We start from the raw sequence: 56,034 nt of genomic DNA on the forward strand, positions 1-56,034 counted from the left end.
GATACGCTCCTGCACTTCGTTCCCTCCGAGCGCAACAGCGTCGAGCTGACGCACGCGCACCCCTCCGGGCTGGCCCAGTTGCTGGCCGGGCGCCGCACGCGCCTGTCGACGCTGCTGCGCGATCCAGTCCAGTACTCCCAGGCCCGCCGCACGGCCCGCGCCATCGGCGCGCGCATCGAGGATGTCGCGGCCCAGCGCGGTATCGAGGTGGGCTACCTCGCCTCCGGCCTGGTCACGTGGCGCACGCTGCGCCAGGGCGGCAACGACTTCTACTCGGCCCCCGTCATGCTGGGGCACGTCTCGCTCGAGCGCCGCGACGGCGTGGACGACGAGGAGCTGCAGATCGCCGAGCGCAGCACGCCGAACCCGGCCCTGCTGCGCCACCTGCGCCACGCCTTCGGCATCAGCATCGACGCCACCACCCTGAGCGACGCCGCGTACGTCACGGCGCGCTTCGATCCCTCCGCGCCCCTGCAGGTGCTGCGCGAGGCGTTGCGCGACATCCCCGGCCTCGTCGTGGCCGATCGCCTCGTGGTCTCGACCTTCGCCGATGTGGCCGATCCGGCCGATCCCGGCGTGGTGTCCCCGCAGCATCCGGTGGTTGCCGCGCTCATGGACGCCGTGGGCGACGACACCGTGCACACCTCGCGCCACTCCCGCCTTGCAGCGCGCAACGCGGCGAAGGCGGCCAAAGCCGAGCCGGCCGAGGCCGCCGAGGCCGCCGCGGGTGAGGAGCACGACGACGCCGCCGCTGGCGGCGGGGAGCAGGGCGCCTCCGCGGGGGAAGCCTCCGTCGAGGCCCCCGGCGCCGCTGGCGTGGCCTCCGACGACGCCGCCGCTGCCGAGCCGGCCGAGGCGGCGGGCGAGGAGACGGCGGAAGCCGACGCACCGTCGTCGGGCACCGAGGAAACTCCCCGCATCCTGGCTCCCGGCGAGCCGGATCCCGCCGACGCTGCCGCCGAGGCGGCCCAGGGCGCCGCCGAGCGCGCGGCGCTCGCGGCCCAGTCGCCCACGCTGCGCGACGACGTCACGACGCCCGGCTCCGACGAGCGCGACCCGGCCGACGAGCTGCTGGTGCTCGACGCCGACGAGGAGGCCTACGCGGCCCTCGACCTCGTCTCCCGCGGCCGCTCGCTCACGCTGAGCGCGCCCCCCGGGACGGGCGGGACCACCTTTGCCGTCAACGCCGCCGTGCGCCTGGCCGCCCAGGGCAAGCGCGTGCTCGTGGTGGCGGAGCGCGAGCAATCGGTCACCGACTTCATCGCCCAGCTCGGCTTGCGCGGGCTCGACACGCTGGCCCTGCCGCTGCGCCGCGACGTCGACGCCGAGGAGCTGCGCCGCCGCCTCGTGGAGGCCGTGCTGCGCAACGAGCAGGCCTCCGAGCCGCACCCCCGCACGAACGAATCGCTCCTGCGCGATCGCCGCGTCTCCCTCCTGGAGCACGTGCGCTCGCTGCGCAGCGTACGCCCGCGCTGGAACGCCTCGCCCCTGCAGGCCATGCAGGAGCTCGCCCGCGTGACCTCGCGCGTGCCCGCCCCCTCCACCACGGTGCGCCTCAAGCGCTCCGTGCTCGACGCCATGCCCGAGCGCGGCCCCGTGGCCACCCAGCTCATGCGCGCGGCCGAGCTGGGCGCCTTCGACGACGCGACGCGCACGAGCCCGTGGTTCGGCGCGCGCCTGAGCCACCGCGGCCAGGCCGAGAGCGCCCTCGAACTGGTGCGCTCGCTGGCCAAGGACGTGCCGCCCCTGCGCGCCAAGCTCGAGGCCACCGCCAAGGCAACGCGCATCAAGCCCGTGCGCACCTTTGAACAGTGGGGGAAGACCCTGCGCCTGCTCGTGGACGTGCGCCACAGCCTGGATCACTTCGAGCCAGACATCTTCGACAAGGCCGTGGACGACCTCATCGCCGCGACCGCCTCGCCTGCCTGGCGCAAGGACCGCGGTATCGAGATGAGCTCCATGACGCGCTCGCGCCTGCGCCGCGTGGCCAAGGAGTACGTGCGCCCCGGCGTGCACATCGAGGACCTGCACACGGCCCTGACCCAGGTGCAGACCCAGCGCAAGGCGTGGGAGGTGCTCGCGACCGATCGCCGCTACCCCACGGTGCCGAGCGGCCTCGAGGCCGTCCTGGCGACCTTCCGCGAGGTGTCAGCGCGGCTGGAGAAGCTCGAGGCCGTGCTCCCCGCCCCGGTCGAGGAGGGGCGCACCCTGCGCGGCCTGCCCGCAGCGGAGCTCGAGTCGACGCTCGAGCGGCTCGTCGCAGCCGAGGCCGATCTCGAGGTGCTGCCCGAGCGCACGCTGCTGCTGCAGACGCTGCGCGAACAGGGTCTCGGCGAGCTGCTCCAGGACTTCGAACGCCGCGGCGTGCTGCGCGAGCTCATCCCGAGCGAGCTGGACCAGGCCTGGTGGCAGTCGGTCCTCGAGGCCATGGTCTCCGGCGACGACTACCTCGCCCTGCAGGACGGCCGCGTGCTCGGCCGCGCCCAGCGCGAGTTCGCCCAGGCCGACGCCAAGCACATCGCGAGCGGCGCGGAGGCCGTGAAGCACCGCCTGGCCGAGCGCTGGCGCGGAGCCCTGGCCGATCACCGCGTGGCGGCACGCGATCTGCGCGCGCTCCTCAAGATCGGCGACCCGACCGTGGCGCAGTTCGCCGCGATCTCGCCCGATCTGACGGGCGCGCTCGTGCCGATCTGGATCGGTGCTCCGCTCTTCCTACCCTCCGCGCTGCCGCGCTGGAGCCGCTTCGACGCGACGATCCTGCTGGACGCCGAGTCGCTCTCGCTCGTCTCCGCCCTGGGCGCCGTGGGCCGCTCGGACCAGGTCATCGCGATCGGTGACCCCGGCTCCGGCGCCCCGCGCCCGCTCAACGTCACGGTGGACCCGGGCGAGGCCTCCCAGGCCCGCCGCGTTCCCCTGAGCGCCTACGAGGCGCTCGCCAAGGTGACGCCGCGCCGCTCGCTGACCCGCGTGCACCGCCCGCTCGACGAGCGGCTGGTGCAGGCCCTGTCCTCGCACTACGACGGTGAGCTCAACGCGCATCCGGATCCGCGCACGGGGGAGCGCCGCGCGGCCGTGCTGCACGTCCCCGAGGGCGTCTCCACCGCCGGGCAGGCGGCCGCCGAGAGCACGCAGGCCGAGGTCGACGCCGTCGTGGAGCTCGTCTTCGCGCAGCTGGCCGAGCACCCCGAGCGCTCGCTCGCTGTCGTGGCCGGCAATGCGCATCACGCCAGGGCCGTGGCCCGCGGCATCGGTGCCGCGCTGCGCGCGCACCCCGAGGCCGAGCCAGCCTTCAAGCGCGGCTACGAGCCCTTCGTGGTGACGAGCGCCGAGCGCCTGCAGGGCCTGCGCCGCGACGCCGTCATCTTCACGCTCGGGTACGGGCGCACGGTGCACGGCCGTCCGGTGCACGACTTCGGTCAGCTCGGCACGCCGCAGGGCGCGCGCGCCGTCGCGGCCGCGCTGCTCTCGGGCCGCGAGTGGGTCAGGATCGTGTCCGCGCTCTCGCCGTCCGAGCTGGATTCGGGGCGCCTGCGGCACGGCTCCGCGCTGCTCGTGACCGCCATGCGCGCGCTGCAGCAGGGCGGCCAGGACCCGGCCGGGGCCGAGCTGAGCGATCCGCTCATGCGCGACCTGGCCGAGCGGCTCAAGGTCTGGGGCCTGCAGGTGAGCGAGGCCCCGTACGAGGGCATCGACCTGGCCGTGTTTGGCCCCGAGGGTGGGGACCGCCCGCCCGTGGCGGTCATCAGCGACGCCGGGGACGACTACGCCTCGGCCACGGTGCGCCAGCGTTCGCGGATTCTGCCGCTGGAGCTCGTGCGCCGCGGCTGGAACCCCATCCAGGTCTGGACGATCGACGTCTTCTCCGATCCCGCCGCCGTGGCCAGGCACATCGCCGCCGCGCTGGGCCTGCAGACCCCGCGCGGGCGCCACGACGCCTCGGCCCAGGTGGGCAAGGCGGCCGGTGCCGCGGGAGGTCAGTCTTCAGACGCCCCCGCAGAGGCCGCCGAGCGCGGGCGCCGGGCCGGGGTGTGAGCGCTTCGCAGGTCACCCCCGGGGCACCGCCCCCGGGGGAGCGGACAGCGCCCCAGGCAGACGCGACCCCAGCGAACCAGACGCCGTCGAACCCTGCGCCGCGCCGAGGACCCCGCGCGCGCCGCGCGGCGGTCCAGCCGCCCACGCGCCTCGCGGGCGAGGGCGCCCACGGTGTGGTCGAGGGCTGGGAGGCCGGCTCCTCGCTCGAAGACGCCGAGGCAGCGACTCTGCGCGCCGCCGAGGAGCTGCGGCAACGCCGAGAGGCCGAGGCCGCCGCCCGCGGGGCCCGGCCCGGCGCCACGGAGCCCGGCACCGGCTTGCCCCAACGCGCGGAGACCGAGTCCGAGGCGGCCTGGGGCGATCCCGATGCAGCCGCCGAGGATCGGGCCCGCGCCGCCTGGATCCGTTCGCAGCGCCCGCCGCACTGGGGTTGAGCCCCCTGCGCTAGCGCGTCAGCACGAGGCTCACCGCGCCGTGCTGCGGGGCCGAGGAGAGCTCGGCGGCGAGCGAGCGGGGAACCGCCAAGACCACGGTGGCCCCCGAGGCCCGGTCGGTGCTCAGCCAGCCTTGCTCGCCCTGTGCGCCCGCCTCGCACCACAGCACCCGGGCGTCCTCCGCGAGCACCCGCGAGCTGGGGGCCTCCCCGTCCCGCGGGATCGAGAGCACCACATCCACCCGGTCCCCGCTGGAGATGAGTCGCGCGGCGGCGGCGTCGTCCCAGCTCAGCGGGACGGCGACCTCGCCCGGCCCCAGCGAGCGCAGGAGCCCCGAGCCCGTGAGCGCCCCCTCGTGCAGGGGGAGGCCCGCCGGCCACGGGACGGCGAGCGTGCGGCCCACGACGCTGGCCTCGATCCAGCCGGACGAGACACCCGACGCGGCAGTCTCCGCCGTGTCGTCGCTCGCGCCAGGCGGGCCGGTCCCGGGGAACTGGGCGTGCAGCGGAAAGCTCACGCGCCGCACCTCGTCGGCCCCGAGCGTGTGCCCGGCCGCCTGGGGTGTGGTGAGCACCCACGCCTCCCGCGTGGGGACCTGCGCGGGAGCCACGGCCCGCAGCCCGGCCCACACGGCAACGAAGACGCACAGCGCGCTGAGCCAGCGCCGGTGCCTGGCCCACCACTCGCCGGGCGTGCGGCGCGGGGACGGGAGCCGGGTGCCGCGAGCGGGGGAGCGGCGTGCGCCGCGTGCTGTGCGGGCACGCCGCCGTAAGGGGGAGGGGTGGGGCCGGAAGCGGCCGGCGAGCTGACTCATCCACCCAGCCTGCGCCCGCGCCGCCGCGCCCGCAGACGACAACGGCCCGTCCGTGGAGGGACGGGCCGTGTGAGGGAAGGGTGGGTTACTCGGACGAGCCGGAGGAACCCGAGGAGCGGGAATCGGTGCGGTAGAAGCCCGAGCCCTTGAAGGTCACGCCCACGGTGCCGAACTTCTTGCGCAGGTGGCCCTGGCACTCCGGGCAGACCGTCAGGCTCGCCTCGGAAAAGTCCTGGAAGATATCGAAGTGGCGCCCGCAGTCCTTGCAGGCGTACTCATACGTGGGCATGGAAGTTCCTTCTTCATGGGGTCGGCGGGGACCGGTGGGCGGTCGCCGCGCAGCGCCTGGCGGCGCGCTCCGCCGCCGATCTATCGTACGCGTGCCGCGCGCCCTCCCGCGAGGATCCGCGTCACAGCGGTCGGCGGCGCCTCAGACCGCGGACAGCCGGCGCAGCCCCTCCGGGGTCCACGCCGCGTCGAGCCGCGCGTCCCACGCCTCGGACGGCACGATGTCCAGCACCTCGTCGGAGCGCACACACGCCACGGTGGGCGTCGCCCGCCCCGCGAGGAAGCTGTCGTAGAAGCCGCCGCCCTGGCCCAGCCTGGTCCCGTCCGTGCCCACGGCGAGGGCAGGAACCACCACGAGGTCGATTCCCGCGGGGTCGGCCGGCTCGCCGCCCACGGGCTCGGGGACCGGAGCGAGGGCGCCCCTGGCCACCCGCAGCTCCGGGGTCCAGCGCACCCAGGCTAGGCGCCGGCCGGGGAGCGAGAGCGGCACGAGCACGTTCAGCCCGGCCGCATGCCACTGGGCCATCGCCGCCGTGGGATCCGGCTCGGACGCGGCCGGGAGATAGGCGGCCAGGCAGGCCGGCCGGCCCGGCGGCGCGGCGGCCAGCGCCCAGGCGGCCAGCTGCCCGGCCCACGCGGCCCAGCCGCGCCGCTCGGCCTCGCGTTGCCCGGGCTCCACGGCACGACGGCGCGCGCGGAGTGCGGAGCGCAGGGCCGCCTTGGCGGCGCCCGGCTCGCCTCCGACTCCCGAGGCGGCCGGGGCACCCGGCCGCGCCGCGCCGTCGGGCAGGGAAGACGCGCCGGTGGCGACCCCGGGGACGTGCTGCGGGGCCGGTGACTCGGGGGTGGGCTGCATGCCCACATCCTTGCATCCGCCGCCAGCGTGGGGGCGGCGGTTAGGGTGCAGTCATGTCCACGCCGCCTCGCGATCCACGCCCCGTGCTGAGCGGTGAGCGGGTGACCCTCTCGCCCCTGCGCGGGAGCGACAAGCGCGCCTTCAAGGCGCTGGTGGCGAGAAACCGCGACTGGCTCGCTCCCTTCGGCGCCTCCGACCCACACGCCGCGCCGGCTGCTGGGAGCTTTTCCGGCGCGCTGCGCGAGGCCAAGCGGGCCGCCAAGCAGGGCCGCAGTTGGGGCTGGGCGCTGCGCCTGGGCGCCCGCGCCGCCGCGCCGCAGGCACCCGCGGCGGTGCTGGGGCAGGTGAGCCTGCACTCGCTCACGGGCGGCGCGGCGCGGCAAGGGAGCATCGGTTACTGGATCGATCGGGGCTTCAGCGGCCGGGGCCTGGCCTCGGAGGCCGTGAGCGTGGTGCTCGACCACGGCTTCGGCGAGGCCGGATTGCACCGAGTCGAGGCGCTCGTGCACCCGGAGAACGCCCCGAGCCTGGCGCTGCTGCGCCGGCTCGGCTTCCGTGAGGAGGGCGTGCGCGAGAGGGCGCTGTGGGTGCGGGGGAACTGGTGCGATCACCTCGTGCTGGCCCTGACCGAGGAGGAATGGCCGCCCGGAGGAAGAAACTCCTTGGCCTGATTGCGTGACACGCGCCGTTTCTCACGGTTTCACGCTGCGGTTGCCGATAACTTGGGGACTCAACGGGTACCCCCGCCCGCAGCCCATCAGGAGGAGCCATGACGCAACCGCAAGGGACGTTCACCGTGCGCTGGGGCAAGCTCTCGCTTGCAGCGCTCGGCGCCCTCGCGACGCTGGCCGCACCGATCACGCTGGTGGTGGCCCTCGTGGGCCCGCTCAGCCTGTGGGTCCCGCTGATCGCCCTGGTCCTTGCCGCGCTGTGCGTGGCCGGACTGCGCGCCAGCGCCGTGCGCGACCGCCGCCGCAAGGCCTGGGACGAGGCGGCCGTCTCCGTTCCCGCCGCGCTCATCGAGTCCGCCGCCCAGGACGCCGCCGCCCGCGAGGCGCGCGAGACCGCGGAGCGCGAGCTCGCCGCGGCCCGCCTCGCCGATGAGCGTGCCGCCGAGCTGGAGCGCCGCCTGGCCGAGCGCCAGGACGCCCCCTTCGACATGCTGGCCGAGGAACCGGAGGACGAGGTTGTGGGCGCGGACGAGCCCGTCGTCGCGGCGCCGGTCGCCGAGGCCGCGCCGCAGCAGTGGACCCCGCGCGAGCTGCCGGCCCCGAGCTACGTTGGCGCCACGCCGGCCCAGCGTCCCGCCCCGGCGCCGCTGCCGCGCGAGGAGGCCAAGCGGGCCGAGGTCATCACGAGCATCCGCCAGGCCGAGGCCCAGCGCCTCGAGGCCGAGCGCACCCAGCGCGCCGAGCGACTGGATCTCGACGCCGTGCTGCAGCGCCGCCGCGCCTGATCCAGCACGATCGAAGAACGCCGCAGGCCGGACCCCCGTGGGGTCCGGCCTGCGGCGTTCTTGGCTCCGCTCAGTCCCTCGCGTCCGGCCCGGAGGGCAGCAGCGGCCCCGTGGTGCCGGGGTGGTGCCCGAAGATGAGCGTGGTCTCGGTGTGGGCCACCGAGGCATCCGTCGCGAGGTGGTCGAGCACCCAATTGCGCAGGGCGTCCGTCGAGGCGACGGCGATCCGCAGCAGGTAGTCGGTGCCGCCCGAGACATGGAACATCTCCACGACGTCCGGCAGGTCGGGGACGAAGCGCGTGAAGCGGTCGATCTCCTCGCGGTCGTGGGCGCGCAGCTTGACGGCGATGAGCGCCTGCACGGGGCGGCCGACGGCCGCGAGCGAGACGGTCGCGTGGTACCCCTCGATGACGCCGCGCTCCACGAGCGCCCGCGTGCGCACGAGCGCCGTGGACGGTGCCACGCCGACGCGCTCGGCCAGCGCGGCGTTGGAGATCCTGGCGTCCGCCACGAGGGCGTTGATGATGGCGCGATCGAGGGCGTCGAGCCCCGAGGAATCGCTCGTGTGAGTCATGCCCACATTTGACCACACGCCGCGCGCGAGGAGCCCGCGGCTGGGGTGCGCGCCGCCGCCCGGATACGCTCTAGGGGTGAAGTCACTGCCGTTCGTTTCCTCGCCGCTCACCCGCCAGCGCGGCCCCCGCGGGGCGCGCACGGCCGCGTCCGTCGCGCTCGGCGCCGCCCTGGCCCTCGGGCTGGGCGCCTGCACGCCCTCGTCTCCCGCGCCGCCCGTGACCAACGCGCCGGACACGACGAGCGGCGTCGTGCGGATCGCCGCCCTCGACGGCGACGCCGACGCGCTGCTGCAGGCGCGCGCCTCGGTCCAGGTGCTCAACGCCGCCGGCGTGAAGGCGCAGCTCACGGGCTCGCAGACCGTCAGCTCCCACGACGCCCGCGCGCAGCTGGCGGGCGGCAAGGTGGACCTGGTGTTCGGCGGCGCCGAGGAATGGCTCGTGTCGGCGACCGCCGCCGAGCGGGCTACCGCGAGCGGCTCGACGGCGCCCGCTTCCACCGGCGCGAGTCCCGGCTCCGCCGAGGCGTCAGGCGACGCCGAGGCCGACGCCACGGCCGGATCCACGCCGAGCGATCAGGGCTCGGCCACCGACGCCGTGCGCGCCACGCTGGACGAGGGCCTGGCCGTGGGCACGGCCGCCCTCGGGGAGCGGCGCCTCGCCGCCATCACCACCAAGTCCGTCGCCGCCCTGCACACGCTCGAATCGGTCGCGACCCTGCCCGCGTTCTGCCCCTCCGGCCGCCTCGCGGCGCCGCGGGACTGGGTGGGCGCCGCCGGCACCGCGTGGGAGTCGCGCTCCGGCTGCGCACCGCGCGAGACCACGGGTACCGCCGACACCACCGCGGCCCTCGAGCTCCTCGTGGGCGGCAAGGCGGAGCTGGCGATCGCGCGCTCCAACGACCCCCGCATCGTCGCGTGGGGACTGCGCTCCCTCCAGGATCCAGGCAACACCCTCGGCGCTGATCCGCTCCTCGGTGTGATCTCCTCCGATCGCGTGGGCAAGGACGCGCTGGAGAAGCTCAGCAAGCTCGCCTCCTCCCTCAGCGGCGAGAACTGGGACCAGCTGCAGCGCCTGCAGTCCGAGTCCGGGGTGAGCGACGCGGACCTCGCCGCGTGGCTCAGGGCCCGCTCGCTCGTGAGCGAGGCCGGCCCGTCCACGGCCCCGAGCGGCTCCTGAACGCGTCAGGGGAGTGAGTCGGGTCACGGGCGGCTGTGGCCCGCGCTATCCCGTCATGTGAAGGCATCTGCCCTCGAGCGGTGACAAGATGTGTCCGTGCCCGAATTCAAGCAGTCATCCAAGCTTCACAACGTCCTCTACGACATCCGCGGTCCGGTGTTGGAGGAGGCTACGCGCATGGAGGCGGCAGGGCACCGCATCCTCAAGCTGAACATCGGCAACCCGGCGCCGTTCGGCTTCGAGGCCCCCGACGCGATCCTCGTGGACATGATCCGCCACCTGCCGCACGCGCAGGGCTACTCGGATTCGCGCGGCATTATGAGCGCGCGCACGGCGGTCTCGCAGTACTACCAGACCCGCGGGATCCAGACGATCGGCGTCGACGACATCTACCTCGGCAACGGCGTCTCCGAGCTCATCTCGCTGAGCCTGAACGCCCTGTTGGACGACGGCGACGAGGTCCTGGTCCCCACGCCGGATTACCCGCTGTGGACGGCCTCGACGTCCCTGGCCGGCGGCCGCGCCGTGCACTACCTCTGCGACGAGTCCGAGGGCTGGATGCCCGACCTCGAGGACATGGCCGCCAAGATCACGCCCCGCACCAAGGGCATCGTGGTCATCAACCCCAACAACCCCACGGGTGCGGTCTACCCCAAGCACGTCCTCGAGGGCATCCTGGAGCTCGCGCGCCGCCACGGGCTCATCGTCTTTGCCGACGAGATCTACGAGAAGATCACCTACGACGGCGTCGAGGCGATCAACATGGCCTCGCTCTCCGACGACGTCCTGACCCTCACCTTCTCCGGCCTCTCCAAGGCCTACCGCGTGTGCGGTTTCCGCGCCGGCTGGATGGCCATCTCGGGCCCCAAGCACCTCGCGACGGACTACATCGAGGGCCTCAACCTGCTCACCAACATGCGCCTGTGCGCCAACGTCCCGGCGCAGCACGCGATCCAGACCGCGCTGGGCGGATACCAGTCGATCAACGACCTGATCCTGCCCGGCGGCCGCCTCCTGGAGCAGCGCAACCTGGCGCACAAGATGCTCAACGAGATCCCAGGCGTCTCCTGCGAGCAGGGCTACGGCGCCCTCTACCTCTTTCCGCGCCTGGATCCCGAGGTGTACCCGATCCAGGACGACGAGCGCTTCGCCCTCGACCTGCTCAAGCAGCAGAAGATCCTCGTCACCCAGGGCACTGGCTTCAACTGGATCGCGCCGGATCACTTCCGCCTCGTGACACTGCCGGATGTGAAGATGCTGGAGGACGCGATCGGTAGGATCGCCGAATACCTGGAGGGCCTGCGCGAAAGGGCCTGAGCCCTCCGCCCCGCCCGGCTCCCCGGGCGGGCCGCGCGAGCGCAAGCAGGAGGAGCGGTGGCTCAGAAGGACACGCAGGACCTCGGTATCGAAGGACAGGCCTTGCCCGACGCCGCGGCGGCGCTGGCGTGGGTGCCCGGCTCGCCCATGAACGACTCCACCACGGCGGATAAGCCGGGGTTCGACGGCGACAAGGCCGCCGGCGAGGCGGCGCTGGCCGCCGGGACCTCGGCCCTGGACGAGCTGCAGGAGCGGCTCTTCGCCGCCTCCAAGGGCGGCGAGACCCGCAACGTGCTGCTCGTGCTGCAGGCCATGGACACGGCGGGCAAGGGCGGTATCGTGCGCCACGTCGTGGGTTCCGTTGACCCGCAGGGCGTGGAGCTCACGGCCTTCAAGGCCCCCTCCGAGGAGGAGCGCGCCCATGACTTTCTGTGGCGCATCCGCAAGGCCCTGCCCGGGCCGGGCAAGATCGGCGTGTTCGACCGCTCGCACTACGAGGACGTGCTGGTGCACCGCGTGCGCGGGCTCTCCCCGCTCGAGGAGGTCGAGAAGCGCTACGGCCAGATCGTCGACTTCGAGCGCGAGCTCGTCGCCTCCGGCACCGTGATGGTGAAGGTCTTCCTGCACCTCTCGCGCGAGGAGCAGGGCAAGCGCCTCGCCGAGCGCCTCGACCGCCCGGACAAGTACTGGAAGTACAACCCGAGAGACGTGGACGATCGCGCGTACTGGGACGACTACCAGGAGGCCTACCGCATCGCCCTGGACAAGACCCACACGGACGAGGCGCCCTGGTTTGTGGTGCCCGCCGACCGCAAGTGGTACGCGCGCCTGGCCGTTCAGTCGCTCCTGACGCAGGCCCTCAAGAAGATCGACCCGCAGTGGCCGGCCGCCGACTTCGACGTGGCCCACGAGCAGAAGCGGCTCGCGGAACTCGGCTGAGCCGCCGGCAAGGCTGAACGCGGGCGGGCCCGGCGCCGACAGGTGCCGGGCCCGCCGTCGTCTCCACGCGCCGTCGTGCAGGGCCCTTGTGGTGGTGTGCGCCGGCGCCGCGCTCGCAGGAGCGCACGGGCCGCGGCGGAAAATGGGCGGTGGGCTGGCGGACCGTGGCATGCCCCGGGTGTGAGGTGGATCGCAGACTATTTCGGTCCGCACATTCCCCCTTCGCACCCCGGGAGACCCATGTCCTCCACCACCAGCCGCGGCGCCTACACGGCGCCCCCGCGCGGCGGTCACTACCAAAACGTCCTGCTCGCGGTCCTCTTCGCGACCTTCGGCTTCGTCTTCTTCGACCGCATGGCGCTGAACTACCTCGCGCCGTACTTCATGGACGAGCTCGGCCTCGACAACACCGCCATCGGCCTGCTGGGCGGCCTGCCCTCCCTCACGCGGGCCATTTCCGGGCTCCTGCTCGGCGTCATTTCCGACCGGATCGACCGCCGCAAGCCGCTCATCATCGCGTGCATCATCGGCTTCTCGATCTTCTCGGCGCTCTCCGGCCTCGTGGGCGGCCTGGCCAGCCTGCTCCTGCTGCGCGCCATCATGGGCATGGCCGAGGGCGGCGTGCTGCCGCTCTCGCAGACGCTGCTCATGTACTCCTCCTCTCCCAAGCGCCGCGGCCTGAACATGGGCCTGCTGCAGGGTTCGGCCGCCGGCCTGCTCGGCGGCGTGGTGGGCCCGATCGTCACGGTTGCCATGGCCAACGCGTGGGGCTGGCGCTCCGCGTTCTACATCACGATCGTCCCCGGCATCCTGCTGACGCTCCTGGTGCTCTTCTTCGTCAAGGACCTGCGCCTCAAGGCCACGAACGCCGCAGGCGAGCTGGACGCCGACGCGGCCGACGCGATGGCCGGCGCCATCCCGCTCTCCGAGCGCCCCACGACGTTCCGCGCCGCGCTCAAGACCCGCAACATGTGGCTGTGCATGGGCATCGCGGTCTTCTTCGTGACCTGGTTCATCACGACCCAGACCTTCAGCGCCCTGTTCCTGAGCAAGGCCAAGGGCTTCGACGCCGGCTCCTCCTCGCTGGTCCTGACAGGCATCGGCATCGGCTGGGTCGTGTGGGGCGGCCTGGTGCCGGCGCTCTCCGACCGCATCGGCCGCAAGCCGGCGATCATCATCTTCGCCTCCATCGCGGCCCTCGCCCCGCTGGCCATGATCTTCATCGACAACGCCGGGCTCCTGTTTGTGGTCATGGCGCTGACCTACACCGGCATGGGCTGCTTCACGCTGTTCATGGCGACCATCCCGGCCGAGACCGTGGCGCCGCAGATCATGGCCTCCTGCCTGGGGTTGATCATGGGCCTCGGCGAGATCCTGGGCGGCTTCGTGGCGCCGACCGTGGCCGGCATGCTCGCCGATCAGTGGGGCCTGAACTCCGTCATGGTCATGTGCACGCTCGCCGCGTGCGTCGTGGTGGTGCTCGCCTTCTTCCTCCGCGAGACCGCGCCGCGCACGGCACGCACCGCGGGAGCCGGTGCCGAACGCGCTCAGGGCGTTGAGGACCAGGTGCACGACGACGCCCTGGCCGGCTGAGCCGCCCGGCTCGCCTTCCGGCCGGCCTTCCGGCCGGGCCCCCGAGGTCCGGCCCCTTCCGCCCGAACAAGAACGCCGCCCGCCCTCCCCTGACGTAGGGGAAGGCGGGCGGCGTTCGCGTGTGCCGCCTACTCGGAGGCGAGGGCCTCCTCGCGCGCGGCCGAGGGGGCCAGGCCGTACTCGCGCCGGTAGGCGCGAGAGAAGTGCGAGGGGGAGGAGAAGCCGCTGCGCCCGGCGATGTCGGTCAGGCTCAGGGCGCGACGGTGAACCAGCTCGTGCTGCGCCGCCTCGAGGCGGGTCAGCAGGAGGGAACGCGCCGGGCTGGTGCCCTCCGCCGCGAAGACCCGGTGCAGCTGGCGGGCCGAGAGGCCCAACCGGGCGGCCACGGCGTCTGGCGTGAGATCCGGGTCGCTGAGCCGCTCGCGCATGGCCTGCATGGCCCGCAGATATGTGGCGTGAGGGGAGGCGGTGGCGGGGCGCAGGGTGGCCCGGACGAGCTCGCCGATGCGGGCCTCCGGGGTGTGCGGGCCGCTGGCCAACTGCGCGAGCGAGGCGGCCAGCGTGGCGACCCGCTCGCGGCCAAGGTGGCTCGGAGCGGCCAGCGGGTCCCATGCCCACTCCAGGCGCAGCGTCTCGAGCGGGACGTCCACGATGAGCAGGCGCAGATCCGTGTCGAAGCCGAAGAGGTGCGCATCCGAGGTCGAGTACGTCATGGCCTCGCCGGCCCGGAGCGCGGAGGTGCCGTGGGGGCCGTGGAAGAAGCCGCTGCCCTCCAAGAGCACGCTGATCATGAGCGAATCCTCGCGCTCGGAGGCGAGGTGGGAGCCCGAACGATCAACGACGTGCGGGCTGCCCTTGACCTCCGTGAGCTGCAGGCCGTCCACGCGGCGCTGCCCGGAGGACAGGCTGAGGTCGTTGTTGAAGGTGGAGCAACGCAGGCCAAAGAGGGTGTGGGCGTTGACTTCTTCCCAGAAGGCGATGCGATCTTCCGGCGCAACGTCGTCGGTGCGCACCTCGCTCAGGCTGAGGCTCATCCCTCCAGGCTAGGCCACGTGAGCCGCATCACGCCACGCCGGGGGTGTCGGCGCACGGTTGGTGCACCGGGCGGCAAGCGTTGTGCAGGCCCGTCGCGGTCGAGGACGCGGTGCTGCCTGCCGCGGGTGCTGCCAGCCGCAGGTGCGGCTGCCGGCGGGGGAAGGTCCACTCCCGCCGCCCCCACCCTGCGGTGCTCCTGGGTCGAGGGCGAGCACGGGTGCCGGCGCGGGCGCGGCGGCTGGGCGTTCAGCCCTCCTGTCCGGGCTGCGCGGCGCGGGCCGCAGCGAGTCGCTCGCGCGCGCCGCTGAGCCAGGCCTCGCAGCGCTGGGCCAGGGCCTCGCCGCGCTCCCACAGGGAGAGGGACTCCTCGAGGGTGGCGCCGCCGGCCTCGAGCCGCTGCACCACCTCGATGAGCTCGGTGCGGGCCTGCTCGTAGGACAGGGACTCGACGGGGGTGGACTCGCTCATGCGTTCACATCGCTTTCGGTGCTGGGATCGGTGGAGGGCGCGGCGGCTTCGGCGGACGCCGCCGGGGCGGAAACGTCGCGTGGCTGGGACGGGGCGCCGGGCTGGGAACCGGGGACCGCGCCGTCGGACACCAGTGCGAGCCGGCCGCTCGCGAGGCGGGCCGTGAGGCCCGTCCCCGCGGGTGCCAGCTCGGCGTCGCGCAGCACGGCGCCGTCCTCCAGCTGGAGGACGGCGTAGCCGCGGTCCAGGGTGGACTGCGGCGAGAGGGAACGGACCCGGGCGGCGAGCTGCGTGACCTCGTCTCCGGCGCGCGAGAGGCGGTGACCCAGCGAGAGGCGCGAGCGCTCGCGCAGGCGTTCGACGTCCTCGGCACGCACCGTGATCATCCCCTCCGGCTCGGCCAGGACGGGGCGGCTGCGCAGCTGAGAGAGCTCGCGCGCGCCGCGTTCGAGGATGAGCTCGACGGCGCGGCCCAGGCGGGCGCGGCCCTCGGCGATGAGCGCGAGTTCGGCCTCGACCTCCGGGACGATGCGCTTGGCGGCGTCCGTGGGGGTGGAAGCGCGCAGATCGGCGACGTCATCCAGCAGCGGGCGGTCGGCCTCGTGGCCGATGGCGCTCACGACGGGGGTGCGCGCGGCGGCGACCGCGCGCACGAGGCGCTCGTCGCTGAAGCCCAGGAGGTCCTCGAGGGCGCCGCCGCCGCGGGCGATGACGATGACGGCCACCTCGGGGATCGCGTCCAGCTCCTCGAGGGCGGCGATGACCTCGGGGACGGAGCGGGGGCCCTGCACGGCGGCGTGGCGCACCTCAAAGGCCACGGCCGGCCAGCGCAGCGTGGCGTTGCGCAGCACGTCCTTCTCGGCGTCCGAGTTGGAGCCCGTGATGAGGCCGATGCGTTGGGGGAGGAAGGGCAGCGGGCGCTTGCGCGAGGGATCGAAGAGGCCCTCCTCGGCGAGCTGGCGGCGCAGGCGCTCGAGGCGCGCGAGCAGATCGCCGAGGCCCACGGGCTTCAGATCGGAGACGTTCATGGAGAGCCGGCCGGTCTTCAGGAAGAAGCTCGGCTTGACCTGCGCCACGACTCGCGAGCCGACCTCGGGGCGCTCCGGGAGCTGGCGCAGGACGCTCGACCACAGGGTCAGTGGAAGCGAGTTGTCCACCTCAAGGTCACGCATGGTGAGGAAGGCGTGGCCGTTGCGCACGCTCACCTCGATGAGCTGTCCCTCGATCCACGTGGCCGGCGCGCGCTCGATGTGGGTCTTCAGGTTTTCGGCGAGCCGGCGCAGCGGCCACGGGTTCTCCGGGTCCGTGTCCGCGGCGGTCGCGGCGGGCTCTCGCTCTTGACTCATCTCACGCGTTCCTTTCCGGGAGTGAAACACCCCCACCAGTAGACTAGAAGCCCCTGACCACTTGTCCCGCGCGCGGCGCGGGGAAGGAGCGCGAATGCGCAACGTGTTGGCCGTGTTGCTCGCGGCCCTTGCGGCGATTTCCGGTGCCTCCGCCTGGGGCGGATCCGTTGTCGACAAGGCTCTCACCCAGCCCGAGACGGTCCGCAGCACCCTCGGCACCCTCATCGACGATCAAGGCGTTCGGGCCATGATCGGCACCCGCGTCAAGGCGCAGGTCGTTGAGCGCCTCCCCGGCGGCGTCATCCCCAAGAAGCTCGAGAAGGTCGTGGACACGGCGATCACCGCCGCGACCAACGGCGTGCTGGAGGACCCCAAGACGCGCGAGGCGTGGCTGACGTCGCTGGACCGCTCCCGCGAGCTCTACGTGCAGCGCGTGCGCGACGAGGGCGGCTCCGCCGGGCGCATCGAGGTGGTCCTGGATCCGCTGGCCACGCTCGCGGCCCAGCACGTCGCCTCCGGGCTGACCTCCGCCGGGATCAAGGTCCAGGCCCCCGCCACCGTCGCGTGGCGCCTCGACCAGAACATCGGTGACATCTCTCCGCTCGCCTCGCTCAGCGTGCCCGTGCTGCAGCTGAGCGTGTCGCAGTCGGAGCACTGGGGCTGGTACGCCCTCGCCGCCGTCGTGCTCATGGCACTGGCGCTGCTCTCGGCCAAGAAGCGCGGCATCCCCGTGGTGACCGCGGGCTTCGTGGGAGGCTCGGCCGGCGTGGTGGGGCTGTGGGCCTCCGGTGTGGTTGGCGGCATCGGCTCCGCCGCGAGCAACCCCATCATGGCCGCCGCTACCAGCAGCATCGCCGGCGTGGTCAACTCCACCTCGCAGCCCGTGGCGATCGCCGGCGGCGCGCTGTTCGTCCTGGGCATCGTGATGCTCATCATCGGGGCCGCGGTGCGCCGCCGCCGCTCGGTAGACTGGGAAGCATGACTTCAGCAGCTGTGTCCGTCTCGCTGGGGCTCCCCGAGGTGCCCCGTCAGCGCCGCTCGCGCGGCGAGATCGAGGCCGCCGCGCCGGTCGAGGGCGACAAGCGCGTCCTCCTCGCAGCGCCGCGCGGCTATTGCGCCGGCGTCGACCGCGCCGTGATCGCCGTGGAAAAGGCCCTGGAGCACTACGGTGCCCCCGTGTACGTGCGCAAGCAGATCGTGCACAACCGCCACGTCGTGGAGACCCTCGAGGCCCAGGGCGCCATCTTCGTGGACGAGACCGAGGAGGTGCCGCGGGGTGAGCTGGTGGTCTTCTCGGCCCACGGTGTTTCGCCCGCCGTGGTGAACGCCGCGGCCGATCGCGAGCTGCGCACCATCGACGCCACGTGCCCGCTCGTGACCAAGGTCCACCGCGAGGCGGTGCGCTTCGCGCGCGCCGGCCGCGAGATCCTGCTGATCGGGCACGAGGGGCACGAGGAGGTCGAGGGCACGTACGGCGAGGCCCCCGAGGCCACGACCATCGTGAACAACCCGGCCGAGGCCCGCACCGTGCAGGTCAAGGACCCCGAGAACGTCACGTGGCTCTCGCAGACCACGCTCTCCGTGGACGAGACCATGGAGATCGTGGGGATCCTGCGCGAGCGCTTCCCGCACCTGCAGGACCCGCCGTCCGACGACATTTGCTACGCCACGACCAACCGCCAGGCCGCCATCAAGGAGATCGCTCCGCAGGCCGATCTGGTGATCGTGGTGGGCTCGGCGAACTCCTCCAACTCGGTGCGCCTCGTGGAGGTCGCACTGGAGTACGGGGCGCGTGCAGCGCACCGCGTTGACTTCGCCCGTCAGGTGGACGAGTCCTGGTTCGAGGGCGTCGCCACGGTCGGCGTGACCTCCGGCGCGTCCGTGCCCGAGGTGCTCGTCCGCGAGGTGCTGGAGCTGCTGGCCGAGTACGGCTACGCCGACGTCCGCGAGGTCACCACGGCCGAGGAGGACATCCTCTTCTCGCTGCCCAAGGAGCTGCGCGCCAAGCTCAAGGAGGACGGCGACACCTCCCGCGGCCTCGGCGGCCGAGGGGCCAAGCCCTCCCGCTGACGGGTGCCCGGCGGCCGGTTCCCGGCTCGACTCCGCGAAAACGGACAAACTCCTCGCCTCCGGCGGGGAGTTTGTCCGTTTTCGCGGCGGTTTTCCTCACAGTGCGGATTCCTCCACGATTCATGCACGACGGCGGGCGGCCGGGGCCGCTTTCAGCGCAGGCTAGGCGGATGGAACCTTGGCATGTCTGGCGCAACATCGAGCTGGAGCGAGAACCTGCCCGGACACTGCGGCGGCGCCTTGAAGCTGGCGCGGTGGTGCGGGTGAGCCCCGGATGGTTTGTCGACATCGAAGCGTGGGAGGGGCTGGCACCCTGGGACCGCCGGGCTTTGGTGGCACACGTGTTTGCCCTGGCCCATCCCGGTGTGGCGCTAGCTGACGGGACCGGGCTCGCGGCGCGGGGGCTACCCACCTTTGATCGGAACGGGACTGCGCTGCACGTGCAATGCCCAGGTGGGCGCCCGCGGGGACGCTGGCTTGAAGCCGCCGGCGGCCAAGGGCTCAAAGGGCGGTGGAGACTCCTTGAGCATGATCGTGACGACCCCGTTCAGCTCCTTGAAGGAGTCCCGGTTGTGGGCCCTATCTGGGCGGCGTCCCATGTGGCCGCGGGCCACGACGTCGAATCCGCAGTGGTGGCGCTGGACGGAGTCAGGCGCCATCTGCTGCTGCGAGGTGACGCTGAGGATGAGCTGCGCAGATCGCTCGAGGGGCTTCCTCAGGCCGCCGCGCGGAAGCGTGCTTCCGTGGCCTGGAAGGCCTCGACGTCGCTGTCAGAAAGTGCCGGAGAGACGCTGGCCCGCGTGCGCATGATTCGGTTGGGGTTCGAGCCGCCCGAGCTCCAGCTTGTCGTGACAGCGGATGGGCACCGCTTCAGACCCGACTACGCGTGGCGGTCCTTGGCACTCTTGGGCGAATTCGACGGGCAAGGAAAGTACGCGGGCAACGAGGGCGCGGTTCGCAGGGCCGAAAAGGAACGCGAGGAAGCGTTGCGGCGGGCGGGATTCCGGGTCTTTCGCCTGAGCTGGGCCGACATCTCGAACCCGCACGCACTCCGCAAGGCTCTGTCCGCGAACGGGGTGCCGCCGGCCGTACGCGACGAGCGGGGCAATGTCCGCCGCTTTCGGTGAGTACACGGGCCCTCGGCTGGAGCACGCGGCGATTTCGGTCAAAAGCGGCGCCGAAATCACTGAGTTTGTCCGAAATCGTGCAGGGGCGTGGAGATACCCGAGCTCACAGGTACGGCCCGGGGTCGGTTCGGTCTCGCGGGAGCATCGCGGGCACATCACAGGCCGCGCGGCCCGCGCTGCCCGCGTACCCGCGTACCGGCGCTGCCCGCGTACCGGCGCTGCCCGCGTACCCGCGTGGCACGCGCAGCCGGAGCACGGACCCCGGCGGTCAGGCGCTGCGGGGGTGCTGGGCATCGCGGGGGTCGGCCGCCGCCGCGCGGCCGGGTGCTGCGCCGAACGCAGCGTCGGCCGAGCGGGCCGGGGGAGCGTCCTCGAGCTCCACGGGAACGCCGCGCGGGGACACCTCGAGCACCGGGGCGCCCTCGAACGGCACGGCCGCGCCCTCGGGCAGGGCCGGGTCCATCTCGCCCAGGCGTCGCACGGACGGCAACACGCGGGACTGCAGCGCGCCGATGAAGCGGTTGTAGCCCTCCACCGAGGTGCGCAATGAGGAGCCGAGCTTGTCGAGGTGTCCGGACAGCGAGCCCAGGCGGCGGTGCAGTTCCTGCGCCTCGTCGAACAGGGCGCGGGCGTTCTGCGTCAGGAGCTCCTGGCGCCAGGACACGGCAAGGCCCTTGAGGATCGCCAGCAGGGTGCCGGGGGAGGCCAGCACCACGCCGCGGGCGAAGGCATCGTCCAGCAACGAGCCGTCGGCCTCCAACGCGTCAGCCAGCACCGACTCAGCGGGAACGAAGCAGACCACCAGCTCGGGCGACCCCGGTAGGGCGTCCTGGTAGCGGCGGTCGCCGAGCGCCACGACGTGAGCCCGCAGGGCCTTGGCGTGTTCGGACAGCAGGCGCGCACGCTCCTGCAACGAGGAGGCCGAGCCGTCCAGCACCACCTCGTGCGCCTGCAGCAGCTTGGCCAGCGGCACCTTGGCGTCCACGGCCACGGATTTGCCGCCCGGCAGCCACACCACCAGATCGGGGCGGCCTGAGCCCACCACGACCTGCTCGTCGAAGTCCACGTGGCGCAGCATGCCGGCGGCCTCGACCACGCGGCGTAGCTGCACCTCGCCCCAGGCGCCGCGGCGGCCTGCATCGCGCAGGGAACCGGCCAGCGTGGTGGTGGTGCGCAGCAGCTCGGCGTCCAGGCGTGCGGCGCGCTCGAGCTGCTCGTTGAGCTGCGAGTACTGATCCACGCGGTCGCGCTCCAGGACCGTCACCGATTGCTGCATGCGCGCCAGCCGCTCGGAGACCGGTGCCAGGGCCCGCAGGACCGCTTCGTCGCGCTCGCGTCGCGATTCCTCGGAGGAGAAGGAACGCTCCAAGACCTGCGCCCGCGCCACGGCGGCCGCCGCCTGCTCGCGGGCGCTGGAAGCGTCCGCCAAAGCGTCACTCAAGCGCGCGCCGTCGTGCCTTGGTCCCCAGACCAGCGTGCCCAACACGCCAAGCCCGGCACCCACGGCCAGCAGCAACACGGCCCACAACACCATCGCGAAGTCCATGCCCCCACCTTGTCACCACACCCTGACGGGTTGAGGCAAGTAGGATGGTCTCTCGTGGCTCTTACTATCGGAATCGTCGGACTGCCCAACGTCGGCAAGTCCACCATGTTCAACGCCCTGACCCGCGCCCAGGTGCTCGCGGCGAACTACCCGTTCGCCACCATCGAGCCCAATGTCGGCGTGGTCCCGCTGCCGGACGAGCGCCTCAAGGTGCTCGCCGGGATCTTCAATTCGGAGAAGATCATCCCGGCTTCCGTGTCCTTCGTGGACATCGCCGGCATCGTGAAGGGCGCCTCGGAGGGTGAGGGCCTGGGCAACCAGTTCCTCGCCAACATCCGCGAGGCCGACGCGATCTGCCAGGTGACGCGCGGCTTCGCCGACCCGGACGTGATTCACGTCAACGGCAAGGTGGACCCGGACGACGACATCGACACCATCACCACCGAGCTGGTGCTGGCCGATATGCAGTCGGTCGAGAAGGCCCTTCCGCGCCTGCAGAAGGAGCTTTCCAACAAGAAGGTCGACAAGGCCTACGTGGACGAGGTCATCAAGGCCCAGGCCGTGCTCGAGGATGGCCGCACCATCTTCTCCGCCTCCGAGAAGCTGGACCTGGAGCTGCTCAAGCCGCTGCAGCTGCTGACTGGAAAGCCCTTCATCTACGTCTTCAATCTCGATGACGAGACGCTGGCCGACGAGGACCTCAAGGCCCGCCTTGCGGCCTCCGTGGCCCCCGCGACCGCCGTCTTCCTCGACGCGCAGTTCGAGTCCGAGCTCGTGGAGCTGGACGAAGACGAGGCCGCCGAGATGCTGCACGAGGCCGGCTACGAGAAGTCGGGCCTGGAGCAGCTGGCCAAGGCCGGCTACGAGACCCTCGGCCTGCAGAGCTACCTCACCGCCGGGCCCAAGGAGACGCGCGCCTGGACCATCAAGCAGGGCGCCACGGCCCCCGAGGCCGCCGGCGTCATCCACACCGACTTCCAGCGTGGCTTCATCAAGGCCGAGGTCATCGGCTTTGAGGACCTCGTGGAGCTCGGCTCGGTTAAGGCCGCCCGCGAGGCCGGCAAGGCCCGCATGGAGGGCAAGGACTACATCATGCGCGACGGCGATGTGGTGGAATTCCGGTTCAATGTCTAAAAAAGTCCTCTGACCAGGGGTTTTACCTTCTCGGCTTCCTGTTGGGATCGACGGATGAGTTTCGATCTACCATCAGTTGCTGAGCGTTAATGGCGCTGACCTTCGCTTTTAACCGGCCCCTGCGGAACCTCCGCAGGAGCCGACTGCCTCCCTAACGGAACCCAGGGCGCTTCACCAGCGCGTTGGTTCCAGCACCGAGGTCGTGGCCGGGGCAAGCAGTGCCCGGAGCTGTCGACGCTGAGCGACCGAGCAGTGTTTGACCTGCGCAGGTGGAACCCGTATCCTCGAAGTAACACGACAGGCTCGCTTCTCTAGATGAGACGCGGGCCTGTTCTCTTTCTACCCCCGGGTGCCGGGGACACCAGGACGATGCGCACGTGACGACCCCGAACAGCACCTACGCCAAGCCGTTCCTCACGGTCCCCGAGCAGATCCGCCGGCTGCGCGGGCGCGGCATGGACTGCGGAGACAACGCCTACGCGGCCGAGGTCCTGCAGCGATACGGCTACTACCGGCTCTCGGGTTACTGGCACCTCTACCGTGACCGGCCCGCTCCTCCTGCGCCCCGGTTCGACGAAGAGGACCGCGAGATCCGCCTGGACACGTTCGTGCCCGGGACCGGCCTCGCGCACGTGGTCTCGCTGTACGAGTTCGACCACGAGCTGCGCATGCGCCTCGGCGACGTCCTCAGTACCGTCGAGACGGCCTTCCGGTTCTTCATCGGCCACCGGCTCGGCAGGATCGACGCGTTCGCGCACAGGCACCCCTGGGCGCTCGGCGCGACGAGGCAGGAAGATCCCGGCGCGCCGCCCGAGCCGACCGCCGCCTACCGCGAGTGGCTCGAGGAGTACGACCGGCACGAGCAGCGCGCCCGGGGCGACTTCGTCGTACATTTCCGCCAGCACTACGGTCCGCACCTGCCCATCTGGGTCGCGACAGAAGTGATGTCCTTCGGAGTGCTGAGCAGCCTCTACGACCTGATGCTGCAGCCCGACCAGGAGATCCTCGCGGCACGGTTCCAGGTCCGCACCGCCGACGGCCACGGAGATCGCGGCGCTCTCGGGAACTGGCTCAACAACCTCAGGAACGTGCGGAACATCTGCGCCCACTACGGCCGTGTGTGGAACCGCGCGTTCGATGTGCTCATCGACGCGCCGGGGCAGGCTCGAAAGGACGCCGACGACCTGCTCGCGTCGCTCGCGGAAGAAGGGACGAACAACAGGCTCTACGGAGTGCTGCTCGTATTGCGCCACCTCCTGCTGAGCATCGCGCCGGAGAAGGGCGACGTCGTGGACCTGGCCGACTTCGTCGAAGAGAAGTCCCGCACCGTCGGCTTCGGCATGGAGCAGCTCGGATTCCCTGACAGTTGGAGGAGCAGCCCGATCTGGGATCGGGCCTTCGCGCTCGACCGCTCACCGATGATGGCCGCGAGCCTGCTCGACCGAGCCGAGTGCATGACCGCCGCCGAGACCCGCGCATCGCTGACGGGGGCGGAAGTGATCGACGCGGAGCGGACACGTACCCCGGCGCAGGCAGCGCGCGCGAAGAAGGCCGCCCAGCGCAGCCTGCTGCGGACCTACCTCAAGCACAACGTCGTGATCGAGGTCGAGCTCGGAGGGACGAAGTTCTATCCGGCCTTCCAGTTCCGCGACGGGAAGATCATCGACGCGCTTGCCGAGATCAACCAGGCGCTCGCCCGGTCCTGCGGAGGCTCGGATCCGACCGACGTCGCCAGGGCGCTACTGGACTGGTGGCAGACGCCGCACCCGGACCTGCCCCATGGCGCGGACGGCTCGGACCGATCGCCCCTCGAGCTGCTGAGCTCGGCCACCGAGGAGGAGTTCGCCGCGGCGATCGACGAGGCGGACGCCATACGCAGCTTCGTCGTGCCGCACGACCTTGACCGGGGCAATGCGTGCGAGTAACGCTACGTGTCGGAGTGCCGGGGTACGAAGACCCATCCGCGAGCTGACTCGCGTCGAGGTGGAGGAAGGCGCTGGCCGAGGTCAAGGACAGTCGTACGGCGACCTCGAGGCTATCGACGTCGGCTTCGCGCCCGAGTGCGTGGCCGGCACATCAGGTGACAGTCTTCAGACGTTCGCTAACTGCGGCGACGTGGTGGAATTTCGTTTCGCCGTATAACCTCTGGCGTCGATTGAGTGGTCTGACCTGCCGATGCGATGACCAAAATAGGTCAGCAGTCACTGTATAGTTCAGTGCATGCTGACCATTACTTCACGCCTCGACGTCATGCACCGGCTCGGCCGAGCCATGGCGGACCCGACGCGATCCCGGATCCTGATGACCCTGCTCGACGGCCCGAGCTATCCGGCGGTGCTGTCGCGCGAGCTGGAGCTGACCCGGTCGAACGTGTCGAACCACCTGACCTGTCTGCGCGACTGTGGCATCGTGGCCGCCGAGCCCGAGGGACGGCAGACGCGCTACGAGATCGCCGACCCGCACCTTGCTGCGGCGCTCACGGCGCTCGTGGATGTGACGCTGGCCGTCGACGAGCACGCGCCATGCGTTGATGACCAGTGCCCGGTGCCGGGCTGCTGCGGGACGGGGGCAGGCGCATGAGCGCGGCGTGCGGCTGCGACGAGCCCGAGACCACGGTCGGCGAAGCAGTTGAGGAGGTGCAGGAGCGACCCTGGTGGCGGGACCGCGGGATCATGGTCCCGGTCCTCTCCGGCGTCGCTTTCCTGACCGGTCTCGTCCTGGAGTGGTCCGGGCTCGAGATTCTGGCGCTGGTGCTGTTCTGGCTCGGTCTGCTGCTGGGAGCGTCGACGTTCACCCCGGGCGCGATCCGCAAACTGTTCAAGCGCAAGCTCGGCATCAGCCTGCTGATGACGATCAGCGCCATTGGCGCGGTGATTCTCGGCTACGTCGAGGAGGCCGCGGCCCTGGCGTTCCTGTACTCGATCGCTGAGGCGCTGGAGGACAAGGCGATGGACCGCGCCCGCGGCGGGCTCCGGGCGCTGCTCAAGCTCGTCCCTGAGACAGCGACCATCCGCCGCGACGGCGCGTCGGTCGAGGTCGCCGCGAAAGACCTCCAGGTGGGCCAGCTGATGCTGGTGCGGCCGGGCGAACGGATCGCGACCGACGGCGTCGTGGTCACGGGTCGTTCGAGTTTGGATACGTCTGCGATCACTGGAGAGTCGATCCCGGTCGAGGTCGAGCTGGGAGATGCAGTCTCGGCCGGTGCAATCAACTCCGCCGGCGCGCTGGAAGTCGAGACGACCGCGGCGGGCACCGACAACTCGCTGACCACGATCGTGGAGCTCGTTGAGCAGGCGCAGGCCGAGAAGGGAGACCGCGCCCGCCTCGCCGACCGCATCGCCCGACCCCTCGTCCCTGGTGTGCTCGTCCTCGCCGTCCTGGTGGCGCTGATCGGTTCGCTGTTCGGCGACCCCGAGCTGTGGGTCACTCGCGCCCTGGTCGTCCTCGTGGCGGCGTCGCCGTGCGCGCTGGCGATCTCCGTGCCGCTGACCGTGGTCGCCGCGATCGGCTCGGCGAGCAAGTTCGGCGTGATCATCAAGTCCGGTGCCGCGTTCGAGCGCTTCGGCGTGATCCGCCACGTCGCCGTCGACAAGACCGGCACCCTCACCCGAAACGAGCCCGTCGTCAACGCCGTTCTCACCGCCGACGGGACCACCGAGGCGCAGGCGCTGGCGTGGGCGGCCGCGCTGGAGCAACACAGCACCCACCCGCTCGCGGCCGCGATCACCGCCGCCGCGCCGGGGGCCTCAGTAGCCGAGGACGTGACCGAGCAGGCCGGGCACGGCATCGAGGGCAAGCTCGACGGCGCGCGGATCACGGTCGGCAGCCCCCGCTGGCTGGACGCCGGGACGCTCGGCGACCGGGTCGCAGGGCTGGAGGAGCAGGGCATGACGGTCGTCATCGTGCACCGCGACGGCGAGCCGGTCGCTGCGATCGGCGTCCGCGACGAGTTGCGCCTGGAGGTCCCGGAGGTCGTCCGCACGCTCGCCGCGCAGTGCATCGGGGTCACGATGCTCACCGGCGACAACGCCCGCACCGCCCGCGCTCTCGCGGCGCAGGCCGGGATCGAGGACGTGCGCGCCGAGCTGCGCCCCGAGGACAAGGCCGCTGCGATCGCTGAGCTCGGCCAGCATGGTTCGGTGGCGATGATCGGCGACGGCATCAACGACGCCCCCGCCCTCGCCGCCGCGGACATCGGGATCGCGATGGGCGCGACCGGGTCGGATGCCGCGATCGAGTCGGCCGATGTCGCGTTCACCGGGCACGACCTGCGGCTGCTGCCGCGCGCGTTCGACCATGCCCGGCGCGGACGGCACATCATCAAACAGAACATCATCCTGTCGCTGCTGATCATCATCGCCCTGCTCCCGCTCGCCCTCTTCGGCGTCCTGGGACTCGCTGCCGTGGTGCTCGTGCACGAGATCGCGGAGGTCATCGTGATCCTCAATGGCTTGCGCGCGGCCCGGACCCGGAAGGAGCAGATCGTATGAAGGTCGAACTGCTGCACATCGTCGACTGCCCGAACACGGCCATCGCCGAAGCAAACGCGCGCGCCGCGCTGGATGCCGCCGAGCTCGCGGAAGTGCCCATCGAGCTGGAAACGATCCACACCGAGACCGAAGCGGCGAACACCCGATTCGGAGGCTCGCCCACGATCCTCGTCGACGGCGTCGACCTGTTTCCGACGCAACCGGTTCGCTCGCTCGCGTGCCGGGTCTACGCGACTGAGCGCGGGTACGCCGGTGCACCGACTCCGTCTCAGATCGAGGAGGCGTTGCACGAGACCTATCGTTGACGTCGAACGCAAGCTGTCGGTCCCGGACGCGGGGCCGAGCGCTTCACTGCACACCTCAAGAGGGTGGTATGTACCGGAAATCGGTGGAGTGGAGATTCGCGCTGTAGGGATTGGTCGCCGCGCGGAGCATCGTAGTGAGCGCGGGTTAGTCGGCTGACGCGCCTCGGGCAAGCAATAGCCGGAAGTGCTTCAGGAACTGCTTCTTGTAGTGGCAGGATCGAGCCATGGATGTCCTCGCGCTGGTGATCTCGGCCCTGTCGCTGCTGATCGCCGGCGTCGGCACTTACCAAGCGAACAAGCGCGCGAACGAGGCACTCGCCGAGTCGCGCAAGGCGGCCGAGGACGCACGCTGGTTCGCGGTGCAGGAAGCCGTGCAGCGCCTAATCGGGTTCGATCCGACGGCCGAGCCGGTGGGGGAGCGGCTCGCCAACCTGCGCATCACGTCGATCGCGCTCGTCGACCAGCTCGACGGCTGGGATGGTATCGACTCGTGGCTGGAGGCCGAGCGCACGCTGGGCGCGACCATCGGCCGCCAGGTGATTGAGGCCGCCAAGCCCGGCGACACCGTTGAGCGGCGGGTGGCGAACCTCGACCCGCTGATGAGTTGGGCGCACGCGCTGAGCAGCAACCTGCGCCATTTACGATCAGTCGGCCACGACGCGGCTGCACTTGCCAAGCTCCAGGTCAACGCGGAAGAGTTGGTTAGGGAAATTCATGCGCGTCACGGCTGGGATTTGCCGCCGCGGACCAACCTCCGGATCCAGCCGTTGGACTAGATGTGGTGTAACGACTCGGCCTTACGGGTTGCTCAGCACTGTGAACGACGTCGCCGTGTACTTGGGCTTAACTTCGCCGGCAGGGCCGGTTTCTTCCGTGACTGACACATCGACTGAAACTGACATGCCGGTGCGCAGCGTTGCAGTGTTCGCCGCAGGGATCTTCTTCGCGTCGATCTTGACGATCTCGCCGTCCTCGATCTCCAGCTGCCAAGCGCTGATCTCGCTGACAGTCCGCAAGATGCCGCGGATGGTGGTCGGCTCGAGCTCGAGTTCCCGAGAAGCGATGAGCTCTCCAATGTGAGCGAGTTCAGCCGTGGAGAGGCGCGTGCGCAGGCGCGCCTGGCGAGGCTGGGACCAAGTGAGATCAGGCTCGAACCCTGATTTCACCAGACCTGTCGAGAAGTCGCGCAACGTTGTGGCGACGCGCGGTCCGTACTCGCGGATGCGCGCCAAGAAGTCACTGGTGTCGGCATCTGGGCCGAGACGACGTCCGTCCTCGAGCAGTCCCAGTGCTCGCTTCATGGCGGTGTCGATCAACTGGGGCTCTGCATTGTCGTCTCCGAACAGCCCGACTTGGCCATCGGGTGAGATCTCGTCCGCTGGCGAAGTCGTCGGCACGATCTGCAGGATGAGGCTTCCCGGCAGTGGTGAACCATTGAGGTTCAGTCGGGTCTTCGAGACGACGTCGGCGGGCGGTTGCCCACGCAACGACTTGTGCCCCTTCACCGCGAGGCCTGTCGCAAGCACCAGGCGCTGAAAATTGCGAAGCGTGTCAGCAATCCCGTCGATCGCTCCCGAGTGGATCGTGATTCCTGGCCCAGTCAGGCGCAGAGACCCTGAAGAAGCGTCGCGCCGCAGCAAGCCGTGCTCAGCGCGCAGAGTCTCGATGCTCATGCGCGCAAGATCATCTGCGTCCTGCCACTCAGCTTCGCCTTGGACGTTGGCCTTGAACTGCTCCCAGTCAAACGCCATGGAAACCGTCCAGAGTCACTTCGAAGTAGCCGCGCTGCGGTAGGGCATCCGGCCGTTGCGGAGGATCTTCCTTCGCGCCGTTGCGCTTGCGCATCCAGAAGTCATCCCAGTAGCCACGATTCAACGCATATGACTGGTGCTCGACTGAGTGGGCGCGGTCCGCCTCGGGGAACACGTGCCATAGGCAGTATCGAGTATCAACGCGCAGGCCCGTCGCTGGTCGGACCTGGTTCATCCCGAACATCTGCAGGATGTACCGATCCTTGGGGTCGGTCACCTGGTCAACGAGCACGTCTTCGCCCCAGTAGACGAGGTCGATGTCGTCAGGATCGATCTTGTCGGTAAGGAAGCTGCCACCCACCCATACGCACACCACGGGGACGACAGAGCGGATGCCGTCGGTAGCGGACTCGAAGTGCTGCCAGATCTCGGCGCGGGTCGCCGACTTCGCGAACCGGGGATCGTCAACGTAGTGGGATTTGATCTCTTCCAACGACGCGCCGAATCGGCCCAGCGGAAGCAGGCCCGTCTGCTCGTCAAGTGCAGGCAGCACCAAGTCACCTCCCTGTGGGTCGCAGTCACCTGTCATTATGTCCTATCAGGGGCTGCCGACAGAGGCGAACGCGAGATCGGGTCGCGTGCCCCCGCTGCCCCACCTTCTGCGTCTCCGGAAGGGGCGAGGTGGGGGCCGAGGCGATGCCAGCCAGACACGCAACCACAGGTTGGTATGTGCCGGAATGCGGTGGAGTTCCGCTTCAACGTCTGAGTTTTCTCCGGTCTAGTGCCCGACGCCGCCCCGGTCGCCTTTTCTCGCGAAAGGTCGCCGGGGCGGCTTCGCATTGGGGCTAGTCCAGCGGGAACATCGTTGACAGTTAACCGCGCCGGGCGAACCATGGCCGCATGAGCCTCTTCATCACGTGCCCCGTCGAGAGCGTCGATCTGGCGAGCGCCTTCTACACAGCACTGGGCTGGTCCCAGAACCCGGACTACTCCGGCGACGGCGTGGCCTGCTTCGCGATCGGCGACGCCCAAGCGGACCAGTTCATCATGTTGGCCAGCCGCGCGAGCTACGCCGATGTGGGCGGCACAGAGGACCTCATCGGCGGCCCGGACACCCCGTCCAAGGTCACGCTGTCCTTCGACCTCGGCAGCCAGGACGAGGTGGACGCGCTTGTGGAGCGGGCCCGCGCCGCCGGCGGTCGCGTCGGCGACACCGACGACTACCCCTTCATGTACCAGCGCCAGTTCGACGACCCCGACGGCTACCACTACTCGCCGTTCTGGATGAAGCCAGCGACGGACGCGTAGGCCGGGCCGCTACTTCCGATACAACGGCTGGCTGTCGACGAAGTCGGCGTCGTGCTGGTGGTTCGGCTGGATCACCAGCCGGGCCTTCGAAACGTCGTGGTCCTTGGTGTAGTCCGGCTTGCACTTGCTGAAGTTGAAGCGCGGCGCGCCCATCGTCTTGCAGTTCCAGGCCGTGCCGTCCGGGAGGTAGCGCAGGAACATGCTCGCCGACGTGGTGCACCCGTCGCTGCCCATGTTCCGGACGTAGCAGACGGTGTATTCGGTGGCCCCGCGCACCTCGGTCGACGCGCTCTTACTGGACAGGAACGACTCCGGGTTCTCCGCCCGGAACTCGGCCAGGCTAAAGCAGTTCTTCCCGTCCATCGAGCACCATTCGCCCTGCAGTTCGGCGGGGAAGCCCTTGACGCTCGGGGCGGCAGCGGCGGAGGAAGCGGCGCCGGCCTCGGCGCGCACATACATGTCCACGGTCTGCCCGTTCCAGATGCGGTCCTGCTTGGGCACGTCCTTGAGCTCATAGCCCGCGGGCAGTTCGATCGCGGTGTCCTTGGGGTAGTAGATCCCCAGGGGTGCGTCGACGGACGAATACATCAGCCCGCCGTCCTTCATCTTGGTCGGCCCGCGCACGATCGTGCTCGTGCCTCCACCCTCGGTCTTGACCGTATTCCCGGTCACCGTGAAGCAGGCCTTGCTCATGCTGTCCGCTGTGGGACACCAGCGCCCCTCAATGCCCGTCGGCGCCGTCGGCGTGGGGGGAGGGGTGGGCGACGGCGTGGGGCTGGGTGTCGGGGTGGCGCTGGCCGCCGCCGGCGTGCTTGAAGCGAAGGGTGCGGTGGGCGCCTCGGAGCTCGACGAGGGCGGCACCGCGGAGGGCGTGGCCGGAGCGGAACTGCATCCGGCGATCGCGAGCACCCCCCGTCAGTGCCAAGGCAGCTTTCGCGATGAGTCGCATGTTTTCCCCCAGAACGTTTGTTATTTCTCGATGCCTAGCGAGCGTCAGCGCCGAGGGGTAACAGTTCGGCCCAGGGGCGCGGCCGCCCGCGGCGCGCTCCGAATACGCAGGCGACGCCCCGAGCCTTCGAAGAGGGGGCGTCGCCGGTCCAGGCTCGCCCCGACACCACTCGCCTGGCACTGGGCGGGCCGTCCCCGAGTGGTCCCTGAACTGTGCAGGGTCGGTCATCGGCAAACCGCGGCAACGGAGCTATTGAGGTTAGGCCGTCCCCTTGCGCCGGCGCACCAGCGCCTCGGAGATCACGTCGCCCACCTTGGTGCCGATGCACAGGCTGGCAAACGTGAGGAGCGAGGTGATGAGCGATTCGACGTCGAACGCGTACAACGCCACGAGGCCGATGGTGCCGGGCACGAGCAGGAGGAACGCCGGCTGGAATGACACGGTGGCTGGAACGGCCAGCGTCAGGCGCTCGATGAGGCGCGCCGCCACGAAGAGGCTCGCGGCGGTCACGCCCGTGGCCAGCAGGTTGCCGAGTGGCCCGGTGAGCGCGGAGAGCATCGTGTAGGCGCCGAGCATGACCACCACGTTCACGGCGTTGAGCTTGCGGCCGGAGCCGAAGGCCAGGCCGATCCCCAGGGCCAGGAACACCACGCCAACCCACGAGAACCACAGCGGGGGGATCTCCTGCCAACCGGGGCCCAGCGCCGTCGCGCTCGCGGTGTCGCCCACGAGCACCACGGACCCCGGGTCCACGTGCAGCCCGGTCAGGGCGCCGCCCGCGGTGATCCCGGCGACCATGAAGCCGAGCACGATCAAGCCGTAGACGAGTCGTGAGGCACCCGTGACGATATCCGAGGCCGTCAGCTCGAGCAGCGCGTTGGTGATGAGCGCGCCGGGGACCAGGATGGCGATCGGGGCGCAGACCGCGTAGAGCGGCACGGGCCCGGTGGAGAGCAGCTCCGCGACCGCGCCCACCGCCGCCGTGGACACGAAGCCCACCACAAATGGCATGATTGCCGCCGCGCCGCCGATGCGTCCAAGCAGCTTGCTGATCGCGCCGACGAGCCCGCCCACCAAGAAGGAGAGCACCACGGCCCACCACGGGGTGCGGAACAGGAGCGCGAGGCCGAGGGCCAGGAGCGCCGTGCCGAGGGTCCACTTCACGCCGGGCCAGGTGCGCACCACGGCGCGGATTCGCGCCACGCGCGGCTCCACCTCGGCGAGCGTGACTTTGCCAGCCTCGACCCACCCCGCGAGGCGGTTGACCGACGCCGCCTGCCTGAACGTGAGTTCCTGCTTGGGGGACTGCACCACCGTGGTGCTGCCCGAATAGGGCTCGGTGATCATGATGAGCTCGGGCAGTACGGCAAAATCCAGCCGCGCCACGCCGTTGCGGGCGGCCGCGCGGTCGAGTGAGGTGGCGACGTCGGTGACCGAAACGCCGGAGTCGAGCAGCGCCGCCCCGAGTTCGCCGAGCTGTCGCGCGGGGGTCTGAGGCATGGATCCAATTCTAGGGTCGGCAGGCACCGCGCACGGCGCAACAGGCACGCCGTACAACGACTTTGCACGGGCGGCCCCTTGCCGCCCGGGTGTGGGCGGGCATAGCCTCGCGCACACCGCCCGGATCACCTCGTGAAGGAGCCCCAGCGGCCAAGACCAGAGTCCACAATCTCTTCGTTTCCGCGGACGGCTACGCGGCGGGGGAGTACGTCACCCTCGTGGAACCCATCGGCAAGGCGGCCGCCCTCTTTTCACGCTTCGATCGTCGGGTCATTCATGACATCCAGGGCGTCGATGCCCCGGTGACGGTGGAACGGGCGCTGTTTGCGCTGTGGGGCCCAGGGATCGGCGCCGAGATCATGGGGCGGCGCAAGTTTGGGCCGCAGGAGGGCCTGTGGCCCGACGACGGATGGCAGGGCTGGTGGGGTGAGGCTCCTCCGTTCCTCACCCTACTTTCGTGCTGACGCACCACCCGCGGGAGGCGATCTCTGTCGAGAACGGCACGAGCTTCAGTTTCATCGACGCCTCGCCCCACGAGGCGCTTGCGCTGGCGCAAGATACAGCGGGTGGCCTGGATGTGCGCCTTGGTGGGGACCAAGCAGCGTGCGCGAGTTCCTGGAGGCGGTCTCGTTGACTTCCTGCACCTTGCGATCGTCCCTGTGGTGCTCGGGGCCGGGGCGCGGTCTGGGATCAGCTGGAGGGGCTGCACGATCGCTTCGAGGTGGAGACCGTGAGCACGTCCTCCGGCTTGACGCATCAGCTCTTCAACCGGATCCCGCGGGGCTGAAGTCGCTCAGCTGAACCCGGCGGGGGAAGAACCGTACCGAGCAGCATCGAGAACCACGAGGCCCAGAATGCGGCCCCGCAAGCCTCCAGGGTGCAGTGCTCGTGCTCGAGCACCGCGTGATGCTCGGTTCTGGAGTCCTGGCGTGCCCTCTAGAGCACGATCCAGCGCTCGGCCGGCAGCTGCCCGCTGCGCAGGTGCTCCAGAGCCTCGGCGACCTCGTCCAGGGTCAGAGCGTAGAGCGCCGGCCCCTCCACGCTCTGGCCGCTCACCGTGATGGAGGCGGTCTGGGCCTCGGTGACCGGGGCGCTCGTGATGGCGTTGGCGGTGCGCTGTCCGCCGCCGGCGCTCGCCGTCAGGACGAACAGCTCGGGGCCGCCGCCCACCATGACCTCCCACTCACCCACGAGGGCGTTGGCAAGGGTTCGTGTGGAGCCGTCGAGCTCGCGCACATGGCTCAGGAAATCACTCATGCCACCACGGTAGTCGCTCGGCGTCGCGATCCGCCCGCCCGCCCGGCGGGCGGGCGCTGGGAGGCGACGGCCCGACGTCTGGAGCTGTGTGAGGCGAGCGAAAGGTGACAGCCTGCTGTCACTCTTGCCTCGTTCAGTAGCCCGGCCGCTGGCGGTTGGCCTTGACCTCGGAGCGCTGCTTCTTGGCCTCGAGCCGGCGTCGCTGAGAGCCCTTGGTGGGCTTCGTGGCGCGGCGGGGGGGCGGTGGGATGAGGGCCTCGCGGAGGATCTGCGCCAAGCGGGCGCGGGCCGCGGCCCGGTTGCGGCGCTGCGAGCGGTGCTCCTGGGCGGCGAGGGTCAGCGTGCCGTTCACCAGGCGCGGGCCGAGGACCTCGAGCAGGCGGGCGCGTTGGGCGGGGCTGAAGGCCTCGGACTCGGCCACCGAAAAGCTCAGCTGCACGCGCGAATCGCTCGTGTTGACGCCCTGTCCGCCGGGGCCGGAGGAGTGGGAGAAGCTCTCCCGCAGCTCGCGCGCCGGGATGAGCAGGCCGCGCGGCGCCCCGGGTCCCGGCGGCACCGGCAGATCGTCCATGCACCCATTCTCCCGCACGCCGGGAAACCTCAGTGCTCGGTCGGGTCTTCCTCGCGCAGGCGCGGTTCCACGCGCCGGGACGGGGTGAACCCGGCCTTGTCGGCGAAGAAGGCACGGATGTGGTCCATGTCGGTGCGCACGTCGCCGCTCAGACGCAGCGTGGGGCCGAGGCCCGCGGTCATGGTGGTGCGGTCCACGTAGCCGAGGGTGACGGGTAGGCCCGTCTCGCGCGCGATCCGGTAGAAGCCGGACTTCCAATGGCTATTCCCGCCGCGCGTGCCGTCGGGCGCCACGACCAACCCGAACACCTCGCCGGAGCGCACGCGTTCCACGACCTCGGCCACGACGCCGCTCGCGTTCGCACGGTCCACGGGGATGCCGCCGAGCCCGCGCATGAGGGGCCCGCGCCAGCCCTTGAACAGGCTGTCCTTGCCGAGCCACTTCACCTCCACACCCAGCCGCCAGGAGATGGCGAGCATGAACACGAAGTCCCAGTTGGAGGTGTGCGGGGCGCCGATGAGCACCGTGGGCTCGCTCGGAGCGGGCGAGGAGACCAGCTTCCAGCGGCTGAGGGCCCAGAAGGCGCGGGCGAAGAGGTGGCTGATCATGCCTCACCGTAACCGGGCTCGATGCCGGTGCGGGACAATGGTGGGGCGGCGCGCCGCCCCACCGCGCGCCACACACCCCCAAGGAGAACCACGTATGACCGCCACCCTCGTCGCTTCCGGACTCGCCGGCGGCTACGGCCACCGCACCCTGTTCGAGGGCGTCGACCTCACCGTGGCCCCCGGCGATGTGATCGGCGTCGTGGGTGCCAATGGCGCAGGCAAGTCGACGCTGCTGAAGCTCCTGGCCGGGGTGGATCAGCCGCAGGCCGGCACGGTGTCGCTTGCCCCGCAGGATGCGTTTGTCGGCTTCCTGCCCCAGGAACATCAGCGCCTCGAGGGCGAGTCCGTCCCGGCGTACATCGCACGCCGCACCGGCTGCGCCGAGGCCACCCGCGCCATGGAGGCCAGCGCCGAGGCGCTGGGCGACCCGGCCCAGGAGAAGACGGCGGCCGACGAGTACGCCGTGGCCTTTGACCGCTGGATGGCCAGCGGCGCCGCGGATCTCGAGGACCGCATCCCCGGCGTGCTCGCGGAGCTGAACCTGGACCTCGGCGAGGACCTCGACTCCGTCATGATGGCCGGGCTCTCCGGCGGGCAGGCGGCCCGCGTGGGCCTCGCCGCGCTCCTGCTCTCCCGCTTCGACATCGTGCTGCTGGACGAGCCGACCAACGACCTCGACCTGGACGGCCTGGAGCGGCTCGAGACCTTTGTGCAGGGCCTGCGCGGCGGCGTGGTGCTGGTCAGCCACGACCGTGAGTTCCTGGCCCGGTGCATCACCAAGGTGTTGGAGCTTGACCTAGCGCAGAACTCCCACCGGCTCTACGGCGGCGGCTACGAGTCCTATCTGGAAGAGCGCGCCACGCTGCGCCGCCACGCGCGCGAGGCCTACGAGGAGTACGCGGACAAGAAGGCGGACCTGGTCTCCCGCGCGCGCACGCAGCGCGAGTGGACGAGCCAGGGCGTGCGCAACGCCATGAAGAAGGCGCCGGACAACGACAAGCTGCAGCGCAAGGCCTCGGCGGAGTCCTCCGAGAAGCAGGCGCAGAAGGTGCGGCAGATGGAGAGCCGCATCGCGCGGCTCGAGGAGGTCAAGGAGCCGCGCAAGGAGTGGAAGCTGGAGTTCTCCATCGCGCCGGCGCCACGTTCCTCCACCGTGGTCTCCACCCTCAACGAGGCGGTGTTCACGCAGGGTGATTTCTCGCTCGGTCCCGTCTCCATCCAGGTCAACGCCGGCGAACGCGTCATGATCACGGGCCCCAATGGGGCCGGCAAGTCGACCCTGCTGCGGGGGCTCCTGGGCGGGCAGGCACCGACCTCCGGCACCGCGAGCCTCGGCAGCAGCGTGGAGATCGGCGAGATCGACCAGGCCCGCTCGCTCCTGGATCCGGCCACGCCGCTCGCCGATGCCTTCGAGGCCGTGGTCCCGGAGATGTCTTCTGGCGACGTCCGCACGCTCCTGGCCAAGTTCAAGCTCAAGGCCGATCACGTGGATCGCCCGGTGCAGGAGCTCTCGCCGGGCGAGCGCACGCGCGCGGAGATGGCCCTGCTGCAGGCCCGCGGTGTCAACGTCCTCGTGCTGGACGAGCCCACCAACCACCTCGACCTCGAGGCGATCGAGCAGTTGGAGCAGGCGCTGGAGTCCTACGAGGGCGCCCTCCTGCTCGTCACGCACGACCGCCGCATGCTCGACACGGTCAAGACCGACCACCACTGGCACGTGGAGGCCGGCACGGTGGTGGCCCGCCGCTAGGGCGGCGGGCCCGCCTGGGTTCGCGGGCCCAGTGCCCGACGGCGGGTGGCCGGCTCAGGCGGTCGGCTCGCCCCGGGCGGCCACGTGCGCGCGCTTCTTGGACGCCTTGCGCTCGTCGGCCTCGCGGAAGGCCTCCAGCTGCTCCGGCGTGGGCAGCCACCAGGACTTGGAGCGGGTGTTCCAGCGAATCTCGGCCGGCTTGAGCTCGGCGAAGGCCGCGAGCACATCGGGGCGCAGCGAGGCGTGATCGTTGCGGTCGGCGACGATGAAGTCCTCGCCGAAGTCCTCCTCCACCTCGCGCACGGCCGTCTTGGCGTAGAAGGCGTGCGGGGTGACGCGCTGGATGCGCTCCACGAGCCACGCCGCGACGTCGTCCGCGGTGTCCTCACGCCCGGGGACCGGTTCGGCGGGGGAGAGGGGTTCGGCGTTCTCGTCATTCATGCCTCGAGCCTACGGTGCCGCCGGGCACATCGCCGACGGTGCGGGGCGGTGGCGGGGTTCGGGTAGCACTGGCGGCGCGGGTGCCGCCGGCCCTAGGGTCACCCCATGAGCAGCCTCCGCGTCACCCAGACCCTCGAGCCCCACGGCCCCGCCTCCGCCTTTGTCCTGAGCGATGAACAGGTCGCAGAACTGAGCAGCAAGAAGGCCTTCCCCGTGCTGGTCGAGGTCAACGGCGTGAGCGCCCGCCTGCGGTTGGCGCGCATGGGCGGGATCAACATGATCGGCCTGAGCAAGGCGGTGCGCGCGCAGCTCGGCGTGGAGATCGGCGACACCGTCGAGGCGCTGATCCGCCCCGACGAGGCGGAGCGCACGGTGGACGTGCCGGAGCAGCTCGCCGCGGCGCTCGCCGCCGATCCCGTCGTGGCCGCCGCCTTCGAGGCGCTGTCCTTCACCCGTCGCAAGGAGATCGCGCGCTCCATCGCGGAGGCGAAACAGGAGGCGACGCGGGAGCGCCGCCTCGAGAAGGCGCTTGCCGAGCTCGGCGCCGCGGCCGAAGAGGGCCGGGCGTGAGCGCGGTCGAGGTGGTGCGCGCCTTCTGGGAGCGCATGCGCGAGCGCGACTGGGACGGCGTGCGGGCCATGCTCGCCCCGGACGCCGTGGCGGTGTGGCCGGAGACCAACGAGCGCTTCGCCGGTGCAGACGCCATCGTGCGGGTCAACGCCGAGTACCCGGAGGGCTGGGACATCCGCGTCCTGCGCCTCGTGGAGAGCGGTGGCACGGTGGTGGCCGAGGTCGAGGTGCCACATGAGGACGTCGGCGTCTTCCGCGTGGCGGCGTTCACGGAGGTCGTCGACGGGCTGATCGCGCGTTCGATGGAGTACTGGGTGCAGGTGGGCGGCACCGAGCCGCCGGCCTGGCGAGCGGGCTTCGCGTCGCGGGTGGTCGAGGGCGGTTTGGAAGCCGCCATCGGGGCCGCTCACGCCCCGGACGCGGCGGGTCCGGTGGCCTGATCGAGGCGGCGAAGGGCGCCCCCGCGCCTGATCCACTTCACTCCGTGGGCGTCGGTGAAGGCCACGCTCCCGACGACCCACTTGGGATTCTTCGACACCGGTCGCACCGACGCCGGGAGGGCCGCCCGCTCCTCGGCGTAGGCACAGTGATACTCGGGATGCTCGAAGACGACGTAGTCCCCCGGAGGAAGCACCGAGAGGCGGATGGGCTGCAGGGGCTGGGCCTCGCCCTTGGCCGTGGCGGCGTAGGTGCTCTCCACGACGACGTCGTACACGGGGGCGTCGGAGGAGTTGTGCAGCTGGATGCCCTTTTGGTGGCCCTTCTCCCGATCCTGGGCGAAGACGCACCAGCCGGCGATCCCGCTCGCCTGCTCCATCTCGGCCCGTTCCTCGCTCGCGCGGTCGCGGGACGTCTCGATCTTGAACAGCTTCACCGAGGTCTTTGCCGCTCACCAGGCAACGATCAGCGCTCCGACGGCGGCGGCGGCCGAGAGCCATTCGGCGATGTTCATCGATTCCTCCACGCGCAGGGTCAAGGGGGTGCTTGGACACTAGCGCGCGGCGCGCCGGCGGCACACCCCACCTCCGCCCCGGACACGGCACAACGCCGGCCGGGACCCACCCTCACAGGGGCCCCGACCGGCGTCGAGCAATTGACTCCTCCGACGGGCCGTGAGGCCCGCCGGAAGCCCGGGAGCTAGAGCTCCGAGGCGACCTTGAAGGAGGAGTGAATGGCGCCGTGGATGTAGTTCACGGCGCCGGCGTCGCCGACCACGTCGTGCGCGATGCCCGCGGCCTCGAGCTCGGCGGCAAACGGCGCGGCCGAGGTGGTGCCGTCGGCGTACACGACCATGGAGGCGGGCGCGCTGAAGCTCTCGCCGCCCTCGGTCCACTCGACGGTCTTCTCGGTGATGCGGTCCACCTTGACGTTGCGGTGGATCTTGACGCCGTGCGCCTCGGAATCCTTCACGGCGGTCCAGCGGCGCGGCATGGCCAGGGGCAGGCCCAGCTGCTGCTTCTCGTGCAGCAGGGTCACGCGGCGCCCGCGCTCGACGAGGAACTCGGCGAGCTCCAGGCCCACGAGCGAGCCGCCGATCACCACGACGTCCTTGCCCATGGGCAGCCAGTACTTGGTGAACTGGCGTACGAACTCGGGGGACTTGGTCAGGCCGGAAAGGCGGCCGGTCTTGCCCAGCGTGGACAGCACGAAGCCGGCCTCTTGGGCCGTGGCGGTGCCGAGCATCATGGCGCGTAGCGTGTCGCCCGTCTGCACGTTCGGCAGGTCGCCGCCCGGGAAGTCGGGCTTGGGGCGCACGGCACCCGTGGCGACGATGACGTGGTCGGCCTTGAGCTCGCGCATGAGCGCCCCCGTGGCGCGGGTGCCCAGCTTCACGGAGATGCGCAGGCGCTTGATCTCCTGCTTGAACCAGCGCAGCAGGCGCTCGTTGTCCGGGGTGGTCATGGTGGAGAACCACATGGTGCCGCCGAGGCGGTCGGCCTTGTCCACCACGGTGACGCGGTGGCCGCGCTCCGTGAGGACGCGGGCGCTCTCGAGGCCCGCGGGGCCCGCACCGATGACGACCACGTGCTTGGACGCGGAGGTGGGGCGCAGCGGCAGGACCTTCTCGTTGCCGAGGGAGGGGTTCACCGCACAGAACGGGGTGTCGTCGAAGAAGCTCTCGCCCACGCACAGGTAGCAGTTGATGCAGGGGCGGACGGTCTCCGGCTTGCCGGCGGCGAGCTTGTTCGGCAGCTCCGGGTCGGCCAGGAGCTGGCGGCCCATGGCGGCGAAGTCGGTCTTGCCGTCCTTGATGGCCTTCTCGGCGACGTCGGGGAGCATGCGGCCCACGGCAATGACGGGCACGGAGACGTGCTTCTTGATGTGACCGGCGCTCTCCACGTAGGCGCCGACCTTGTTGGGCAGCGGGCCGTCGGTGAAGTTGTCGAAGGGGTTGCGGCCCCAGCCGGTCACGTGGATCGCGTCGGCGCCGGCCTTCTCGAAGAGCTGCGAGGCCTCGGTGGACTCGGCCAGGGACAGTGCGCCCTCCTGGCCGTACTCCTCGCCGGAGACGCGGACGATGACGGCGAGCGAATCGCCCACGCGGGCCTTGACGGCGGAGATGACCTCGCAGGCCAGGCGGGCGCGGTTCTCGAGGGAGCCGCCGTACTCGTCGGTGCGCTGGTTGTCGCGCTGGTTCAGGAAGACGCCAAGGATGTAGCCGTGGGCCACGTGGATCTCGATGGCGTCCGCGCCGGACTTCGCCACGCGCTCGGCGGCGTCTGCCCACGTCTCGACGAGCCAGTCGATGTCTTCCTTGCTCATCGTCTTGAAGGTGGTCTGCTTGCCCGCCGTGGCGGCGCCCATCTTGGCGAGCTCCTCCGGCGTGCAATCGGCCATGGCCTTCATGGAGTAGCTGTAGTCCTGCGGGTTCGGAGCCAGGACCGGGCGGTCGTTCGCCGTATCGATGCGGGCCACCTTGCCGTGGTGCGTGGACTGGATGCACAGCTTGGAGCCGACGGCGTGGATGGCGTCGGCGAGGGCCTTCAGGCCGGGGATGTACTTGTCATCCGAGAGGCCGGGCTCCTTCATGGAGGCGGCACCGTACGGGAAGGCGATGGCGCAGGCGCCGGTGATGATCAGGCCGGCCCCGCCCTTGGCGCGGGCGACGTAGTGATCGATCTCGGTCTGCTCGATCTCGCCGCCTTCGGACACGTTCATGTCCATCGCCGGCAGCACAATGCGGTTCGCTGTCTCCATGGGGCCGATGCGGCCGGAAGCCATGAGATGCGGGAATGTCTGGGTGTTCACGGGGACATTTTAGTTGCCGCGCGACAGTAAATTGGCATCGGGGTGACTTGACCTGCTACGCGATCTCTGATCATGTCCTGGCGGATAGGGGGGGCTCAACGCACGACGGCGCGGGGTGCCACGCGCGCATCGGAAGACGCCTGTGGGGCGGCCGGGTGGCCGCCCCACAGACGGGCAGTTCGGTGGGTCGCGCCGCCCAGACGGCGGTGGATCAGCGCCGCACGGTGGAGGTGGTCTTGCCCGCCGTGGTGCTGTTCTTGATGAGCACCGCTCGGTACTGGCGCTTGCTCGAGGAGCTGACCTTGAGGGAGGCCTTGCCCTTGGAAAGCGTGACGGTCTTCAGGGGCTTCCACGTCTTGCCGGACTTCACCTCGAAGCGGACCTTCTGGCCCGAATAGGTGGAATAGCGCGTGATTGCGTCGTATCGCTCTCCCCATTCCGCGGTCTTGACGATGGGGCTGTAGCGCTTGGCTGCGACGGACAACGTGACCTTCTTGCCGCTGCGCGTGGCCTTGATAACTGCCTTCGATGCCCGGCGAACGTAGTAGTGAGCAAGAGTGGTATCCGTCGCCGTCAGAGTGTCGCCGCTCGCCTCCCAGAGATCATTGACGGAGTTGCCGTAACGGATCTCAGCCAGGCCGACCGTGTAGCGGCCGAAAGCTGTCGCTCCATTGCAGACGGGCCATCGCATGCTCGCCGAGTAGCGCTTCGTCTTGTTGTTGAACTTCGGATCCTGGAATACCAGCGCTTCCTGGCCGATGTACTGATCTTGGGGGTCCTGGACCGAAACGAACACGAGCGAATGTTTGGGGACCACATCCGTGAATGGGGCCTTCTTGGCGCTCATGGAGATCGTTCGGTCAGTGCATCCGCGCTCGGCCGATGACACGGTGACGTCCTTGACGGAGTAGGACACGGGGTCGATGGGACCCCAGCTGGCGGCCGAGGCGGTCGGCAGGCCGGCGGCGGTGACGGCGGCGGCGAGGCCGAGGACGGCGAGGGCGCGGGGCAGGCGCTTCATGGTGCTCCTTGGGGCGAAGTGATAACGCCTCCGAGTGTGGTGGCACCCACCGACGCAACGCGCGACGATGACACCGCGGACTGACCGTCCAGCCGGTTCAGTGTCCGAACGCACGGACGTCACGGGCCCCGCGGAGGGTCCGGTGGACCGGGCACGCGCCTAGCCTTGAAGGGAACGCACCCCACACGGAAGGACACCCATGTCCACGGCCGCACCCGGCGCCTCCCAGCAGCCCGGAACGGAACCGCAACTCAAGCGCGGGCTCAAGGCTCGCCACCTGCAGATGATCGCCATCGGTGGTGCCATCGGCACCGGCCTGTTCCTGGGGTCCGGCGGCACCATCGCGCAGGCCGGCCCCGGCGGCGCGCTCGTCGCGTATGCCGTGATCGGCATCGTGGTGCTCTTCGTGATGCAGTCGCTCGGCGAGATGTCGACGCACCTGCCCGTGGCCGGTTCCTTCCAGACCTACGCCACGCGCTACGTGGGTTCCTCCTTCGGCTTCGCCACTGGCTGGAACTACTGGTTCAACTGGGCCATCACGCTCGCGGCCGAGCTCGTCGCCGCCGGCGTCATCATGTCCTTCTGGTTCCCCGACGTGCCCAGCTGGATCTGGGCGGCGGTCTTCCTGGCGCTGCTGACGGGCCTGAACTGGCTCTCGGCGCGGGCCTTCGGCGAGGGCGAGTTCTGGCTGGCCGCGATCAAGGTCGTGACCGTGCTCGTCTTCCTGGTCCTCGGCACGCTTATGATCGTCGGCGTCATGGGCGGGGGCAGCCCCGGCTTCTCCAACTGGACCACGGGAGACGCGCCCTTCGCCGGCGGCTGGCTCTCCATCGTCTCGGTGTTCATGATCGCCGGCTTCAGCTTCCAGGGCACCGAGCTCGTGGGCGTGGCCGCGGGGGAGAGCGAGAATCCCCGCCGGGACATGCCGCGCGCCATCCGCTCCATCTTCTGGCGCATCATGCTCTTCTACATCCTGGCGATCGCCATCATCGGCTTCCTGCTGCCGTACACCGACCCGAGCCTCCTGGCCTCGGCGGACGCCGGCGAGGTCACGGCCTCGCCGTTCACCCTCGTCTTCGAGCGCGCCGGCATCGGCATCGCCGCGGGCGTCATGAACGCGATCATCCTCAGCGCCGTGCTCTCGGCCGGCAACTCCGGCCTGTATGCCTCCACGCGCATGCTCTACTCGCTGGCCAAGGAGGGCAAGGCGCCCCGGCTCTTCGTGAAGCTCAACGAGCGCGGCGTGCCCGTCATGGCGCTGCTCGCGACCGCCGCGATCGGCGTGTTTGCCTTCCTCACGAGCGTCCTGGGTGACGGCGGTGCGTACACCTGGCTCATGAACGTCTCCGGCCTGTCCGGCTTCATCGTGTGGGTCGGCATCTCTTGGTCTCATTTCCGCTTCCGGCGTGCCTACCTCAAACAGGGCCACTCGCTGAAGGACTTGCCGTACGTGGCGCCCTTCTTCCCGGTGGGCCCGCTGCTCGCGCTTGTCGTCATGCTCGTGGTCATCGCCGGCCAGAACTACCAGGCGATCCTGGACGGCCGCCTGCCCGAGGTCATCTCGGCGTACATCGGCCTGCCCATCTTCCTGCTGGTCTGGCTCATCCATCGCCTGCGCGCCGGCCGCACCGGGGGCCTGGTTCCCCTGGAGAAGGTTGACGTCTCCGGCCTCGAGGTGAAGCCCAGCTAGTCAGGCTCAGGGCCGGCACAGCCGGGCGGGGGAAGACGGTGCGGAGATGAACGAGCTGCCTGAGATCCCCACCCGCCTCCTGCCCGGCGCCGCACCCGAGCTCGGGGCGTGGGCCCCGCTCGCCGTCGCGCTGGCTATCGGCGTGGTCGCGTTGCCGCCCCTCTGGCTGCGGCTGCGCCTGCTCGTGACGCTGAGCCACGAGCTCGGCCACGCCGTGGTGGGCCTGGCCTGTGGGCGGCGCTTCCGCCGCTTCGTCGTCAACCGCGACATGTCGGGGCACGCCGTGACGAGCGGCCGCCCCAGCGGCCTGGGCCTCGTGCTGAGCACGTGGGCTGGCTATCCGGCGCCCGCCGTCCTCGGTGCCGTCCTGGTCCACGTCGCGCTGGCCGGCTGGGCGGGCACGGCGCTCGCGCTCAGCGCGCTGATCATGCTCCTGGCGTTGGTCTTCGCGCGCTCCTGGGGCACGGCCGGGCTCGTCATCCTCGCCGCCGCGGGAGCGCTCGCGGCCGGCTGGTTCCTGCCAGCGTGGGGATCGGCCGCGCTGGTACTGGGGCTCGGCGTCTTCCTGCTCGTGGGCGCCTGGCGCCACCTCGGCGTGGTGATGCGCTCCGGCGGCCGCGGCGACGACCCGGCGGCGCTGGCCCGCGCCACGCGCGTGCCGGCGTGGCTGTGGCTCGCGAGCTTCGTTCTTGCCCTCGCCGCCTGCACGCTGTGGGCGTGCTGGCCGCTCTGGACCGCGGGGGCGGCCTGACTCGGGGCCCGGTAGCCAACGGGCGCGGCGCCGTCCCGCGACTTTCTTGTCTCTCCGCGAGAAAGAGTCGCGGAGAGACAAGAAACTCGCGAGATGACGGCTCGGCGGCTCGCTGAAGCGTCCCCGGTAACAACAAAGGCACGACGCCGCGCGCTCAGGTGAGCGCGCGACGTCGTGCCTTTGGTTTGCCTCCGTGCCGCCGCGAGACGCGGGGCGAGGCGGGACCGGCGGCGGCTACTTCACGCCGGCCATGAGCTTCAGGATGGGCTTGCGCACCAACACCAGCACCAGGGCAACCACGATGGCGGCCACGCCGATCATGAGGAAGTAGGGCACCTCGTTGTCGGAGCTGTAGTAGCCAGCGAGCGTGCCGGCCGCGGCGGAACCGAGCGCCACCGACAGGAAGAAGAGCGCCACCATCTGCGAGTGGAACGCGCGCGGGGCGAGCTTGGTCGCGAGCGACTGGCCCACGGGGGAGAGGCACAGCTCGGCCATCGTGAAGAGGAACAGGATCAGGACGATCGCGATCATCGGCACGGAGTTGGCGGCGCCGCCGGAGAACGGGATGAAGGCAAGGAAGGCGAGGCCCATGATGCCGGTGCCCATCGCGAACTTCAGCGGCGTGGAGGGCTGGCGGGGGCCAAGCTTGGTCCACATGGCGGCAAACACGCCGGCAAAGATGATGATGAAGACGGGGTTGATCGAGTTGACGATGCTCGGCGGCAGGTCCATGCCAAGGAAGCTGCGGTTCAGCCGCTCGTCCGAGTAGATCGCCAGCACGGTGAACTGCTGCTGGAAGAGCGCCCAGAACACGGCCGAGGCAACAAAGAGCGGGATGAACGCGATGGCGCGCGAGCGCTCCTCCTTGCTGTTCTGCTTGGACGCGATGATCACGGCGAACAGCGCGACGGCGGCGATCAGCGTCACCACGACCACGATGTCCGAGAGATTTTCGGCCTTGAGCCACCCCAGCAGGGCGGCCGCCACGATGACAGCAACGGCGACGACGGCGATGACGATCCAGCGGGTGCGCTCGGGCTTCGTCAGGGGGTGCGGGGCGCGGGCGTTGGCCTCGGTGCGCGTGTGGCGGCGCATGAGGACGTACTGGATCAGGCCGAGCGCCATGCCGACGGCGGCCAGGCCGAAGCCCCAGTGGAAGCCCTTGGCGCTCCACAGCGCCGAGGTCAGCAGCGGACCGACAAAGGCGCCGAGGTTCACGCCCATGTAGTAGATCGAGAAGGCGGCGTCACGGCGCTGATCCTCGGCGGTGTAGAGGTCGCCGAGCACCGTGGACGTGGTGGTCTTCAGGGAACCCGAGCCAAGCGCGATGCAGAGCAGGCCGATGCCCAGGCCCACCGCGCCGGGAATGAAGGCGAGCGCGATGTGGCCGGCCATGATGATGCTGGCCGCGGCGATCAGGGTGCGCTCGGCGCCGAGCACGCGGTCGGCGATCCAGCCGCCGAGGACCGATGACAGGTACACGAGGCCGCCGTAGGCGCCGACGATGGAGGTGGCGGCGGCCTGGCTCATGCCGAGGCCGCCGTCGCTCACCGCGTAGTAGATGTAGTAGGCCAGCAGGCCCTGCATGCCGTAGAAGCTGAACCGCTCCCACATCTCGACGCCGGCCAGGTTGGCGAGGCCCCAAGGATGCCCGAAGAAGCCGCGCGAGGAGCCTGCCCCCTTCCCTGGGATGGTGGCGCTGGCGGGGGACTGAGTCATGGGATCACCACTGAGGTTGAGGCGGCCTAGCGACCGGACACGTTTGCTAAAGCATCTGATCTTACGCGCTTCACCTCGGGGATTGCGCATGGCGTGGGATGCGGGTTACAGCATCCGTCGATTGGTTCACATCTGTTACAGGGGTGAACTTGCTTGTCACGACAAGGAAAAAGTGATTGGGAGGCGAACGGGGTTCATGTCACTGTTTGGTAACAACCACACGTGAAAGTCCCGTTTGATATTTCCAGACGACTCCCAGGCGGCCTACAGTTCCCAAACATGTGGCCGGGCTCATGTCACCATGTGGTCCGCCTCGCACCCTCCCCGGACACCCCGGGCCCTCGACCCTTAGGAGTGGACATGCGACTCAAGCGCATCCCCCTGGCCGTCGCCGCTGGCGCGGTGGCCGCCCTCGCCCTGGCCTCTTGCTCGCCGGGTGGCCCCAGCACCCCGTCCTCTTCCGGTTCCGCCTCCGGTTCCGCCTCCTCGTCCGGCTCGGCCGCCCCCGAGCAGGCCGCGCAGATCGACGGCTCCGGCAAGCTGGACCTGAAGGACATCCAGACCCAGGACGGCGAGCTCAAGGTCTCCGTGGGTTCCACGGAATTCGGCGGCTACAACACGCTGACCCCGGCCACCTACGACACCTACTCGAGCTCCATCTCGGCGCTCTACGGTTCGGGCTTCTTCTACTTCGGCACCGACGGCAAGGTCATCCCGAACACCACGCTCGGCACCGCCGAGGTCGTCACGGATAACCCGCTGCAGATCAAGTACACGATCAACAAGGACGCCGTGTGGTCCGACGGCACCCCGATCACGGTGGCCGACGCCGTGCTCGCCTGGGGCTCGCAGAACGCCAGCCTCCTGGGCGCCGACGGCAAGACCCCGGTCTTCAACAACGTCTCCGGCGACCTCGTCCAGCTGGTCCCCAAGGGCCCCGAGGGTGACGTGAGCGGCAAGGAATTCACGGTCACCTACAAGGAGCCCAACCTCGACTGGAAGCTGCAGACCTTCATGGCGCAGCCCGCCCACGTCGTGGCCAAGCAGGCCGGCATGAGCATCGAGGACCTGGTCGCCGCCCTGCGCGCCCAGGACAAGGACAAGCTCGCCAAGGCCGGCGCGTTCTGGTCCACCGGCTGGAACAAGGGCGCCGGGCAGCTGCCGGCCGCCGATCTCAACGTCTCCAGCGGTCCCTACATCCTGGATTCCTGGCAGAAGGGTCAGTCCGTGACCCTCGTGCCGAACCCCAAGTACTGGGGCCCCAAGGCCGGCGTCTCCAAGCTGACCTTCCGCTTCGTCGACTCCGGCGCCATGGTGCAGGCCCTGCAGAACAAGGACCTGGACGTCATGTCCCCGCAGCCCACGCTCGACACGCTCAAGCAGCTGGAGGCCCTCGGCGCCTCGGTGAAGATCATCAAGGGCGACACCATGACGTGGGAGCACGTCGACTTCAACTTTGCCGGCACCTCGGTCTTCAAGGACGACGTCAACCTGCGCAAGGCCTTCGCCATGTGCATCCCGCGCGAGCAGATCGTTGAGCAGCTCATCAAGCCGCTCAACCCCGAGGCCAAGGTCCTCAACTCGCGCGTCTCCTTCCCGGGTGACGAGCTCTACGACCGCGTCGTGAAGGACGCCTACCCGGCGGCCGACTACGACAAGGTCAACGTCGAGGGCGCCAAGAAGCTCGTCGACGAGTCCTCCGCCAAGAAGACCAACGGCAAGGTCACCGTCCGCATCGGCTACAACGCGCCCAACCCGCGCCGCGCCAACGAGGTGCAGCTGATCAAGGCCTCCTGTGATCAGGCCGGCTTCGACGTCAAGGACATCTCCGCCGAGGGCTTCAGCGCCGAGGGCGGTCCGGTGACCAAGAACGACTACGACGCGTTCCTGTTCGCCTGGGCCGGCTCCGGCCAGCTGACCTCCGACAGCAACATCTACATGACCGGCATGCCGCAGAACTACGGCAAGTACTCCAATGCCGAGGTCGACAAGCAGCTGACCATCACGAAGACCACGATGGATCTGACCAAGCACGGCGACGCCCTGCTCGGCGCGGAGAAGCAGCTGTGGACCGACATGTTCAGCGTGCCGATCTTCCAGCACCCGGGCATCGACGCCGCGGGCTCGGATGTCACCAACGTCATCCACACCAACACCCAGGACGGCATCACCTGGAACGCGGATCAGTGGCAGCGCGTGGCCAAGTGACCCTCGGTCACCTCAGCTTCGCCTGACCCATCTGTGATCGGGCCCGGGGTCCTCACCAAGGATCCCGGGCCCGTCCGTTTTCGCTTCGCACGCGTCGAAAGGGCTGTGAATCGCCGTGCTTCAATTCATCCTGCGACGCCTGGGCGTATCGGCCATTGTGCTGCTGCTCGCCTCGGTGCTCGTGTACTTCCTCACCACCATCTCCGGTGATCCCCTCGCGGGCATGCGCGAGCAGGCCAATGACCCCAAGGTCGCCGCCCAGATGCAGGCGCGCATCGTTGCGCTTGATCTGGATACCCCGTGGTTCCTTCGTTACCTCAAGTGGCTCGGCGGCGCCGTCGGCTGCGTCTGGGGCCAGTGCAATCTGGGCACCGATGTGAACGGCAACGCCGTCCTCGACCAGCTCGGATCCGCCGCCGCCTCGACCTTGCGGCTCGTGCTGCTCTCCGTGGTCATCGCCTGCATCGTGGGCATCCTGGTGGGCGTCCTGACCGCCATCCGCCAGTACTCGGACTTCGACTACATCATCACCTTCGCGGCCTTCGTGCTGTTCTCGCTCCCGGTGTTCTGGGTCGCCGTGCTCCTGAAGGAGTACGCCGCGATCAACTACAACAACTGGATCGCGAACCCCTCGTTCTCACCGGCGCAGATTGTGCTGACGGCCATCATTCTTGGCCTCATCGTCATGCTCTTCATGGGCGGCTCGTGGAAGCGGCGCCTGCTCTCCTTCGGCATCGTCGCCGTGGTGGTGGGCGTGGCCATGCCGTACTTCACGTGGCTGCGCTTCTGGCAGTACCCGCAGATGGGTCCCGCCGTCATCGCCGTGGTGATCCTCGCCGTGGGCGCCTTCGCCCTGCAGACCACCGTCGGCTTCAAGGAACGCCGCGTCTGGCTGCCGGCCCTCATCAGCGCCGTGCTCGTCATGGTCGTCTACTACGCCAGCTGGAACCTGCTCTCCGAGCCCAATTGGTGGATCCTGCTCGGCGGACTGGTCCTGGCCATCGCCGTCCCGTGGGCGCTCGGCGTCTGGCTCGGCGGCCGCTTCCGCCCCCAGGCCGTCGGAGCCGCCATGAGCGTGACCCTGACGGGCGCGTTCCTCACCATCGTGGACCACCTCTTCGTGACGTGGCCCGGGTTCATGGCCCTCAAGCCGCGGCCCATTTCGACGATCGGCTCCAACACCCCGAACTTCAAGGGCACCTTCTGGGAGAGCTTCCTGGACAACGGCACGCAGCTGCTGCTGCCGACCATCGTGCTCGCCGTCGTCTCCATCGCGTCCTACTCGCGCTACACCCGCGCGGCCATGATCGACGTGCAGGGCCAGGATTACATGCGCACGGCCCGCTCCAAGGGCCTGCCCGAGCGCACCGTGATCCTGCGCCACGCCTTCCGCAACGCGCTCATCTCCATCGTCACGATCGTGGCCATGGACTTCGCTGCCGTGATCGGCGGCGCCGTCATCACGGAGCAGGTCTTCGGCTGGAAGGGCATGGGCGAGCTGTTCCAGACGGGGCTGAAGAACGTGGACCCCGCCCCGGTGATGGCCTTCGTGCTGGTCACGGGCGGCGTGGCGGTGCTCTTTAACCTGCTCAGCGACGTGATCTACGCGCTCATCGACCCGAGGATCCGGGTATGACGCCGAAGCACGCAGACGACACCGGATCGCATGAGAGGAACCTCATGAACACCCCAGAAACCCCCGAGGCGCAGCTCGCCTCCGTGGCGGCCGTCGAAGACGCGAAGCTCGCAGCCTCCCAGGACTCGCTGAGCCAGGGACGGCTTGTCTTCCGTCGCTTCATCCGCCACAAGCCCGCCATGATTTCGGCCGCGGTGCTGCTCGTGCTGATCGTCGTGTCGATGACCTCCATCGGCATCTTTGGCATCAAGGGCTGGTGGCCGCACGACTTCAAGACGACCTCGGTGGCCACGAACGGCGGCGTGCCGAGCGCCGAGCACTGGTTCGGCCAGGAAGACATCGGCCGCGACTACTTCGCCCTCGTCATGAGCGGAACCCAGGTCTCGCTCATTGTGGCGTTCCTCGTGGGCATCTCCGGCACGGTCCTCGGCACCGTCTTGGGCGCCGTCGCCGGTTACTACCGCGGCTGGATCGACGCGATCATTATGCGCATCGCCGACATCTTCTTCGTCATCCCGCTGCTGCTCATCGCGGCGATCGTCGCGAAGACGGCGTCGGGGGCCATCGCTAGCCCGTGGTTCCTCGGCATCATGCTCGGCGTGGTCTCGTGGGCCGGCCTGGCGCGCCTGGTCCGCGCCCAGGTCCTCACGCTCCGCGAGCGCGAGTACGTTGAGGCCGCCAGGGCCATGGGTGCGAGCAGCTGGCGCATCATCCTGAAGCACCTCATCCCGAACTGCATCGGCACCGTGCTCGTGAACGCGACGCTGGCTACGGCCTCCGCCGTGCTCCTCGAGACGAGCCTGTCCTTCCTCGGTTTTGGCGTGAAGGCGCCCGACTCCTCGCTCGGCCTGCTCATCTCCCAGTACCAGAACTCGTTCACGACCCGCCCGTGGCTGTTCTGGTGGCCGGGCCTGATCATCCTGATCATCGCCCTGTCGGTGAACTTCATCGGCGACGGCCTGCGCGACGCCTTCGACCCGCGCCAGTCCGGCCGCGTCAAGAAGCGCAACCTGGCCGCCGCCGCGCTCATGGGCATCCGTCCCATCGCGGTGCCGACCGCGACGGAACGCACCGAGGAGGCGGTGGGCAACCGCCCGCCGTCGGGCACCGGCGGGATTGAACCCGCCGTGGGCCCCGTGGGGGCCGCCGAAGAGGATCGCAAGGACGAGGAGGGCAAGCGATGATGCGCACCCGCGAAAGCGCCACGCACGGCGAGGTGGTCCTGGACATTCGCGATCTCAAGGTCGCCTTCGCCGCCGGGGACACCGCCAAGCTGGCGGTCAAGGGCCTCGACCTGCAGGTCAAGGCCGGCGAGGTGGTGGCGCTGGTGGGCGAGTCCGGTTCGGGCAAGTCCGTCACGTCGCTGTCCACCATGGGGCTCCTGCCGCCCAACGCCATGGTCAGCGGCAGCGTGGAGGTCACGGGTCACCAGGTCATCGGGCTGCCGGAGGAGCGCATGCGCAAGCTGCGCGCCACGGAGATCGCCATGGTGTTCCAGGAGCCCATGACGGCGCTGAACCCCGTGCTGACGGTGGAGCAGCAGCTCACGGAGGCCCTGGAGACCCACAACCTCGCCTTCGGGCAGGCGGCGCGCGACCGCGCCATCTCGCTCCTGGAGCGCGTGGGCATCCCCGACGCCGCCAAGCGCATCAAGCAGTACCCGCACCAGTTCTCCGGCGGCCAGCGCCAGCGCATCGTCATCGCGATGGCGCTCACGTGCGAACCCAAGGTGATCATCGCCGACGAGCCGACCACGGCCCTCGACGTGACGGTGCAGGCCGATGTGCTCGACCTGCTGCGCGAGCTGAAGGACGACCTCGGCGTGGGCATCCTGCTCATCACGCACAACATGGGCGTCGTGGCCGACATGGCCGACCGCGTCTCGGTGATGTTCATGGGTGATCTCGTGGAGGAGGGCACGGTCCAGGACATCCTGTACCGGCCCCAGCACCCGTACACGCAGGCGCTGCTCGCCGCCGTGCCCCGGCTCACCGATGTGGCCCTGACGCACGACGACGAGGCGGGTCGCCTCGAGGCTGAAAGGGTCGCCGCCGCCGCGGCGGCGGATCGCGAGGTGGTGCTTTCAGCCAAGAATATCGCGATCGACTACAAGGTGAAGTCGGGCGTCTTCCGCGCGGCGGAGGGCGTGAGCTTCGACGTCGCGGCGGGGGAGACCACGGCGCTCGTGGGGGAGTCCGGATCGGGCAAGTCCACGGTGGCCAAGGCCGTGCTCGGTCTGCTGCCCACGGCCGAGGGCGAGCTGCGCGTCCAGGGCCGGGATCTGGCCCGGCTCAAGGGCAAGGAAGCCAAGCTGGCCCGTCGCGCCATCGGCGTGGTGTTCCAGGACCCGGCGGCCTCGCTCGACCCGCGCTTCCCGATCGGCGATTGCATCATGGAGCCGATGGTCGTGCACAAGGTCGGCAGCAAGGCCGATCGAGTGGCGCGCGCCAAGGAACTGCTGGCGGCCGTGAAGCTGCCGGCGGACGTCCTGAACCGCTATCCGCACGAGCTCTCCGGCGGACAGAAGCAGCGCGTGGGCATCGCCCGTGCGCTCGTGCTGGATCCGACCGTGCTCATCGCCGACGAGCCGACCTCCGCGCTTGACGTGTCCGTCCAGGCGACCGTGCTGGAGATGCTCAAGGAGATTCAGGCCGACTTCGGCTTTGCCTGCCTCTTCGTGAGCCATGACCTCGCGGTGGTGGATCATCTCGCCGACAACGTGGTGGTGATGAAGCGCGGCCAGGTCGTGGAGCAGGGGCCTACCGAGCAGGTGCTGCACTTCCCGCAGGAGGATTACACCAAGGAGCTGCTCGCCGCGGCGCCGGTCCCGGATCCCGACGCGCAGAAGGTGCGCAGGGAGGCGCGTCACCGCCTGCTGGGGATGGGCGCTTCCTAGCCCGTCTCACGCCGTTCTCAATCACTTGCCCGCCCCGGTCCGCCGGGGCGGGCAAGCGTGTTTCGGGCCCACAGGAGGCACCGTTGAGGCTTCAATGTTTCTGCTCGGTAACGAGGAACTGTGAAAGACAGGCTTGATATTCACATGCTTGACGGGGGATCCTAGATTTGTTCACACGTGACGCGTGACACTTTGTCTCGTCACACAACATCGGTGTCAACCGATCGCCCGAAAGGATTCCTCCCCATGGAAGCAGTGCCATCACGGGGTTTTTTGCCCCGCGCGCTGCGATCCGAGGCTGGGGGCTCGACCCTTTCGGGTTCGTCATATATGTGTCTGACACCGCCGTGTTCGCACAGGAAGAGTATTGTCCCGTGGCTCTTGCCCAACTTGGGTAGTGATGCAGGGCACGACGCGGCTTTCACCGAGTAAGCTCGACCTACCTCCGACAACGGCATCTCCGCCCGCGTCGATCTGCGAACGACCTACACCCGCACTGGAGGAAACAGTGAAGACCAATCGCAAGGCGCTTGCCGCCCTGTCCATTTTTGCGGCCGGCTCGCTGGCGCTGACCGCCTGTGGCGGTGGCTCCGGCGACTCCGGCAAGTCCTCGTCCGCCGGCTCCGAGTCCGGTGCCGCGACGTCGAACGCCATCATCACCACGAACGGCTCCGAGCCGCAGAACCCGATCATCCCCACCAACACCACCGAGGTGGGTGGCGGCAAGATCGCCGACCTGATCTTCGCCGGTCTGGTTTCCTTCGACGCCAAGGGCGCGGTCCAGATGGACCAGGCCGAGTCGATCACGCCGAACGACACGAACACCCTGTGGACCGTGAAGCTGAAGTCGGGCCTGAAGTTCACCGACGGCACGCCGGTGACCTCGGACTCCTTCATCAAGGCCTGGAACTACGGCGCCAATATCGCCAACGCCCAGGGCGCCTCCTACTTCTTCGACAACATCAAGGGCTACAGCGCCGATGAGAAGAACCCGGTTGCCGAGATGGAGGGCCTGAAGAAGGTCTCCGACACCGAGTTCACGGTCGAGCTGATCAACGCGGAGGCCGACTTCACCAAGCGCATTGGCTACACCGCCTTCGTGCCGCTGCCGGAGTCCGCGTTCGCGGACATGAAGGCCTTCGGCGAGAACCCGGTCGGCAACGGCCCGTACAAGTTCGAGAAGACCGGTGCTTGGGTTCACAACGAGGGCGTCACCCTCGTCAAGAACGCCGACTACCAGGGCTCCCGCACCGCCAAGAACGGCGGCGTGAAGATCACCTTCTACGCCGATCAGACCGCCGCTTACGCCGACGCCCAGTCGGACGAGCTGGACGTGCTGGACGCCGTGCCGGATTCCAACTTCACGAACTACGAGTCCGACTTCGAGGGCCGCTCGGTTAACCAGCCGGCCGCGATCTTCCAGTCGTTCACCATCCCGCAGTACCTGGAGCATTTCAAGCCGGGCAAGGAAGGCGAGCTGCGCCGCAAGGCCATCTCCATGTCCATCGATCGCGAGTCGATCATCAAGGCTGTCTTCAACGGCACGCGTACCGCCGCGAAGGACTTCACCTCCCCGGTGATCGAGGGCTGGAGCGACAAGCTCGAGGGCTCGGACGCTCTGTCCTTCAACGCCGACGAGGCCAAGAAGCTGTGGGCCGAGGCCGACGCCATCTCCAAGTACGACGGCACCTTCACCATCGCCTACAACGCCGACGGTGGCCACGCCAACTGGGTGACCGCCGCGACGAACTCCATCGCCAAGAACCTGGGCATCAAGGCCGAGGGCAAGGCCTACCCCGCCTTCAAGCAGCTGCTTGACGACGAGGACAAGGACAAGATGACCGGTGCCTTCCGCTCCGGTTGGCAGGCCGACTACCCGTCGATGTACAACTTCCTGGCTCCGCTGTACCAGACCGGTGCCGGCTCCAACTACGGTCGTTACACCTCGACTGAGTTCGACGGTCTCCTGAAGGAGGGCGCGGCCGCCAAGTCCGAGGCCGACGCCACCGCCAAGTTCCAGGATGCCCAGAAGGTTCTGCTCAAGGACCTGCCGGTCGTCCCGCTGTGGTACTCCAACGTGAACGGCGTCTGGGGCAACAAGGTGCAGAACGTGGAGTTCGGCTGGAACTCCGTGCCGCTGTACTACAACATCACCAAGGCCGAGTGAACTACGGTTCCTAGCCTCCGGTAAAAGCCGACGTGACGTCCGGGGACACTTGTCCCCGGGCGTCACGTCGCGCCCGTTCCACCCTTTAATGGAGACCCCATGAATCCCATCGACGAGATGAGGCCCTGATGATTGCGTACATCGGTCGCCGCCTCCTGCAGCTGATCCCCGTGTTCTTCGGCGCGACGCTGCTCATCTACTTCCTCGTCTTCGCCATGCCCGGTGACCCCATCAAGGCACTGTTTGGCGACAAGCCCGTTCCCGAGTCGACCCTCGAGGCCATCCGGGCGCAGTACAACCTCGATAAGCCCTTCATCGTCCAGTACCTGCTCTGGATCAAGGGCATCTTTGTCGGCGACTTCGGCCTGACCTACTCCGGTCGCCCCGTCGCCGACGAGCTGGCCCGCGCCTTCCCGATCACGGCCCGTCTGGCCGTCATCGCCCTCGTGTTCGAGGGCGTCGTCGGCATCGCGATCGGCCTGTACGCCGGTCTGCGCAAGGGCAAGCTCTTCGACTCGGTTGCGCTGTTTATCTCGCTGCTCTTCATCTCGGTGCCCATCTTCGTGATCGGCTTCCTGGTGCAGTACTTCGCTGGCGTGCAATGGGGTTGGATCAAAACAACGGTCTCCGGACAAGCCACCTGGAGCGAGTTGCTCGTCCCAGGTATGGTGCTCGCTGCCACATCTCTGGCCAACATCGTCCGCCTGACGCGCGGCTCGGTTGCCGAAAACATGGGCGCCGACTTCGTGCGCACCGCCAAGGCCAAGGGCCTCAGGCGCGGCCGCGTGGTGCGTGTGCACATCCTGCGCAACTCGCTCATCCCCGTCGTGACCTACCTTGGCGCCGACCTCGGCAGCCTCATGGTGGGCGCGGTCATCACTGAGGGCATCTTCAACATCAAGGGCGTCGGCGGCACGGTCTTCCAGGCCGTCCAGCGAGGCGAGGGCCCCACCGTGGTGTCCTTCGTTGCCGTGATGGTTATCGTCTTCAT

52 protein-coding genes (2 of these 52 running past the window's edge) are annotated in these 56,034 nt (G+C 69.7%); 31 read left to right on the top strand and 21 right to left on the bottom strand.

Going from position 1 to position 56,034, the window contains the following annotated elements:
* Together DWB68_RS02285 and DWB68_RS15905 are read left to right on the top strand one after the other, a co-directional pair.
* Positions 1–4,032: the 3' portion of a DNA helicase gene (locus DWB68_RS02285; protein ID WP_147391551.1), read on the top strand. 72 nt of this gene lie to the left of the window's left edge; the window shows 4,032 of its 4,104 coding nt (coding positions 73–4,104); its start codon lies beyond the left edge, outside the window; the stop codon is at positions 4,030–4,032.
* Entirely contained in the window at positions 4,029–4,466 is a 438-nt protein-coding gene (locus DWB68_RS15905) for a hypothetical protein (RefSeq protein ID WP_147391552.1), read from the top strand. Before DWB68_RS02285 ends, DWB68_RS15905 begins: the two co-directional genes overlap by 4 nt.
* A 10-nt stretch (positions 4,467–4,476) precedes the next feature.
* Here DWB68_RS15905 and cpaB read toward each other — a convergent pair whose 3' ends face one another.
* From cpaB to DWB68_RS02305, 3 genes are all read right to left on the bottom strand, one after another.
* Positions 4,477–5,280 carry a Flp pilus assembly protein CpaB gene (gene cpaB, locus DWB68_RS02295; protein ID WP_119423523.1) on the bottom strand — a complete coding sequence of 268 codons (804 nt, stop codon included), beginning with the start codon at positions 5,278–5,280 and terminating at the stop codon, positions 4,477–4,479.
* An 85-nt stretch (positions 5,281–5,365) separates the two neighbouring features.
* Positions 5,366–5,569, bottom strand: coding sequence for an FmdB family zinc ribbon protein (locus tag DWB68_RS02300; protein WP_119423524.1), 204 nt, complete (start codon positions 5,567–5,569; stop codon positions 5,366–5,368).
* A 141-nt stretch (positions 5,570–5,710) separates the two neighbouring features.
* On the bottom strand, positions 5,711–6,424 hold the full coding sequence (locus DWB68_RS02305) for a 5-formyltetrahydrofolate cyclo-ligase (protein WP_119423525.1): 714 nt from the start codon (positions 6,422–6,424) through the stop codon (positions 5,711–5,713).
* A 53-nt stretch (positions 6,425–6,477) separates the two neighbouring features.
* Between DWB68_RS02305 and DWB68_RS02310 the strand changes: the two genes are divergently transcribed.
* Positions 6,478–7,095 (top strand): GNAT family N-acetyltransferase, encoded by a 618-nt coding sequence (locus DWB68_RS02310; protein WP_119423526.1) that lies wholly within the window; start codon positions 6,478–6,480, stop codon positions 7,093–7,095.
* 98 nt (positions 7,096–7,193) lie between these two features.
* On the top strand, positions 7,194–7,880 hold the full coding sequence (locus DWB68_RS02315; protein ID WP_119423527.1) for a dihydrolipoyllysine-residue succinyltransferase component of 2-oxoglutarate dehydrogenase complex: 687 nt from the start codon (positions 7,194–7,196) through the stop codon (positions 7,878–7,880).
* A 70-nt stretch (positions 7,881–7,950) separates the two neighbouring features.
* On the opposite strand, the gene DWB68_RS02320 is transcribed toward DWB68_RS02315, so the two are convergent.
* Positions 7,951–8,454 (bottom strand): Lrp/AsnC family transcriptional regulator, encoded by a 504-nt coding sequence (locus DWB68_RS02320; protein ID WP_119423528.1) that lies wholly within the window; start codon positions 8,452–8,454, stop codon positions 7,951–7,953.
* Positions 8,455–8,530: 76 nt separating this feature from the next.
* On the opposite strand from DWB68_RS02320, the gene DWB68_RS02325 reads away from it, so the two are divergent.
* From DWB68_RS02325 to DWB68_RS02340, 4 genes are all read left to right on the top strand, one after another.
* Positions 8,531–9,631, top strand: coding sequence for a periplasmic substrate-binding domain-containing protein (locus DWB68_RS02325; protein ID WP_119423529.1), 1,101 nt, complete (start codon positions 8,531–8,533; stop codon positions 9,629–9,631).
* 96 nt (positions 9,632–9,727) lie between these two features.
* Positions 9,728–10,948: a pyridoxal phosphate-dependent aminotransferase gene (locus DWB68_RS02330; RefSeq protein ID WP_119423578.1), complete on the top strand. Its 1,221-nt coding sequence runs from the start codon at positions 9,728–9,730 to the stop codon at positions 10,946–10,948.
* A gap of 147 nt (positions 10,949–11,095) precedes the next feature.
* Positions 11,096–11,887: a PPK2 family polyphosphate kinase gene (locus tag DWB68_RS02335; RefSeq protein WP_119423579.1), complete on the top strand. Its 792-nt coding sequence runs from the start codon at positions 11,096–11,098 to the stop codon at positions 11,885–11,887.
* A gap of 240 nt (positions 11,888–12,127) precedes the next feature.
* Positions 12,128–13,480 carry an MFS transporter gene (locus tag DWB68_RS02340; protein WP_119423530.1) on the top strand — a complete coding sequence of 451 codons (1,353 nt, stop codon included), beginning with the start codon at positions 12,128–12,130 and terminating at the stop codon, positions 13,478–13,480.
* 128 nt (positions 13,481–13,608) lie between these two features.
* Here the strand turns inward: DWB68_RS02340 and DWB68_RS02345 are convergent, their stop codons facing one another.
* From DWB68_RS02345 to xseA, 3 genes are all read right to left on the bottom strand, one after another.
* A complete protein-coding gene (locus tag DWB68_RS02345; RefSeq protein ID WP_119423531.1) occupies positions 13,609–14,514 on the bottom strand; it encodes a helix-turn-helix domain-containing protein in 906 nt (301 codons plus the stop codon).
* 247 nt (positions 14,515–14,761) lie between these two features.
* Positions 14,762–14,983 carry an exodeoxyribonuclease VII small subunit gene (locus DWB68_RS02350; protein WP_119423532.1) on the bottom strand — a complete coding sequence of 74 codons (222 nt, stop codon included), beginning with the start codon at positions 14,981–14,983 and terminating at the stop codon, positions 14,762–14,764.
* Positions 14,980–16,329: an exodeoxyribonuclease VII large subunit gene (xseA, locus tag DWB68_RS02355; protein WP_119423533.1), complete on the bottom strand. Its 1,350-nt coding sequence runs from the start codon at positions 16,327–16,329 to the stop codon at positions 14,980–14,982. Before xseA ends, DWB68_RS02350 begins: the two co-directional genes overlap by 4 nt.
* Positions 16,330–16,423: 94 nt before the next feature.
* On the opposite strand from xseA, the gene DWB68_RS02360 reads away from it, so the two are divergent.
* From DWB68_RS02360 to DWB68_RS02370, 3 genes are all read left to right on the top strand, one after another.
* Entirely contained in the window at positions 16,424–17,311 is an 888-nt protein-coding gene (locus DWB68_RS02360) for a hypothetical protein (RefSeq protein WP_119423534.1), read from the top strand.
* Complete coding sequence (locus tag DWB68_RS02365) at positions 17,308–18,399, top strand: 4-hydroxy-3-methylbut-2-enyl diphosphate reductase (protein WP_119423535.1); 1,092 nt, start codon at positions 17,308–17,310, stop codon at positions 18,397–18,399. The genes DWB68_RS02360 and DWB68_RS02365 overlap by 4 nt, the downstream gene beginning before the upstream one ends.
* Before the next feature lie 572 nt (positions 18,400–18,971).
* On the top strand, positions 18,972–19,526 hold the full coding sequence (locus tag DWB68_RS02370; RefSeq protein WP_119423536.1) for a hypothetical protein: 555 nt from the start codon (positions 18,972–18,974) through the stop codon (positions 19,524–19,526).
* A gap of 268 nt (positions 19,527–19,794) precedes the next feature.
* On the opposite strand, the gene rmuC is transcribed toward DWB68_RS02370, so the two are convergent.
* Positions 19,795–21,072: a DNA recombination protein RmuC gene (gene rmuC / locus DWB68_RS02375; RefSeq protein ID WP_119423537.1), complete on the bottom strand. Its 1,278-nt coding sequence runs from the start codon at positions 21,070–21,072 to the stop codon at positions 19,795–19,797.
* Between the two features lie 54 nt (positions 21,073–21,126).
* Here rmuC and ychF point away from each other — a divergent pair, with 54 nt between their 5' ends.
* The 6 genes from ychF to DWB68_RS02405 all read left to right on the top strand — a co-directional run bounded on the left by ychF (position 21,127) and on the right by DWB68_RS02405 (position 27,777).
* On the top strand, positions 21,127–22,206 hold the full coding sequence (gene ychF / locus DWB68_RS02380; RefSeq protein WP_119423538.1) for a redox-regulated ATPase YchF: 1,080 nt from the start codon (positions 21,127–21,129) through the stop codon (positions 22,204–22,206).
* A 377-nt stretch (positions 22,207–22,583) separates the two neighbouring features.
* Positions 22,584–24,131, top strand: coding sequence for an Abi family protein (locus DWB68_RS02385; protein WP_119423539.1), 1,548 nt, complete (start codon positions 22,584–22,586; stop codon positions 24,129–24,131).
* A gap of 295 nt (positions 24,132–24,426) precedes the next feature.
* Entirely contained in the window at positions 24,427–24,786 is a 360-nt protein-coding gene (cmtR, locus tag DWB68_RS02390) for a Cd(II)/Pb(II)-sensing metalloregulatory transcriptional regulator CmtR (RefSeq protein ID WP_094394497.1), read from the top strand.
* A complete protein-coding gene (locus tag DWB68_RS02395) occupies positions 24,783–26,696 on the top strand; it encodes a heavy metal translocating P-type ATPase (RefSeq protein ID WP_199700353.1) in 1,914 nt (637 codons plus the stop codon). Before cmtR ends, DWB68_RS02395 begins: the two co-directional genes overlap by 4 nt.
* Positions 26,693–27,001, top strand: coding sequence for a hypothetical protein (locus tag DWB68_RS02400; RefSeq protein WP_119423541.1), 309 nt, complete (start codon positions 26,693–26,695; stop codon positions 26,999–27,001). The genes DWB68_RS02395 and DWB68_RS02400 overlap by 4 nt, the downstream gene beginning before the upstream one ends.
* Positions 27,002–27,225: 224 nt before the next feature.
* Positions 27,226–27,777 (top strand): hypothetical protein, encoded by a 552-nt coding sequence (locus DWB68_RS02405; RefSeq protein WP_095796329.1) that lies wholly within the window; start codon positions 27,226–27,228, stop codon positions 27,775–27,777.
* 21 nt (positions 27,778–27,798) lie between these two features.
* Here DWB68_RS02405 and DWB68_RS02410 read toward each other — a convergent pair whose 3' ends face one another.
* Positions 27,799–28,752, bottom strand: a complete 954-nt coding sequence (locus tag DWB68_RS02410; protein WP_094450847.1) for a hypothetical protein — start codon at positions 28,750–28,752, stop codon at positions 27,799–27,801.
* Positions 28,742–29,305: a DUF6932 family protein gene (locus DWB68_RS02415; RefSeq protein ID WP_022925102.1), complete on the bottom strand. Its 564-nt coding sequence runs from the start codon at positions 29,303–29,305 to the stop codon at positions 28,742–28,744. Before DWB68_RS02415 ends, DWB68_RS02410 begins: the two co-directional genes overlap by 11 nt.
* A 347-nt stretch (positions 29,306–29,652) precedes the next feature.
* On the opposite strand from DWB68_RS02415, the gene DWB68_RS02420 reads away from it, so the two are divergent.
* Positions 29,653–30,060 carry a VOC family protein gene (locus DWB68_RS02420; RefSeq protein WP_119423543.1) on the top strand — a complete coding sequence of 136 codons (408 nt, stop codon included), beginning with the start codon at positions 29,653–29,655 and terminating at the stop codon, positions 30,058–30,060.
* A 9-nt stretch (positions 30,061–30,069) separates the two neighbouring features.
* On the opposite strand, the gene DWB68_RS02425 is transcribed toward DWB68_RS02420, so the two are convergent.
* From DWB68_RS02425 to DWB68_RS02430, 3 genes are all read right to left on the bottom strand, one after another.
* Complete coding sequence (locus tag DWB68_RS02425) at positions 30,070–30,753, bottom strand: hypothetical protein (RefSeq protein WP_119423544.1); 684 nt, start codon at positions 30,751–30,753, stop codon at positions 30,070–30,072.
* Between the two features lie 28 nt (positions 30,754–30,781).
* Positions 30,782–30,952 carry a hypothetical protein gene (locus tag DWB68_RS16115; RefSeq protein WP_158588180.1) on the bottom strand — a complete coding sequence of 57 codons (171 nt, stop codon included), beginning with the start codon at positions 30,950–30,952 and terminating at the stop codon, positions 30,782–30,784.
* Between the two features lie 315 nt (positions 30,953–31,267).
* Positions 31,268–32,509, bottom strand: a complete 1,242-nt coding sequence (locus tag DWB68_RS02430) for a threonine/serine exporter family protein (RefSeq protein WP_119423545.1) — start codon at positions 32,507–32,509, stop codon at positions 31,268–31,270.
* 218 nt (positions 32,510–32,727) lie between these two features.
* Between DWB68_RS02430 and DWB68_RS17110 the strand changes: the two genes are divergently transcribed.
* Positions 32,728–32,973, top strand: coding sequence for a hypothetical protein (locus tag DWB68_RS17110; RefSeq protein ID WP_325048537.1), 246 nt, complete (start codon positions 32,728–32,730; stop codon positions 32,971–32,973).
* 472 nt (positions 32,974–33,445) lie between these two features.
* On the opposite strand, the gene DWB68_RS02440 is transcribed toward DWB68_RS17110, so the two are convergent.
* The 3 genes from DWB68_RS02440 to DWB68_RS02450 form a co-directional block, all read right to left on the bottom strand.
* A complete protein-coding gene (locus tag DWB68_RS02440) occupies positions 33,446–33,766 on the bottom strand; it encodes an Imm1 family immunity protein (RefSeq protein ID WP_147391553.1) in 321 nt (106 codons plus the stop codon).
* Between the two features lie 133 nt (positions 33,767–33,899).
* On the bottom strand, positions 33,900–34,337 hold the full coding sequence (gene arfB / locus DWB68_RS02445; RefSeq protein ID WP_119423547.1) for an alternative ribosome rescue aminoacyl-tRNA hydrolase ArfB: 438 nt from the start codon (positions 34,335–34,337) through the stop codon (positions 33,900–33,902).
* A gap of 29 nt (positions 34,338–34,366) precedes the next feature.
* Entirely contained in the window at positions 34,367–34,945 is a 579-nt protein-coding gene (locus DWB68_RS02450; protein WP_119423548.1) for a 1-acyl-sn-glycerol-3-phosphate acyltransferase, read from the bottom strand.
* 94 nt (positions 34,946–35,039) lie between these two features.
* Here DWB68_RS02450 and abc-f point away from each other — a divergent pair, with 94 nt between their 5' ends.
* Complete coding sequence (abc-f, locus tag DWB68_RS02455) at positions 35,040–36,695, top strand: ribosomal protection-like ABC-F family protein (protein WP_119423549.1); 1,656 nt, start codon at positions 35,040–35,042, stop codon at positions 36,693–36,695.
* Positions 36,696–36,749: 54 nt separating this feature from the next.
* Here abc-f and DWB68_RS02460 read toward each other — a convergent pair whose 3' ends face one another.
* Positions 36,750–37,136 carry a DUF6953 family protein gene (locus DWB68_RS02460; protein ID WP_119423550.1) on the bottom strand — a complete coding sequence of 129 codons (387 nt, stop codon included), beginning with the start codon at positions 37,134–37,136 and terminating at the stop codon, positions 36,750–36,752.
* Between the two features lie 105 nt (positions 37,137–37,241).
* Between DWB68_RS02460 and DWB68_RS02465 the strand changes: the two genes are divergently transcribed.
* Together DWB68_RS02465 and DWB68_RS02470 are read left to right on the top strand one after the other, a co-directional pair.
* A complete protein-coding gene (locus DWB68_RS02465) occupies positions 37,242–37,706 on the top strand; it encodes a YdeI/OmpD-associated family protein (RefSeq protein ID WP_119423551.1) in 465 nt (154 codons plus the stop codon).
* Positions 37,703–38,146, top strand: a complete 444-nt coding sequence (locus tag DWB68_RS02470) for a nuclear transport factor 2 family protein (protein ID WP_119423552.1) — start codon at positions 37,703–37,705, stop codon at positions 38,144–38,146. The genes DWB68_RS02465 and DWB68_RS02470 overlap by 4 nt, the downstream gene beginning before the upstream one ends.
* On the opposite strand, the gene DWB68_RS02475 is transcribed toward DWB68_RS02470, so the two are convergent.
* On the bottom strand, positions 38,113–38,580 hold the full coding sequence (locus tag DWB68_RS02475; RefSeq protein ID WP_119423553.1) for a hypothetical protein: 468 nt from the start codon (positions 38,578–38,580) through the stop codon (positions 38,113–38,115). The genes DWB68_RS02470 and DWB68_RS02475 overlap by 34 nt on opposite strands.
* On the opposite strand from DWB68_RS02475, the gene DWB68_RS16940 reads away from it, so the two are divergent.
* Positions 38,567–38,701: a hypothetical protein gene (locus DWB68_RS16940; protein ID WP_267896915.1), complete on the top strand. Its 135-nt coding sequence runs from the start codon at positions 38,567–38,569 to the stop codon at positions 38,699–38,701. The genes DWB68_RS02475 and DWB68_RS16940 overlap by 14 nt on opposite strands.
* A gap of 142 nt (positions 38,702–38,843) precedes the next feature.
* Here the strand turns inward: DWB68_RS16940 and DWB68_RS02480 are convergent, their stop codons facing one another.
* Positions 38,844–40,955, bottom strand: a complete 2,112-nt coding sequence (locus tag DWB68_RS02480) for an NAD(P)/FAD-dependent oxidoreductase (RefSeq protein WP_199700354.1) — start codon at positions 40,953–40,955, stop codon at positions 38,844–38,846.
* 211 nt (positions 40,956–41,166) lie between these two features.
* Positions 41,167–41,976: a hypothetical protein gene (locus tag DWB68_RS02485; RefSeq protein WP_119423554.1), complete on the bottom strand. Its 810-nt coding sequence runs from the start codon at positions 41,974–41,976 to the stop codon at positions 41,167–41,169.
* A gap of 199 nt (positions 41,977–42,175) precedes the next feature.
* Between DWB68_RS02485 and DWB68_RS02490 the strand changes: the two genes are divergently transcribed.
* Positions 42,176–43,666: an amino acid permease gene (locus tag DWB68_RS02490; RefSeq protein ID WP_119423555.1), complete on the top strand. Its 1,491-nt coding sequence runs from the start codon at positions 42,176–42,178 to the stop codon at positions 43,664–43,666.
* A gap of 46 nt (positions 43,667–43,712) precedes the next feature.
* Positions 43,713–44,417: a M50 family metallopeptidase gene (locus DWB68_RS02495; RefSeq protein ID WP_119423556.1), complete on the top strand. Its 705-nt coding sequence runs from the start codon at positions 43,713–43,715 to the stop codon at positions 44,415–44,417.
* Between the two features lie 234 nt (positions 44,418–44,651).
* Here the strand turns inward: DWB68_RS02495 and DWB68_RS02500 are convergent, their stop codons facing one another.
* A complete protein-coding gene (locus tag DWB68_RS02500; RefSeq protein WP_119423557.1) occupies positions 44,652–46,136 on the bottom strand; it encodes a peptide MFS transporter in 1,485 nt (494 codons plus the stop codon).
* Between the two features lie 360 nt (positions 46,137–46,496).
* On the opposite strand from DWB68_RS02500, the gene DWB68_RS02505 reads away from it, so the two are divergent.
* From DWB68_RS02505 to DWB68_RS02530, 6 genes are all read left to right on the top strand, one after another.
* A complete protein-coding gene (locus tag DWB68_RS02505) occupies positions 46,497–48,344 on the top strand; it encodes an ABC transporter family substrate-binding protein (protein WP_119423558.1) in 1,848 nt (615 codons plus the stop codon).
* Positions 48,345–48,459: 115 nt separating this feature from the next.
* A complete protein-coding gene (locus DWB68_RS02510) occupies positions 48,460–49,980 on the top strand; it encodes an ABC transporter permease (protein WP_119423559.1) in 1,521 nt (506 codons plus the stop codon).
* A gap of 44 nt (positions 49,981–50,024) precedes the next feature.
* Positions 50,025–51,164 carry an ABC transporter permease gene (locus DWB68_RS02515; RefSeq protein ID WP_119423581.1) on the top strand — a complete coding sequence of 380 codons (1,140 nt, stop codon included), beginning with the start codon at positions 50,025–50,027 and terminating at the stop codon, positions 51,162–51,164.
* Positions 51,161–52,876: an ABC transporter ATP-binding protein gene (locus DWB68_RS02520; RefSeq protein WP_119423560.1), complete on the top strand. Its 1,716-nt coding sequence runs from the start codon at positions 51,161–51,163 to the stop codon at positions 52,874–52,876. Before DWB68_RS02515 ends, DWB68_RS02520 begins: the two co-directional genes overlap by 4 nt.
* Positions 52,877–53,384: 508 nt before the next feature.
* On the top strand, positions 53,385–55,043 hold the full coding sequence (locus DWB68_RS02525; protein WP_233548566.1) for a peptide ABC transporter substrate-binding protein: 1,659 nt from the start codon (positions 53,385–53,387) through the stop codon (positions 55,041–55,043).
* A 128-nt stretch (positions 55,044–55,171) separates the two neighbouring features.
* Positions 55,172–56,034, top strand: partial view of an ABC transporter permease gene (locus DWB68_RS02530; protein WP_119423562.1) — the 5' portion only. Its footprint extends 67 nt past the window's final position; the window shows 863 of its 930 coding nt (coding positions 1–863); the start codon lies at positions 55,172–55,174; its stop codon lies off the right edge, out of view.

Origin of the sequence: Galactobacter valiniphilus (assembly GCF_003575975.1) — a bacterium.
Taxonomy (GTDB): domain Bacteria; phylum Actinomycetota; class Actinomycetes; order Actinomycetales; family Micrococcaceae; genus Galactobacter; species Galactobacter valiniphilus.

What these genes read in the sequence shown, in the direction of transcription:
- arfB (WP_119423547.1), bottom strand. Translation starts at nt 34,337, where the DNA reads ATGGACGATCTGCCGGTGCCGCCGGGACCCGGGGCGCCGCGCGGCCTG.
- DWB68_RS02505 (WP_119423558.1), top strand. Translation starts at nt 46,497, where the DNA reads ATGCGACTCAAGCGCATCCCCCTGGCCGTCGCCGCTGGCGCGGTGGCC.
- DWB68_RS02405 (WP_095796329.1), top strand. Translation starts at nt 27,226, where the DNA reads ATGGATGTCCTCGCGCTGGTGATCTCGGCCCTGTCGCTGCTGATCGCC.
- cpaB (WP_119423523.1), bottom strand. Translation starts at nt 5,280, where the DNA reads ATGAGTCAGCTCGCCGGCCGCTTCCGGCCCCACCCCTCCCCCTTACGG.
- DWB68_RS02450 (WP_119423548.1), bottom strand. Translation starts at nt 34,945, where the DNA reads ATGATCAGCCACCTCTTCGCCCGCGCCTTCTGGGCCCTCAGCCGCTGG.
- DWB68_RS02395 (WP_199700353.1), top strand. Translation starts at nt 24,783, where the DNA reads ATGAGCGCGGCGTGCGGCTGCGACGAGCCCGAGACCACGGTCGGCGAA.
- DWB68_RS02465 (WP_119423551.1), top strand. Translation starts at nt 37,242, where the DNA reads ATGAGCAGCCTCCGCGTCACCCAGACCCTCGAGCCCCACGGCCCCGCC.
- abc-f (WP_119423549.1), top strand. Translation starts at nt 35,040, where the DNA reads ATGACCGCCACCCTCGTCGCTTCCGGACTCGCCGGCGGCTACGGCCAC.
- DWB68_RS02410 (WP_094450847.1), bottom strand. Translation starts at nt 28,752, where the DNA reads ATGGCGTTTGACTGGGAGCAGTTCAAGGCCAACGTCCAAGGCGAAGCT.
- DWB68_RS02350 (WP_119423532.1), bottom strand. Translation starts at nt 14,983, where the DNA reads ATGAGCGAGTCCACCCCCGTCGAGTCCCTGTCCTACGAGCAGGCCCGC.
- DWB68_RS02425 (WP_119423544.1), bottom strand. Translation starts at nt 30,753, where the DNA reads ATGAGCAAGGCCTGCTTCACGGTGACCGGGAATACGGTCAAGACCGAG.
- DWB68_RS02300 (WP_119423524.1), bottom strand. Translation starts at nt 5,569, where the DNA reads ATGCCCACGTATGAGTACGCCTGCAAGGACTGCGGGCGCCACTTCGAT.
- DWB68_RS02515 (WP_119423581.1), top strand. Translation starts at nt 50,025, where the DNA reads ATGAACACCCCAGAAACCCCCGAGGCGCAGCTCGCCTCCGTGGCGGCC.
- DWB68_RS02340 (WP_119423530.1), top strand. Translation starts at nt 12,128, where the DNA reads ATGTCCTCCACCACCAGCCGCGGCGCCTACACGGCGCCCCCGCGCGGC.
- DWB68_RS02520 (WP_119423560.1), top strand. Translation starts at nt 51,161, where the DNA reads ATGATGCGCACCCGCGAAAGCGCCACGCACGGCGAGGTGGTCCTGGAC.
- cmtR (WP_094394497.1), top strand. Translation starts at nt 24,427, where the DNA reads ATGCTGACCATTACTTCACGCCTCGACGTCATGCACCGGCTCGGCCGA.
- DWB68_RS02485 (WP_119423554.1), bottom strand. Translation starts at nt 41,976, where the DNA reads ATGAAGCGCCTGCCCCGCGCCCTCGCCGTCCTCGGCCTCGCCGCCGCC.
- DWB68_RS02430 (WP_119423545.1), bottom strand. Translation starts at nt 32,509, where the DNA reads ATGCCTCAGACCCCCGCGCGACAGCTCGGCGAACTCGGGGCGGCGCTG.
- DWB68_RS02310 (WP_119423526.1), top strand. Translation starts at nt 6,478, where the DNA reads ATGTCCACGCCGCCTCGCGATCCACGCCCCGTGCTGAGCGGTGAGCGG.
- DWB68_RS02440 (WP_147391553.1), bottom strand. Translation starts at nt 33,766, where the DNA reads ATGAGTGATTTCCTGAGCCATGTGCGCGAGCTCGACGGCTCCACACGA.
- DWB68_RS02400 (WP_119423541.1), top strand. Translation starts at nt 26,693, where the DNA reads ATGAAGGTCGAACTGCTGCACATCGTCGACTGCCCGAACACGGCCATC.
- rmuC (WP_119423537.1), bottom strand. Translation starts at nt 21,072, where the DNA reads ATGGACTTCGCGATGGTGTTGTGGGCCGTGTTGCTGCTGGCCGTGGGT.
- DWB68_RS02490 (WP_119423555.1), top strand. Translation starts at nt 42,176, where the DNA reads ATGTCCACGGCCGCACCCGGCGCCTCCCAGCAGCCCGGAACGGAACCG.
- DWB68_RS02305 (WP_119423525.1), bottom strand. Translation starts at nt 6,424, where the DNA reads ATGCAGCCCACCCCCGAGTCACCGGCCCCGCAGCACGTCCCCGGGGTC.
- DWB68_RS02315 (WP_119423527.1), top strand. Translation starts at nt 7,194, where the DNA reads ATGACGCAACCGCAAGGGACGTTCACCGTGCGCTGGGGCAAGCTCTCG.
- DWB68_RS02460 (WP_119423550.1), bottom strand. Translation starts at nt 37,136, where the DNA reads ATGAATGACGAGAACGCCGAACCCCTCTCCCCCGCCGAACCGGTCCCC.
- DWB68_RS16115 (WP_158588180.1), bottom strand. Translation starts at nt 30,952, where the DNA reads ATGCAGTTCCGCTCCGGCCACGCCCTCCGCGGTGCCGCCCTCGTCGAG.
- DWB68_RS02320 (WP_119423528.1), bottom strand. Translation starts at nt 8,454, where the DNA reads ATGACTCACACGAGCGATTCCTCGGGGCTCGACGCCCTCGATCGCGCC.
- DWB68_RS02420 (WP_119423543.1), top strand. Translation starts at nt 29,653, where the DNA reads ATGAGCCTCTTCATCACGTGCCCCGTCGAGAGCGTCGATCTGGCGAGC.
- DWB68_RS02345 (WP_119423531.1), bottom strand. Translation starts at nt 14,514, where the DNA reads ATGAGCCTCAGCCTGAGCGAGGTGCGCACCGACGACGTTGCGCCGGAA.
- DWB68_RS02360 (WP_119423534.1), top strand. Translation starts at nt 16,424, where the DNA reads ATGCGCAACGTGTTGGCCGTGTTGCTCGCGGCCCTTGCGGCGATTTCC.
- DWB68_RS02500 (WP_119423557.1), bottom strand. Translation starts at nt 46,136, where the DNA reads ATGACTCAGTCCCCCGCCAGCGCCACCATCCCAGGGAAGGGGGCAGGC.
- DWB68_RS02495 (WP_119423556.1), top strand. Translation starts at nt 43,713, where the DNA reads ATGAACGAGCTGCCTGAGATCCCCACCCGCCTCCTGCCCGGCGCCGCA.
- DWB68_RS02335 (WP_119423579.1), top strand. Translation starts at nt 11,096, where the DNA reads ATGAACGACTCCACCACGGCGGATAAGCCGGGGTTCGACGGCGACAAG.
- xseA (WP_119423533.1), bottom strand. Translation starts at nt 16,329, where the DNA reads ATGAGTCAAGAGCGAGAGCCCGCCGCGACCGCCGCGGACACGGACCCG.
- DWB68_RS02365 (WP_119423535.1), top strand. Translation starts at nt 17,308, where the DNA reads ATGACTTCAGCAGCTGTGTCCGTCTCGCTGGGGCTCCCCGAGGTGCCC.